This window comes from Terrilactibacillus tamarindi (genome assembly GCF_009718825.1).
Lineage (GTDB): Bacteria > Bacillota > Bacilli > Bacillales > Sporolactobacillaceae > Terrilactibacillus > Terrilactibacillus tamarindi.
Genome location: NZ_WNHB01000002.1, coordinates 1 through 56,845 on the forward strand (window position 1 = coordinate 1; position 56,845 = coordinate 56,845).

Below are 56,845 nucleotides of genomic sequence, written 5' to 3' on the forward strand. Positions count from 1 at the left end.
TAATGTTTTTCAATTAATAATTGTGTTTATGTTGATTTATTCATTACAAGCTTTAATAAAGTAAATCACATGAATTCCCCTATCTTTCTACACAGAAACCACATAATTCTTAGCTACAATCAAGTTGTAGAAGAGAAAAGGAGATGACGGAATGGACTTGTCTTGGTTAACGTATTTATTGTGTCCCTTAATGATGATCCCAATGATGTTTATGATGATGAAGGGACATCATTCAAATTCGAATCATTCGAAGCAACCTCATATATCGGATGAATTAAACACATTAAAAGAACAAAATAGTCATTTGCAAAAAGAAATCCAACAATTAAAAAATAAAGTGGAATAAAAAAGGAGGACATTTCAATGTCTTGCTGCGGTAACCATCATCATGGAAACCATAACAACAAAAGTGGAGAACACAAACGCTCTCACAACTGGATGATGATTGTATGCTTAATTATACCAGTGATTGTCATAGGAAGTTTCTTTTTAACAAACAGCTTTTCTGGGCTTAGTAGTCTTCTTCCACTCGCCCTCGTACTAATCTGTCCCGTCATGCATTTATTCCTCATGCCATTGATGATGAAAAAGAGTAAAGGCCGTCATGAATAATAATAATGTGAAGCTTCCATCGGTGGGGGTTTTCTTCATCCCCCACTGATGGTTAGCTGAACCAATCGGACCTTTACGGGCAGTTGATCCCCCACCTATCTTCTTTGACTACTCAGAATCTTGAGGTGGGGGTCTTTACTTGCCGTTAAGGCGGGATAAATGGAGCCTGGGTTATAAAACGGGCTCCATTTATTACATCTAATAATTTAATAAGCAATAGTTATCAATTAGTAAAATCAATTAGCAAATCATTTTATGGCAAGTTTCAGCACATTTGTGGCAGGCTTCTGCACATTCTTGGCAGTGTGTAGCTTTATGTTTGTTACATTGAGCTCCACCCGGATTTTTACTTATAAAACATTAGTAACATGAATGACTTTCCCCTTTTACTTCTTTATCTTTGCAGCACACTTTTGATTTTTGATTGTCTTTTACTTCTACAATTTTAATATCACAGCAAGACTGATGCTCTTTTTTTACAAAAAGTTTTTTAAATAATCCCATCTTGATCACCTCCTTTCATTGAATTTAAATGATATAAAATAGAAAACCAGATATGGTTGCCATGGATATCACTGACAAAACAAAGGCAGTGACTAATTTCTTCTCAAATATAGAATGAAGAAGGGTTAATTCTGGTAAACTAGCACCGGCGGAACTAATCATGAGAGCCATGACTGGACCCATAGCCATCCCTTTTACAATGAGTATTTGTGATAATGGAATCATAGTTGAAAGCCGAATATAAAGTGGAATACCAATAATGGCTGCAATAGGGACAAGCCACCAACTCGACCCGCCAAAAGTTGACGATATCCACTTTGTAGGCACTAGTCCATGGATAACAGATCCGATAGCGGCTCCTAAGATTAGATAGACATACACGGATTTCATTAAATTAACCGTCTCCTTCCAGGCCGACTTTAAACTGAACTTTTGATGGCTTTCTTCAAATCCCATCATCGTCACTTTCTTCACGCTCTTACTAAAACCAAGCCTTTCTAATACTAAACCAATGACAATTGAAAGGATCGTCGTGATGACAGTATAGGCAATCGCCACTTTGACCCCAAGTATTGCGCCCATTAATGTAATAATGGTAGGATCTAACACCGGTGAAGCAAAGAGAAAAATCATGACAATCCCAAACCGAACATTTTTATGAAGTAGATTAACGACAACAGGTATCGTTGAACAGGAACAAAACGGTGTTATAAAGGCGAGTGCGATGGCCACGATAATACCTAAGACAGAATTTTTTCCGCTTAAATAGTACTTAAGTTTGTCATACGGAATAAACCCTTGGACAAGATTAATGACAAAAGAAATTAAAACAAAAAGAAGGGTCAATTCAAGTGCTATAGATAAAAAGCTCTGTAAGATATTCAAAAACATATTAAGCCACTCCTTTTTTTACTTGCAATTTGCAAGTATTTTATATTAAAAACGTTCTACTACCCAAGAGGAGTAGTACAACATTTACTCGATTTTGCCATACTTTCGTTTAATAATTTAATGGATCTAACAACAGTTTCCCGTTCAAATTCATTCATATGGGAGAAGACTTCGTTAAGATAGGCATTCATTTGCTGATCAATCGATTCTGCAATATAAACGCCTTCTGTTGTTAGTGATAGGATCGATACTCGTTTGTCATCTGGATCGGTGTTTTTCTTTACTAAATTCATTTTGATTAAAGACTGAACTTGTCGGCTAAACGTTGTAATATCGGTTCCTAATGTCTCGGCGATTTGCTGCATGGAAGGCTTATGCTGCTTATCAATTTCATATAAAATATGACTTTGAACAAGCGATATATCATAACCACCCGTACTGCAGCAATTTTTATTTAAAAAGCCAAAACGGCGAGTCATTACCTGAAACATTTCACGAAGATTTTCCACATTTATCACCTCTAAAAGTATTATGTATTATTTTATTGTAATTTGCAAGTATATAAATGATTTAAAATTGTATTTTTCAAATTTTAAAAGGACTAACTCATAGATGAGTCTTTTTGGTCAGTATATAACACCCATAAAAATTTACATCTATTTATTAAAAAGGACTTAGTAGATTTACATTTTATTACTAGACTAAGATCGAAAACAAAATTAATAAGAAGGAGAGATTACCTTGATTATCCAAAAACGTAAGTGGCAAATTACTTTTACCTTAGCTATTCTTTTATGTGTTGTATTTTCTAGTTTTGCATTCGCCAAACCTTCGGAGACTAAGAAAACAAAAACTCACTCAAAAACAAAGAATGTCATTGTCTTTGTTGGTGACGGGATGGGACCTTCGGCACGAGAGGCGGTTCGGTTAGCCACGGTTGGAATGAGTGATAATCTTGAAATGAATAAAATGCCCTATACAGGAAACATGCATACTAGCTCAACCAGTGTCGTGACTGATTCAGCTGCGGCAGGTACCGCCATGGCCACAGGAGTAAAGACATATAATGGGGCTGTTGGCGTTGATGCAAATCAAAAAGCAGTCAAATCAGTATTAGAATCTGCCCATCAAATAGGCAAAGCGACTGGCCTAGTTACAACCAGTCAAATTACCGATGCGACCCCAGCAGCTTTTGGTTCCCATGTTTTAAATCGTAAACAGCAAAGTGAAATCGCTGATCAATATTTAACCAAAAGTAAAGTCGATGTTTTGTTAGGCGGTGGTGAAGATTTTTGGTATCCAACAGGACAAGCTGGTGCTTACCCAGACCATCCGTCAGAAGATCCATCAGAAGAAAGTAAGGGAACAAAAGGAAATCTTGTGAAAAAGGCCGAAAAATTAGGGTATAAATATGTGACCAATCAAAAACAACTTCTTAATCAATCAAACAATAAGGTTTTAGGTTTGTTTGCGAACGAGGAAATGTTTCAACAAAATCCAGAAGGCCAAGGAGATGTCTATAACCCTTCAGTACCTCTTCCAACCATGACCAAAAAAGCGATTGATACATTATCGAAGAATAAAAAAGGTTTCTTCTTAATGGTTGAAGAAGAAGCTATTGACGAAATGGCTCACTTTGATAATGCAAATCTAACGATTAAATCTGGTCAGCAATTGGATCAATCCGTTAAAGTGGCAAAAGATTATGCAAAAAGTCACCCTGATACCCTTGTTCTTGTCCTGGGTGATCATGAAACAGGTGGACTCACTGTGGAAACGGACGACTCTACCGATGAATCTGGAGATGGCCTATCAAAAGAGGATGGTCCTTTCCAAGTTGCTCATTCTGGTCAAAAATTTATGATTGACTGGACAACAGGTGGACATTCCGCTGTAGACGTTCCTATTACAGCTATGGGAAAAAATGCACATCTTTTTGAAGGAACATATGAAAATACGTATATCCACGATGCTCTTCTTAAAGCAATGGGTATTAGATAAAATTACCCCCCTATTAAGGGCTTATAATGATTGAAAGACCTGAAATAACAACAATCATTGGAAGTTGTTCTTTCAGGTCGTATTTTATGAGAAAGTGTCGTAGCGCGTCAGATACAACTTCATAACCTTAGGTCTATGGTTTCCTTAATTTTCTCTATTGAAACAATTTGACCTTCGTTCGATATCTGTTTTATTTATTAAATTGCTTCATAACAGATATTAACTCTTGGATATGATGTTCCCCATGACCTTCTTTAATAGCATCTGCAACACATGTTTTTGTATGTCTTTCAAGAATAGAAAATCCGGCCTTCTTTAGTGCAGCTTGAATCGCAGAAAGTTGAATCAAGATATCCACACAGTAACGATCTTCTTCAACCATTTTTTGAATTCCTCTTACCTGTCCTTCAACACGCTTTAATCGATTTATAATCTTTTGTTTTTCTTCGTTTGTTCTTGGTACAGTGGGTTTCTTATTCGGCTGCATCAATGGATCTAAAGACTCATGTCGATCACACATAAACGATCCCCTTTCATTTATCTCTTAACTAAATTATACCCCTTGTGGGTATTAAGTGCAACACATTCAAAAATAAGATAACTTGATTCCTTTATTCCTTAAACCCAAAGCATAACTAACCTTAAACTTTTTTTTAATCACGTTAAAAAAAGAATTGATAGAGATATAAGGGTATCCCTTTCACGAAAATCTCATTTTTTAAATTAAAAGAGACGAATTTCGAGTTAATCTTAATTTTGATAAAAACTATCAAAATTAGACAAAAAAACAGGTTTTTTTATGTCTATATCTATAATTAGTTGAATTTCATGTCTTTTACAGGGGTATTTTTTGAATTATCGTGTTTTGAAGAAATAGGTCATTTCGTTTACCATATAACCAAGGTTAAAAGAATTAAAGATTCAAGCAAAAGAAAAATCGCCTTCCCATAAAGGGATGACGATCAAAGGGGGGAGAAGATTTATTTACATTCACAGTATAAACACAAAATAGAATTTTATACATTAAAGTGCAATTTCCTCAAATAATTGGCTCATAGTTTCTGAGCGCACCTCTCTTTTCATACGGATTCAAGTATCCGTACCTCCATTAATTCCTCTTATTATTCCTCTTTTATTGGCTTATCGAAGTATGGTGTTCCGGTTCACCATACTTTCTATAAGCTATTTTTTTTATTTAATTTGTGATTGTCATTCACATCACCATCTATTGGTTGATCCATTTGTTTTGGGCGTTCAATCTCATTATGGGATTCTGCTTCTTCAAATGTCGCCGATTTTGAGTCCTCTACTTCACCTATGGGCTTCTCGAAGTGTCCTTGTGGCTTCGCATTTAACTGTTCCTCGATAGGTGTGAGTTGATTTACTTTCTCTTCTTCTTCAACAAGTCTTTTTGTATAAGGTATCGCTTTTAACCTCTCAAATGGAATCGGTTGACCCGTCTCAATACATATCCCGTATGTCCCATCATCGATTCTTTTTAACGCATCGTTAATTTCTTTCAACTGCTCTCTTCTATCAATATTCTGGGCTATCTGCATTTCTCGGTCAACCATTCCTATGGTTGAATCAGCCAGATGATTGTCAATAGACGTTAGCTCACCTGTATCGTCTTTAACTGAATCCAATTCTTCTATTGAATTTTTCAAATCATTTTTCATATTGATTAAATCTTGCTGTAACTCATCTATTTGATCTTTACTTAAACTCATTTCTTTCAACTCCTTAAAAAGTTTCTAATTTCATTCCCTAACAAGTTGAGATGTAAACAAGTTCACTAATTTGGCCAACTGTCATTTTTATCAAGACTAATGGATAAGGTGAAAGTTGATCCCCCACCTGTTGAATACTCAGAATCCCGAGGTGGGGGGTCTCCGTTAAGGCGGGATAAATTGATACTTAATAATCATAGGATGAACGAAAAACACAATGGTTGAATTTGACCTTTTAACTTTCGACTTGAAAGCTTTGATGCTTTTCTCTTCAATAATTAGTTTGTATAATTAAGATAGCATTTTTTGATTAAAGGGTTTAACCATACTACTTTTCGGGCATATAAAACTTGTACTGTGTCTATTTTGTTATAACTAGTTTAATTCTTTATGTATGATTAATTCTTACATAATCTAGTTAATAGGCATAGACCATTTTGTAAAATCTAAAAGTTGAGGTGAATAGCTTTGGAACAAACCAATATTGGAAAAACAAACCTTCAAGCATCACGTATAGCGCTAGGTACCTGGGCTATCGGCGGAGCTGGATGGGGTGGTTCTGATGATGCAGAATCCATTCGAACGATTCACACAGCATTGGATAATGGAATTACCTTAATTGATACGGCACCTGCTTACGGGGCTGGACATTCAGAAGAAGTGGTAGGGAAAGCCATTAAAGAATATGGAAAACGTGAAGATGTGGTGATCGCTACAAAGGTAGCATTAGAATATGAGAGAGATAACGCGAGAAATGCATCAAAGGAACGCATTAAAAAGGAAATTGATGAATCATTGAAACGACTTCAAACGGATTACATTGATATCTATCAAGTCCACTGGCCAGATCCTCTTGTCCCTATCGAAGAAACAGCTGAAGCAATGGGTGAATTATATCAAGCGGGAAAAATTAAAGCCATCGGTGTAAGTAACTATTCAATTGAGCAAATGGAGGCATTCAGAAAAATAGCCCCTCTTCATACTATTCAACCTCCATATAATTTATTTGAAAGAGAAATAGAGAAAGACATCCTGCCTTATGCAGAGGAAAATGAAATATCAACCTTGTTATATGGAAGCTTATGTCGGGGCTTACTATCTGGAAAAATGTCAAAAGACCGTAAATTTGGTAAAGATGATTTAAGAAGTGGAGATCCTAAATTTAACGGATCACGATTTGACCAATATTTAGCTGCGGTCGAAGATCTAAAAAAATTAGCTCAAGAACGTTATGGGAAATCAGTTCTCGCTCTAGCGGTCCGTTGGATTCTAGATCAACCGGGTGCCAGTATTGCTCTTTGGGGAGCACGCCGTCCTGATCAAATTAGTCCTGTTAACGAAGCAATGAACTTCAAATTAGATAAGGATACTCTAAAAGATATTGATCTAATTATTGATAAACATGTTAAAGAACCCGTTGGACCTGAATTTATGGCTCCTCCTGATCGTGAGCATCGATAGAATAAAGGCTATCAAAGTAGTGTTCGTACTTCACTACTTTGATAACCAAAGCTTTTTAAACCTACGCCATCATGTCTTATCCTCAATCAACCTTTAATATTCTTCTTATTTGCATTTATACTCATATTTCAGCCTATAAGCTTACATAATAATATGGCACTATAGTATTAAAATTTGTATCCATGTTATAATTAATATAGGTGCTTTGTCGTTCATTAAAAATGGAGGGGTTTACATATGGAAACGATACCGCAATTGGAAAAGATAAAACATAAAGGGCTTACATTTCCTCAAATATTAATGCGCAGCCTTTTCATTATAATAGGTGTCACACTAGAGGCTGTCGCATTAGAGGTATTTCTTGTTCCAAACCATATCATTGATGGTGGCATCGTCGGGATTTCGATTATGTTATCACATCTTACTGGATTACAATTAGGTATCTATTTGTTTCTTTTAAATTTACCTTTTTTCTTTGTTGGGTATAAACAAATGGGGAAAACATTTACAATTACATCCATTATCGCTACAACATTACTTGCCATTTTAACCACTCTATTTATTCCTGTTCCAAGATTCACAGATGATCTATTACTTGCAGCGGTTTATGGCGGAGTTATCTTAGGGATTGGAGTTGGTCTTGTCATTCGTTATGGAGGATCTTCGGATGGAACGGAGATACTTGCTGTTTTATTCAATAAAAAAATTCCTTTTTCGGTAGGTGAAACCGTTTTATTCTTTAATATCTTTATTTTAGGAAGTGCTGGATTTGTCTTTGGTTGGAATTACGCGATGTATTCTCTTATTGCTTACTTTATCGCCTTCAAAATGATTGACATAACGACTGAAGGACTGGATTCTTCAAAATCTGTATGGATCATTAGTGATTATTCAGAAGCTTTAGGGGATGCCTTAAACGATCGACTTGGTCGAGGTGTAACCTATCTTAGTGGTGAAGGCGCCTATTCTGGAGATAAAAAACGAGTCATCTTCACTGTCATTACTCGAGTTGAAGAAGCAAAACTTAAAAATATTGTCAGTGTGATTGACCCTGATGCCTTTTTAGCTATAGGTGATATACATGATGTTAAAGGTGGGCGTTTTAAGAAACGAAACATTCACTAATACACTAATAAAAATGGCGTGACTGTATTATTTTACATACAATCACGCTTTTTTTATTAAATTCTTTAATAATTAGGAGTGGACTTCTTTATGTCTGTGTTGGAAATGTGTCATAATAACCGTTGAATAAACAACCCAGCCTGCATTTATAAGTAACAGAGCACTCGTAATAAAGAATACATATTTGATACCAAAAAAGGCAGCTAATTGCCCACCCAAGATAGCCCCACCTAAAGTGCCTAAATATTGAGCAGATTGGTTATACCCAAACAATCGCCCAGTAATGGAAGATGGGCCCATTTTTTTTACAATGGTATTAATACAAGGCAAGAGTCCAGCTGTTGCTAGCCCCAATAAAAATCGATATATCATGAGTTCCCAAGGATTCGTTGAAAAAGCTTGTGGTATAAAAACAATACCAGCAAAAATTAAACAACATAAAAGGACTTTACGCGGTCCAACTCGATCTGATAGTTTTCCAAGAAATGGAGCTGCTAGTACACTGGCAAGACCTGATGATGCCACCACTAAACCGGATATAATTTCGATATGACTTAAATTATGGGATAATTCTTTAACGTATACGGTAATAATGGGCTGAATCGACATATTAGCTAATTGAACCATGAAAGTGGTGACAAACATAGAAATAAGCATTAAACTATTTGGAATCATATTCCTTATCTCACGAAAACTTGGCGATGAATTTTTGGGCTGCTTAAAATCCTCTTTAATGAAGAAGAGGCTTGCAAAAAAAGCCACAACTAAAAGTAAACCTGTATCGAAAAATACAATACGAATACCCCAATAATCTGCAATAAAGCCTCCGATTAATGGGCCTAACAAAGATCCGCTTACACCACCGGTAGATAAGACACCTAACGCCCAGCCCGCTTTATGTTTTGGGGTTTGCGAGGCAACAAGAATGACGGCAGAAGAAATAAATCCAGAAACTGTTCCCATAACAAAACGGAGTGCAAACAATTCATAAACATTCTGTACAAATCCCATTAAAAAAATGACAATCGCCATACCTAAACTGGCACGAAGAAGCATCGGTTTTCTACCATGTTTATCCGCAAGTTTCCCCCATAAAGGTGAAACAATAGCAGATATAAGAAAAGTTGATCCGAAAATGAGACCTGCCCATCTCTCTACTGAAGCAGTATCATGAATACCAAGATGCTCAATATAAAAAGGAAGGAATGGTATAATTTGACTCATCCCGGCTGCTGTAACAAACGTTCCAAACCAACAAATATATAAATTTCGTTTCCACATGGGCATAATTTTTATAACACCTTCAATTAAATGACATACTTTATTTTTCCACAATATATATCATAAAGGGTATGACTTATTTAAACAAATATATATATTGTTATAATATAATAGGGTGCATCCTATGAAAGAGATAATTGTTATGAACTTTTATAAACTCATTTTTAATCCTTAGAGGTGATGATATGGAACTCCTTCAGTTATATTACTTTAAAACAGTCGCGCAATATGAACATATTACAAAAGCAGCGAAAGAGCTTTCAATTGCCCAGCCTTCATTAAGCCAAACTATTTCTAGATTGGAAAAAGAACTTGGTGTCCCATTATTTGATCGAAGTGGCCGTAAAATAAAACTAAATCAGTATGGGCGAATTTTTCTTCACAAGGTTGAACAGGCTTTACTAACTCTAGAAGAGGGAAAACGTGAAATTAATGACATGATCCATTTAGAACATACCTACATAACTTTAGCTGTGATGCAAACACCCATCATCCCTGATTTATTACGTGAATTTCGCCTCGATCATCCCTATGTCCGATTCCGCGTTAAACAACCCTCTCATCATAAAACACTAGAGCAACTTGAATCAGGAGATATAGATCTGAGTATATCTGCATCGACTTTCAAAAATCCCAATATTGATTGGGTTAAGTTACTGGAAGACGAAATTGTCCTCGTCGTCCCCATCGGTCATCGCTTAGCCAATCATCCCTATGTCAAACTCAACGAATTAAACAATGAGCCATTTATTTTACGGTCACATGGCGTTTTTCGGAATTTGTGTGACCGTTTTTTTAGACAGGCAAATTATCTACCAGATGTTGCTTTTGAAGTGGATGATCCATTGTCAATACGCGGATTAGTCAAAGCAGGATTAGGGATCACCTTTTTTTCAACGTTAACACTTAGAACCCTTAAAGATCCAACGCTCGTTCCTATTCGTATTGATGAGCCTAAATGTTCTCGCTCCATAGGGTTATCTTGGAACAAAGAAAGATACCATTCTCCTATTGCTATCACATTCCGTCAATTTGTTATTGATTACTTCTCAAAATTAACTTCCTCTAAAGATTAACTTTGCTGAATAGAAAAAAAGTGATCGGTCATATTAAGAAGGGGAAAAGATATCAATAGGAGTGAGACAGTTTGAGTAATCCGAAAAGACATCCTGAAAAATTTTCACCCGATCATTTAGGTGAACAGTCGGTTGCTGTAAATAGTAATAAGGGAAAGCAAATGGCAAACAAAAGTAATGAAGAACCTCTATATATCCCGCCAAAAGGAAAATGAAATCTTAAGTAGTTTATAATTCTAAACAAATCAAAAAAGAACAAGGAATAGCCATCAACCCGCTATCTTCCTTGTTCTTTATATACATTTAATTAAAACATATCACATTCAATCACTGTAACTTCTTCTTATTTTGTAACAGCCCTTACTTCACCATTTGTTACTTTAATCAAATCTGTTAACTTTAATTGTATTTGTAGACCTATTTTCCCACCACTAACAACGATTTGTTCGAACTGATTTGCATGATCATCAATAAATGTCGGGTATTGCTTTTTCATACCAACAGGTGAGCATCCCCCTCTTATATAACCAGTTGTTTTCTGTATGTCTTTTACATGTAGCATTTCTACTTTCTTTTCTCTGGCAGCCTTTGCTGCCTTCTTTAAATCCAATTCTTTCTCCACTGGAACAATAAACACATAGATCCCATTATGACCATGGGTTACTAATGTTTTAAAGATCGTTTTAGGATTTTTACCTACTTTGTGAGCAACTGAGATACCATCAATCTTACCATCACTCACATCGTATGCGGTTACTTGATACTCTATATTCTCAGCATCTAATAATCGCATGGCATTTGTTTTTGCGATTTTCTCTTTTGCCATATCATACCCTCCAGACTAAGTAACATCTTTTCACTTAGTTTACCATGTACACCCGAACCCGATCATCTAAATACCCTAATTCTGGTTCATACATCAAATAAATGAGATATGGGAAACATTATTTAGGAAGGTTCAAGTCTATTTCTTTGACTATCAATCATTAGTAAAATATAATTACTTTGAATTAGAGATATATTAATTCGTGATTTTAATTAAATGGAGGTTTTTTAAGTGTCAAACGATTTTGCTAAAGCAATAAAAGAAAGACGTTCTTTTTATGGTATCAGTAAAACACCTGTTATCTCAGATGATAAAATTATTGAACTTGTTAACCAAGCTGTAAAGTATTCCCCTTCATCTTTTAATTCGCAAAGTGCTCGCGTACTTGTTTTATTAAATGATCAGCATGATAAATTCTGGGATATAACGACGGAAATATTAAGAAAAATGGTTCCAGCAGATTCATTTGGACCTACTAACGAAAAAATGCAGTCTTTCCGCAATGGTCAAGGAACTGTTCTCTTCTTTGAAGACCAAAAGGTTGTAGAAGGTCTTCAAAATCAGTTTCCTTCTTATGCTGATAACTTCCCATTGTGGTCACTTCAGTCTTCAGGGATGCTACAATTTGTTGTTTGGACATCACTCGAAGCTGAAGGGCTTGGTGCTTCACTTCAACACTATAATCCACTTGTTGATGAACACGTACAAGCAGAGTGGAACATTCCTTCAACCTGGAAATTAATCGCTCAAATGCCTTTTGGCAAACCAACAGCTGATCCTGGAGAAAAAACATTCCAACCTCTTGAAGAACGCGTGAAAATTGCAAAATAAATAAGGATGACTTGAGAACCAGGCGAACAAAGCCTGGTTTTTTTTAGCCATCAAGCAGTTTTTCTATAAAATAAAAAGCTTTACTCTCCTCTATAAGAAAGTAAAGCTTCAATAAGGCTATTTTGGTTCAATATGTACATGGGCTTCATATACACCATACTCATGAGATAGTTCATTCTCCACATTTGTGGCAATATCGTGGGCATCACGCACATCCAAAGTTGGATTCACTAGGATGACCACATCTACAACAGGATTATTCCCATAATTTCTTGCGCGAATATTTTTTACAGAAAGGACTCCTGGAACATGCATAATCGCATTTTTATAAGATTGAAGCTTATTCTCATCAAACCCATCTGTTAAATATTTCACAGTTTCTTTAAAAATATCAATCCCTGTTTTACAGATTAATCCACCCACCACTATAGCTGCAACTGGATCAAGCCATGGGAGATGTAATTGGGACCCAAGTATACCAACAGCTGTTCCAATACTGACCCATGCGTCCGACAAATTATCTTTTGCAGCTGCCATGACCGATTGACTTTGAATTTTTTGAGCTAATTTTTTATTATAACGATAGACGCCATACATCACGATTGCACAAAAAATAGCCGTCCATGCAGATAGAATGTCCGGTGGTTTTACTTCCTCATTAAATAATGACTTTATCGCATCATACAAAACTTGCAACCCCACGAGAAGCATGATAAATGAAGCCACCATCGAAGCGACTGTCTCTGCCTTCCAATGTCCATATAGATGATCTTCATCCGCTGGTTTTCGGGCAATTCTTAACCCAATGAGGACAGCAATTGATGCTATAATATCTGTTGCATTATTTAATCCATCCGCTTTTAAAGCTTCCGAATGAGTAAAATAAGCGAGAATGAGTTTAATTCCTGAAAGAAAGAGATACGAAATGATACTAATAATAGCCCCGCGTTCACCCATCTTTAAATTGTAATATCGTTGCTCCATGCCACTTCCTCCATTCTCTCCTCCCCAATCATAACAGTTACAAAGTGAGTGAGTCTATAGCAATCATTTTTGGTCATTCTACAATTATAACACCACTGAAAAAATGTTTCACAAGGCCAAATTTTATATTACTTCAAAATGACTTAATATATGTCAGTATTTCCTATCCGATATATTTTAGTGCTAGTCAATTTTCCCAACGTAAGTTTTAAAGCTCACCACAATGGTTATTATAAATATAAAGGATCTCATTAAATTGACAAGAAAGGGTGTTGTAAAATGAAAAAAAGTAAAGAAGAAATGTTAAGACATTCCCTATCTTCCATGCAAGAAGTCAAGTATATCCGAGACTTTAAACGAGCAGATAAAGCATCCCGTGTAAAAGATAAAGGATAATCCAGATATTTAATATGGCTATTTGAATATCTCTGATCTCGTTAATGAATAACAACTCCTTTCCAGAAATTTTTGGTAAGGAGTTGTTATTTTGAAACGAATAAATTAAAATATATATTGACGGTTTTCAGTTTGTTTGATATATTACTTTTTGGAAAAGAAATCTTGGGGCATTAGCTCAGCTGGGAGAGCGCTACGCTGGCAGCGTAGAGGTCATCGGTTCGATCCCGTTATGCTCCACCAAAAAAAAGCCTACAATAACGCGGTTCCTACAAGTTGGGATACCGCGTTTTTTTATATGCCATAGTGGTCACTTGCAAACCAAACCTCTAGTGGAATGAAAGTCAAATCTTGCTCCCTTTTTTGGTTTTTTTCTACATAAGTAAGTCCGATGATTTCCTTATTTTGCTGAACATATTTATTAGAAATTAAAGCAAAATATATGCGTATCACAAAAAAAGGAGGTCAAAACAACATGCAACATCAACACCAAAACCAAAACTTTAGTCTAGCCGGAAATATTCTTCCTATATTGGGCGCTGTTGGTACAGGAGCGTTAACTTATATGTGTATGCAAAACATGCAAAATGGACAATCACCTCTTGAACAAGTTGGACAAACTGTTCAAAATGCTGGACAACAAGTCGGACAGACTGTTTCGCAGGCTGGACAAACCGTTCAGCAAGCTGGGAAAACAGCTGGTAAAATGGCATCCCAACCTTTAGATACAGCTGGAGATACTATTAAAAAAATGTCAAAAAATATTACTCAATAATTAATAAATCCCTCTTCCTTATGCGAAGAGGGATTTATTGTTAATTGACTTTTAACTGAAACAGTCATTGTAAAGGATGGATGAATTAAGGGCATCCATTCTGAATCTCTCATGACTAAAGTCACGAGGTTCTAAGGTACTGACCAAACTTCTTTTGGATGACTTTCCACTGAGTGAAAAGCTGACATCAACCACTTGTTTGGTTTCCCTTAGACTTTCGTGGACAACGATACCTGTGTATCGATTAGCGTCCTGTTAGCCCGATTCAAGACTATTATTTAAGATTGATACGTGGCAAACGTTATAGGGGGATTATACCATGTCGGATACTTAACCTACAACCGATATCCTTGCAGGTATCTACTGGTTGTAGACCGTATCCGAAGCCGATTCATCTCATGACTAAAGTCACAAGTGTTTTCGACTATTTCATAAAAACGGCTGTGACCAAAAACGGTCAAAAAAATCAAATGTAAATAATGGATTGATTTATAAATACATATGGATTAGAATGGAGTTAACTTTAAGTTAACAAACAAAATAATAGAAGTACTAGGGGTGCCCAGTATTGCTGGGCTGAGAGAGAAGCCGATTAAGTTTCTTAACCCTTTAAGACCTGATCTAGTTAGTACTAGCGTAGGAAAGTATGATAATTGGTTATTTAAACATGTTGTTTAGAGCATGCATGGTTTATAATGGCCCAGGTCTTTTCTTTGACCTGGGCCTTTTTCAATTTTATCCCGCCTTAACGGGTAGTATGGAAGTTTCACTTTATCAAAGAGGGTGTCTATTTGGAGTTACATGTATTAACAACAGGAACCCAGCCGCTCAATCACATCATTCAGCATATCCGTTATTTAACGCCTTATTTTGATTATTTTCATATTCGTGAAAAACATCGTCCTAAGGAAGAACTTTCAAGGTGGATTGAGACTTTTTTAGAAGCAGGTGTCCCCGCTAACAAGATTATAATGAATAACCATATTGATCTTGCTTTGGCCTATCATTTAGGCGGGGTTCAATTACCTGAATCTGTACCTATTCCACACACATTAAAAAAAGAGGCCCCACAACTCAGAGTCGGTTGTTCCGTGCACTCTGTTAAGCAGGCGCAGGTAAAAATGGATCAAGGGGCAGATTATCTCCTTTATGGTCACGTTTTTGAAACAAGTTGTAAACCAGATTTACCGGCACGTGGACTTTCGGAATTCAAAAAAATGACACAATTTGCGCAAGTACCAATGATTGCCATTGGTGGAATAAAGCCTTCAAATATCTCGTTGATCAGCGAAACAGGCGGGTCAGGTGTAGCCGTCATGTCAGGTATTATGGCAGTTCCTTCACCACTTGATCAATGTAAAATCTACTATCAAACGTGTAAAGGAGAGTTATCCCGCACTAACAGCAAGTATTGACCCCCACCACATTCCTAGGTAATGGACACCGGCTCGATTGGTTCAGGTTTTAGAGCCATTTGGTAGTTGACCAGAAGCTCGTTAAAGTCTTTTATCTGAATAGGCATCGTGAAATTTCAAGGAGGTGACTAAATACTAAATGAATGTAACGATAAATGGTCAAGATGTTCAACTACCAGAACATGTACGGACCATCTCAGGTATTCGAAAGCATTTTAACATTGAGCAGGCATTAACGATCATTGAACAAAATAAAAAAATTGTAGATAAAAATAGGTACGATTCGCAGCCCATTTCAGATGGGGATCGTATTGAAATTGTTCACTTTGTTGGAGGAGGATAATTATGCTAAAAATAGGAAATCAAACATTTGAATCACGTTTTTTATTAGGAACAGGTAAATTCCCTGATTTTAAAATTCAAAAACAAGCTGTCGAGGTTTCAAAAGCAAATATTTTGACGTTTGCACTCAGAAGAATGAATGTTTTTCAACCAGATCAACCTAATTTCCTAGAAATGTTAGATGTAGACAAATATACGTTATTACCAAATACGGCAGGGGCGTCAACTGCCGAAGAAGCTATCCGAACGGCACATTTAGCTAAAGCATCGGGATTATGTGATATGGTCAAAGTCGAAATCATTGGGGATTCACGGACCTTACTACCCGATCCGATCGAAACATACAAAGCTTGTGAAGTCCTTCTTGAGGAAGGCTTTATCCTATTGCCATATATTTCAGATGATCTTGTTTTGGCTAAGCGATTAGAAGCCCTTGGTGTTCATGCGGTGATGCCTGGCGTTTCACCGATTGGTTCGGGACAAGGCATCTTAAATCCGACGCAATTACAGCTGATCATCGAAACGATCAATATCCCTGTGATTGTCGATGCAGGAATTGGCTCTCCAGCTGATGCCGCTTTGGCAATGTCCCTTGGTGCTGACGGTGTTTTACTTAATACTGCTGTTTCTGGAGCCAAAGATCCTGTCAAAATGGCAAACGCCATGCGGTTAGCCATTCAAGCTGGTCGTCTTGGCTACGAAGCGGGACGGATTGACAAAAGGGAGTATGCTGTCCCAAGTAGTCCAGTTGAAGGATTGAGCGTGAGTGAGTAGTCGATACGATCGTCAAATACGCTTTGATGGGATTGGAGAGAAAGGCCAAGAAAAGATAGTAATGAAGCATGTAGGAATTATAGGTGCAGGTGCATTAGGTACACACGTTGCTGAAACGTTAGTCCGTGCTGGTATTGGCTATTTAAGTATTATTGATCGGGATTATGTTGAATATAGTAACTTGCAAAGACAATGTCTCTATACAGAAAGAGATGCCGAAGATGCCCTTCCTAAAGCCATTGCTGCAAAAAAACATTTAGAACAAATTAATCAGAATGTTCATGTAAATGCCATTGTAGGTGAATTAAGTGGCCAGTTGTTTTCTGATAAATTTTCCATTTGCGATGTGATTGTTGATGCAACTGATAATTTTGAAACAAGGTTAGTTCTAAATGACTTGGCGATAAAATATAAAATACCGTGGATTTTTGGTGGTTGTTTAGGAAGTAAGGGTTTAACTTATTCGATCATTCCTGATGAAACGCCTTGCCTTTCTTGTCTCATGAACCACATGCCCTTTTCGAATGATAGCTGTGACCTATCTGGAGTCATTGCTCCAATCGTCGAGTGGGTGGCGACCCAGCAAGTTGTTGAAGTTTTTAAACTACTAGTTGAGGATCATTCAGCATTAAGAGGTACTTTACTGTATGAAGATATGTGGACGAACGAACATATATCAATGAACGTTCAAACTCTAAAGAACCCACATTGTCCATCTTGTGGTCGGCATCGAACGCATCCTTATTTATCTGAATCGAAAAGATATCGTACCTCTGTTCTTTGTGGAAGAGATACAGTACATATTCGACCAGAGGAAAACATGAAGCTTGATATGTTAGACATGAAACAAAAGCTGCTGAAAAATGAACTGCCATGTGTTGATAATGGTTTCCTACTGCATACGTGTATAGAAGGCCATCGGTTAATTCTTTTTCAAGATGGTCGTGCACTGATCCATAATACATCTGATATGAAATGGGCCATGAAACTATATAAGGAAGTTATCGGAAAGCTAGAACATGCTTGATTGATTAATTAAGGGGAAAACATGGTGTTTTCCCCTTTCTTCACGTTTAATCATCTTTTTACTCCAACTATCATACATTAATCCAAAAGCTGATAAAGGAGTCATTTTATGCGTATCGATACTGTCGCAACGTTGGAAGACATCCAAGAAGGACAGATAGATAACCGAACAGTCATTGTCATTGATGTATTAAGGGCATCTAGTACCATCGTAACGGCATTAGAATCTGGCTTCACGTCTGTTATTCCTGTAAAAACAAGAAATGAAGCCTTAACTATGCGTTCTTTAAATTCGATCGTTGCTGGAGAATGGCATGGTAAAAAACTTGATGGATTTGATTATAATAATTCGCCTTCTATCCTTAAGAAAAAAATACATACCGGGAAAAAACTTATTCTTACAACAACAAATGGAACAAGAGCCATTGAAAAGGCCGCTTCTGCCTATAAATTACTTATTGGTTGTTTTTTGAATGCCTCTGCTTGTGTAAAAGAAGCCATCAATCTAAATCGCAATTTAACGCTTTATTGTGCAGGTACCCGCAGTGAATTTGCTTTAGAAGATGGTCTTGCCGCAGGGTTAATGGTATCGATCATGAGGAATCGAGTACCTTCTATTGAAACCTGCGATTTCTCAAAAGCAATGGAAGCTTGTTACCTTCAGCTAGCCAATCGATTACCACATCTCCTCTATTCAACGATAACTGGAAAAAGATTAGTTAAAAATCTGAACACGGAAGATATAAAATATTGTGGTCACGTAGACATTTCGAATATGGTCCCCATTTTAATCGAAAATAGGATTGTATCAATTCATCCTTAATAGTCAATATAATTATAAACCAAGAATATTTTAACTATTTAGAAAAAGTATCAAATCTTAGACCCCTTCTGAGACATTCAAGGCTAAATGCATCTTTACATTGGATATTACCTAGATTTACATTTCTGCCCCAAAAATGAATTAACTCAATTTGTTGTTTTTTTTGTGGGGCTTCCCAAATAAGAAACTTTCTTATATCATCAGGAATTGTCTCTTTTATGTCTTCTAGAAAACCATGGTCTATCTTCCCATTGTTATTATAGATCCCCACGTTTTCACCTGATTCTCTTCCTTCTACGATGACATACGAGGCACCACATTCCAGGTCAGAATACAGCATACGTTCCAGGTCTTTCACTTCACAAGAACTACCTTCTTCTTTTTTCCCACATTCTGAAATGACGGTGAATCCATTAGCCACTGCCTCTTTAATCATCATTTGTCGTTTTCTAAAAGGTAAATCAATAGTTCCTTCGGAGATTTCAATATAGTCAAAACCGACGTTCTGCAAAAAATCAAAATACTCGTTAACAACACCCTTATGTAGGGCAATTTCAAATAAGGTACCACCTGGATATAGTTTAACGTTTGCTTTTTTAGCAAGTTGAAGCTTTTTTTCTAAAAGTTCCTTTGAATACAACACGGTTGTTCCAAACCCTAGTTTTATAAAATCAACGTATTCACCGGCCAACTGTAAGAGATCATCAAAGAGAGCTAGACCATTTCCTGTATCAATTAACATTGTAATGCCCTGTTCTTCAAATTTTCGATCCCTTTCACCTGATGGATCAAAAAGTATTGGATTCAAATCACTTTGCCGATTTTTCACAGAACGTTCCCTCCCCAAACTAGGTAAATGTCTATGAATCATCTTATGCGTGCCATTTTGTAAAAGTTCCTATTGTTTTGGGTGCCAGGCACCACAAAAAACCATGACATTTAACAATGTCATGGTTTTTTATCTTTTATTTAAATGATTTATTAATATTCAAGTCATGCTGCAAAGATTCTAGCGGAACGCTTAACTTAGGAATTTGTCCTTTTGGCTCAGGTTCACCAACATAGACAAAATCACCTGATCCGTCTGGAGCACTCCCCGTTGCCCATAATCCTTCAGAGGATTCTTTTCCATCGGATAAATTCCAAAACTCGTACGCTTGTTCTTGAGATTCCATTTCGGCTTCCGCAGGGAATGAAGCTGGAACAACAACGCCTTTTTTCTCTTCAAGTTCTTTAATAGCAGCCATCCATTGATATTGGTGATAACGGTCTCGTGCAAGCATTTTACGCAATGTTGCACGTACGCTTTCATCTTTAGTCATTTGATAAATTCTTGCTACTTGAAGGCGGCCCTGACTCTCCGCATGTAAATTGGAACGCATATCAGCTAATAGATTACCACTTGATACGATATATCCGCCGTTCCAAGGAACACCTGTTGAACTTGTTGGTAATCCTCCCAAACCACTAACAATTAAATGTTGAGGATTGATACCGCCCATAATAGCTGCCATAGTTGGATCTGTCGCTGCATCAGCTTGATCCTCTGGAGATGCCCCATCTAACAATTGACTTATTAAAGCGCAAAGCATTTCGACATGGCCAATTTCTTCTGTACCAATATCCATAAGCATGTCTTTATACTTTTCTTCACCTCTGCAGTTAAACCCTTGGAAGAGATATTGCATCATAACCGTCATTTCTCCAAATTGTCCACCCAAAACTTCCTGAAGCTGACGTGCTAGCATAGGATCAGGCCCATCCACCTTTACTTCAAACTGCAGTTCTTTTTGATGGCGAAACATATAATTCCTCCTTTTTAATCTTCGTTCTGTTGTTTATTACCCCTGTTTTTATTAAATCAATCTTTTTTTATGACTGTTGTTTCCGAAAACCACCGTTAGGGAATGAGACATATAGAAGGTGACATTTATGCTTTATTAAAAAACAATTTATGTGGCATCAGGGTCGATGTATGGCATGACTTATCGGAGCACATTTCGCTCATTTACTACTATTTTCAACAAACTTGGTCACAATAAAGACAGATGCGTCATCTTCAGCAATAATAATTGCTAATTTGACATCTTTTATGTATAATCAGCCTTATTGTATTTGATTAAATAAGCTTAATCTAGCTATTTAGGGAGGTAGAAAATAATTGGGAAAAGCGTTAATTGTTGGCGCCGGTGGCGTTGCTAGTGTCGTTGTACATAAATGCTGCCAGAACTCAGATGTTTTTGAAGAGATTTGTATAGCGAGCAGGACGGTAGAAAAATGTGACGCTCTAAAGAATAAATTAGATGGAGGCAGAACAAAGATTCATACTGCTCAGCTCAACGCTGATAATACGGATGAAGTCATTAACATTATTAAAAAATTTGAGCCAGACGTTGTTATAAATGTTGCACTTCCTTACCAAGACCTAACAATTATGGATGCGTGCCTTGCGACTGGTGTCCACTACGTGGATACAGCTAACTATGAGCCGCCTGACACACCTAAATTTGAATATAAATGGCAATGGGCCTATAAAGAAAAATTTGAAGAAGCAGGAATTACAGCACTACTTGGAAGCGGTTTTGACCCAGGAGTAACAGGCGTATTTACAGCTTATGCCCAAAAGCATCACTTTGATGAAATTCATACCATCGATATCGTCGATGCCAATGCTGGCGATCACGGCTACCCATTTGCAACCAATTTTAACCCTGAAATCAACATACGTGAAATAACGGCTAATGGTCGTTATTTTGAAAATGGTCAATGGATTGAAACAGAGCCTCTCTCTGAAAAAAGAGTCTATGATCTTCCTGAGATTGGACCTAAAGATATTTATCTTTTATATCATGAAGAATTGGAATCATTATCTGTTAATATTAAAGGTATTAAAAAAATTCGTTTCTGGATGACATTCTCTGAAAAATATCTGACTCATTTACGCGTATTAGAAAATGTGGGTATGACTTCAATTGAACCCATTGAATTTGAAGGAAAGGAAATCATTCCACTTCAATTTTTAAAAGCGATTCTCCCTGATCCGGCCTCTCTCGGTCCTAGAACAAAGGGAAAAACAAATATTGGTTGTATCATTCGAGGCATTAAAGACGGGAAACCAAAAACGTATTATATTTACAATGTTTGCGACCATGAAGAATGTTATAAAGAAGTTGGATCGCAAGCCATTTCCTATACAACCGGTGTTCCAGCTATGATTGGTGCCATGCTGATTATCAAAGGCATTTGGAAAAAGCCTGGCGTGTATAATGTCGAGGAATTTGATCCTGATCCATTTATGGAAGCTCTTAATAAAAATGGATTGCCTTGGCAAGAAAATTTCACACCAACTTTAATCGATTAAGGAAGATATCATGACAAACATACTGAACAACATTGACATAAATAAATTACCTTCGCCTTGTTATCTTATCGATGAAAGAATGCTTACTAAAAATCTAGAAACTTTAAAATCTGTACAGGATCGAACAGGGTGTCATATTCTTCTTGCTTTAAAAGGATTTTCTATGCATTCAGTATTTCCACTAATTGGTCAATATCTAAAAGGCGTAACATCGAGTTCACTCTTTGAAGCAAGGCTCGGATATGAAAAAATGGGAAAAGAAGTGCATACTTATTCACCGGCTTATGTAGAAAGTGACTTTGATGAACTCTTAAAGTATACAGATCATATCGTATTTAATTCTTTTGACCAATGGAATAAATATAAAGATAAAGTAAAAAACGTAACATCCAAAAAGATTGAATGTGGGATTCGAATTAACCCTGAATACTCAGAAATTGACACCCCTTTATATGACCCTTGTTTTACTCATTCAAGATTAGGGGTAACCTTATCAAACTTCAGACCAGATGAACTTGAAGGGATCGATGGTTTACATTTTCATTCCATGTGTGAACAAAATTCTGATACATTAGAACGCACACTAAAAGTCGTTGAAGAAAAATTTGGTGAATATATTAAAAGGATGAAATGGCTTAACCTTGGTGGTGGACATCACATTACAAGAAAGGATTACGATATCGAGAAACTCGTCCAATCGATTTTTTATCTAAAAGATAAGTATGATGTCGATATCTACCTTGAACCTGGAGAAGCGATTGCTTTAAATACCGGTTATCTTGTAGCAACCGTTCTTGATATTGTTCAAAATGGCATGAATATCGCCATTTTGGATACGTCAGCAACGTGTCATATGCCTGATGTTCTAGAGATGCCATACAGACCAGAGATTATGGATGCTGGCCAGCCAAATGAGTTACCTTATACTTATAGACTTGGTGGACTCACCTGTCTTGCGGGAGATGTCGTTGGAGACTATTCGTTTAAAGAACCGCTAAAACCGGGTGATAAGCTCATTTTCTGTGATATGGCTCACTACACGATGGTTAAAAATCATATGTTTAATGGCGTTAACCTTCCTTCCATTGTGACTTATCATGATGATGAAGGAATTAAAGTCATTAGACAATTCGGTTTTGAAGATTATAGTGGACGTCTATCCTAAAAATTATTTATAAAGTAAAGAAAAAACGCAGTCCATTTTAGTTGGTCTGCGTTTTTTTTAGTTATTTTCCAATCATGTCCAAAAATTTAAGCAGAATATAGCCCACTCCACTATATATGATTAAGGCAAATAAAGCAGATAAATCAAGAACATAGTGTCCAGCAAACGTGACAGGTTCAAACATGTTATAAAAAGGTGTTAACAGAGGTGTTGAGAGCCCATTCACCCACTGAACAAAGGGTACCTCTTTAGCCCCAAAAAATTTCAATATAATAAATAAACATAATAGAATTTGGATAACACTAAGAAGTATACTAATCAGCCTTGAGAATGTCTTGGGCTTTTTGGCTTTCACAAGGATATCCTCCTCTTGTCATAAGTTCCTTGAGATCATAGATCCCTTATCTGTTTTTCTTTAAGATATTTGATTAAATCTCAACAATGAGGGTTTAATCTAGCCATATGTGGAAAATTAGCCTCTAAAATTGGTGGCTATGATCATATGTTAATAGATAAAGGAGACCGCGTCAATGAAGTTAAAATGGCTAAAATCCAAATATATTCAATTACCCGAGGTTCTCCGCATCTTTATTGTCATTAGTATTATGATGATGGTGTTTGGTTACTGTATGCATTTAATAGAACCCGAAACGTTTGATAGCTTCGTTCATGTACTATGGTGGGAAACTATGACATTCACGACCATTGGCTATGGAGATATCGTTCCGAAGTCTAAATTAGGCCAAATTTGTAGTATTTTAATTATTTATTTAGCTACTGGGTTTGTCACTTACTTCTATATGCGTTTAGCTAAACACATCATGCTTTCCCAATTTAAAGATCATTATGGCAAAGCAATATTTAAAGGAGATCAACACATGATTATCGTAGGTTGGAATGAACGTACGAAAAAAATTATCGAGAGCTATCGGAGCCAACATGGATGGAAAAACCCGATTGTTTTAGTTGACCATACACTTAAAGAAAGTCAATTAGATGATACCTACTTTATTAAAGGAAAACCGTATGAAGATGAAACAATGATGCATGCCAATATTAAGGAAGCAAAGCAAATTATTATAACAGCTGATCCAAATGCTCTAGAGCAAGATGCAGATATCCATACCATAATGACCTTACTTACTGTAAAAGGATTGAACCCAAAAATATATGCGATAGCCGAAATTTTAACCTCATCCCAAATGGATAACGCTAAACGTGCCGGCGCCGACCAAATTATTCAAACTTCGGAACTTACAACAAAAGCAATAGTCAATTCATTAAATATTCCCGACCACTAGATCAAAAAAACTTCGCCGATTAGGCGAAGTTTTTTAATAAAAAGGCCACAAAATCTATTATTTATTTAACCTTTTTTCGAGTTCTGCTTTCTCAGCTTCAAATCCTGGTTTACCAAGTAGAGCAAACATATTTTTCTTATATGCTTCAACACCCGGTTGATCAAAAGGATTAACTCCTAAGAGATAGCCACTCATGGCACATGCTTTTTCGAAGAAATAAACAAGGTAGCCGAAGTGATAAGGGGTTAATTCAGGTATTTTTACAACAAGGTTTGGTACTTCGCCATCCGTATGAGCAAGCAATGTACCTTCAAACGCTTTTTTATTAACAAAGTCCATTGTTTTACCAGCTAAGTAATTCAATTTATCAAGATTATCCGCATCTTCTTCAATGACAATATCTTGTCTAGATTTTTCAACATATAAGGCCGTTTCAATTAACTGGCGACGACCTTCTTGAATATATTGGCCTAATGAATGAAGATCCGTAGAAAAATCAGCTGAAGCAGGATAAAGGGCTTTGTGATCTTTGCCTTCACTTTCTCCAAAGAGTTGTTTCCACCATTCAGAGAAATAATGTAAGCCTGGTTCGTAGTTCACAAGTAATTCAATATTTTTTCCTTTATTATAAAGGACATTACGGCTAACCGCGTATTGATAAGCTTCATTGTTTCTTAATTCTGGTTCGTTAAAATCGTTTTGTGCATCACGAGCCCCGGTCATCAGTTCATCGATATCAACGCCACTTACTGCAATCGGAAGAAGACCTACTGCCGTTAGAACAGAATAACGTCCACCAACATCATCAGGGATCACAAAGGTTTCATAGCCTTCATTATCAGCTAATGTTTTAAGAGCCCCTCTTGCTTTATCTGTCGTTGCATATATTCTTCCTTTAGCTTCTTCTTTTCCATATTTCTCTTCTAAGAAACCTTTAAATAATCGGAATGCAATGGCAGGTTCTGTTGTTGTACCTGATTTTGAGATAACATTGACTGACACGTCTTTATTTTTGAGTACATCAAACAATTCTTTAGTATATGTTGGGCTAATGCTGTTTCCAACAAAAAAGACTTGAGGTGTTTTACGTTCTGATTGATCAAGTATATTATAGAAAGAATGATTTAACGTTTCAATGGCTGCACGTGCACCGAGATAAGAACCACCAATACCAATTACAACAAGAACATCTGAGTCGTTTTTAATTTTTTCTGCAGACTTTTGGATACGAGCAAACTCTTCTTTATCGTAGTCAGTCGGTAAATTAAGCCAACCAACGAAATCATTCCCTGCTCCTGTACCTTCATGAAGTGCTTTATGAGCTGTTTCAACTGCACCAGCTAAGTAATCTAATTCATGTTCAGCGAAAAATGTGAGTGCATTACTGTAATCAAATGTAACTTTATTACTCATGTACAAAACGCCTCCTATTATGTAAAACTGTTTGCTTTGTTATAAAAGACTTCCATAGACTCAAAAATAGCAATCGCTTACAGAAATCATCCAGAGAATATGAAAAACATCTTTCTTGTATATCATTATACAATAATTTTCATAATAATACATCGGAATCGCACATATTGATGCTATTTCGTCATTGTTTATTTCGGCAACATTTTGATAAGGTTAGTAAATTCTCTTCAAACAATAACTTTCATTTAGAAAAACCCCTTTTTGTTCAATCCACTTCTAAATGTATAAATGATCAAAGTACAAGGAAAGCTAATAATGTAACAAAAAAGGAGGTATAAAAAATGGGTGGTTTACAACGTTTTGCACTGGCTTTACTCATCATCGGTGGAATAAATTGGGGCTTAATTGGTTTCTTTAATTTTGATTTAGTCGCTGCTGTTTTCGGAGGTACTCTCGCACGTATCATTTATGGTGTTGTTGGAATTTGTGCCCTTTATTGCCTAACGTTACTCTTCAAGCCAAGTGAACAAGTTGAACATTCTCGGGAAACATCGACGCATTAAATAAAAAAAGCTGATTCGCAAGTTATCTAACTTAGGAATCAGCTTTTTAAAAGGATAAAACATTAGCGGGCAGTAAGACCCCCACCTCAAGAGTATTCAAAGAAAATAGGTGAGGGATCAACTGCCCGTAATTAGTTCAGCAGGAATGAAGAACCCCCCCACTGATGGAAGTTTCACTTTATTTTTTTAGACGTTTATTCAATTGGGCTTGGCGGTCGTTAGATTCTTTTAACCAGTCTTTTAACTTTTCTTCTAATGTATTAAAACCTGGTTGTTTATCTGTAGACTCCGATCTAGACGAGCGGTTTCTAGGAGAAAAAGGTTTTTTCGGTTCAGCCTTTGGAGCAGGTTCAGTTGCTCTTATCGAAAGAGAAATTTTCCCGGAATCCTCATCAACTGTCAACACTTTTACTTTAACAGGATCTCCAACACTTAATAAGTCATTAATATCTTTAACATACTTATGGGCTATTTCAGAAATATGAACGAGTCCTTGATGTTCATTATCAAGTGCAACAAAAGCACCAAAAGGCTTAATACCTGTTACTTTTCCTTCAACTATATCACCAACATTAACATTCAACTGCATGAAAACAACTCCTAAACATTTATTAGCTTTTAAAGTATACCATACAACACTTACATAAGACAAAAAACTTCAAAACAGATTTTATTTTGTCACGTTTTCTTTTGAATCATTCCCCATTCACCAAAAAATAATCTGATTAATGGAGGGTGAAATTATCTTAATTTTAATTAGTGTCATGTCCCGGGAAATAATGTAATAAACTCTTGAAATATGTCGATTAAACAATAGGAAAGTTCTTTTATCCCGCCTTAACGGCAAGTAAAGCCCCCCGCCCCCCCACTGGTGGAAGTTTCACTTTATTTTGATTTATCTACTAGAAGAAAATAAAAAGAGAGCTAGGCTGCCCTCTTTAATTTTTAACTGGATCTAATTTTTTTGTTTCAATAAATAATGCTTTTTCAATATAAATTTGATGCCAAATCATAAACACAAGAACGGTCCATATCTTTCTGCTATTATCACGCTTTCCATTTTTATGATCATCAAGAAGTTTCAATACATAAGATTTATTAATATATTCTTCAGTATTACTTTCTCGTATCAATTGTGTTGCCCATTCATATAATTCATTTTTCAACCATACCCGAATTGGCACTGGAAAGCCCAATTTTTTACGATAAAGAATCGAATCTGGAACAATTCCTCGCATAGCTTCTCTTAACGCATATTTTGTTGTTTTTTCAGCTGTCTTTAAAGAAGAAGGAATCGTTTTAGCCACTTCAAAGACTTCTTTATCAAGAAATGGTACACGAAGCTCAAGCGAATGGGCCATCGTCATTCGATCTGCTTTAACAAGAATATCCCCTCTCATCCACGTATGAATATCAACGAATTGCATTTTCTCAACACTATCATACGATTTTGATCGGTCATATAAAGGCCTAGTAATGTCGGTGAAATTAATTGAATCTTGATGTGTTTTCAGAACAAATTGTTTCTCAGCTTCGTCAAACATATAGGCATTCCCAATATATCGATCTTCTATAGGTGTACATCCACGAAGAATATAACTGCGACCTTTCATATCTTCCGGCATTTTTTCAGCCAGCTTTTTCATTATGTTCTTTCCTGGCGTTGGTATCTTATTAAACCAATTTAAAGCTAAAGGTTCACGGTAGATGTTATACCCACCAAAGAGCTCATCTGCCCCTTCACCAGAAAGAACGACTTTAACATGCTCGCTCGCTTTCTTTGCAACAAAATATAAAGGGACAGCTGCTGGATCTGCTACTGGGTCATCCATATGCCAAATAATCCGAGGTAATTCCTGTACAAATGCTTCAGGAGTGATCACTGTATGTATATTGTCAACTCCTAATTTTTCAGCTGAGTCTTTGGCAATATCGATCTCACTATAACCTTCACGTTCAAATCCAACTGTAAACGTTTGGATGCTTGGATGAAACTCTTTTGCTAATGCGACGATGCTCGTCGAGTCAATTCCACTAGAAAGAAAGGCACCGACCGGCACATCACTTCGCATATGAATTTTGACGGAATCACGAAGAACATTTCTTATCTTTGTCTTAGCATCGTCAAGTGTCTGTTGAACTGGTGAGAAACTAGGACGCCAATAGGCTTCAATATGCAATGGTTCATTTTCTTTTTTTATAAGATAATGTCCTGGTTCAAGACGTTTAATATTTTCGGCCATTGTATCAGGTTCTGGCACAAACTGATAGGTTAAATATTGTTGTAATGCTTTTTTTAACACAGGATGAGACTCCTCACCAACTAACATACTTTTCTTTTCTGAAGCGAAAAATATGCCTTCCTCTGTTTCCATATAATAAAAAGGTTTAATACCAAAATGATCTCGAGCAGCAAATAGTGTACGCTCTTGCTTGTCCCAAATAACAAAGCCAAACATCCCACGAAGACTTTGCATGGCTTCTTCTTTTCGATCAGCATACAATGCTAAAAGGACTTCTGTGTCACATGACGTTTTGAACGTATAACCCTTTTCTTCTAATTCTTCTTTTATTTCTAAATAGTTATAGATTTCACCGTTAAATATAATATGGTAACGTTCATTTTCATAAGGTAGAGGTTGATGGCCTCCTTCTAAGTCAATAATACTTAAACGTCTAAAGGCTAATTGTACTTTATCATCTGTATAGTAACCAACATCGTCTGGACCACGATGAGTGATAATATTCGCTCTTTCAGGCATTAGGTTTTGATCATGTTGTTCAGGCACTAATGGTTCATTTGATATAAACCCACAAAATCCACACACTTTAAAATCCCCTTTCAATTCAAACAAAAAAATGCATGACTTTACCAACTTAAGTTTATCATTCAATGGTTAAGTTGCCTAGTAATCCATCGATTATTTCAATAGTGACTTCCATTAATTTAAGGCTCATTCAACGCCCAAAGCCCCACCTCTGTGTGCAAAAAGTCTTAAGAAGTGAGGTAAGGTAGATCCCGATCGAATCATTTGAAGTCGTTTATTAAAATAGAATAACATTCTAAATTAAGATAGTATTATTTTATCATGAATATACACTGAGGGGGACTTTTTTATGGATCTTTTTTCACTTGATATTTAGGGACTATTCGACAAATAGTATTAGATTTATCAGCGGACATGAACCATCATTAAATGTTGATTTTATCCGTCCTTTCATGATCCTCTACTTCACAAAACAGGTCAATTAGCGGCACATTTAATATAATCGAAACTTGAGCTAACGTATCTGCTGTAAATTTACTGCGACCGGATTCAAGATAGTAGTAACCATTCGGACTTTGATAGCCTAAGGATGTCGATATTTCTTTTAATGTCATTTTGGATTTCCTTATTTTCTTTAATTTTTCTAAATTTACAGTTAACTTTTTCAATATAATCACCCCTTGCCTAATTGGTAACCTTTACTGTGATTATATCATTATTTTGTATTAAATTAAAAAATTATTTTCCGTTTTGACAATTAACCATTCGGTAATTTGTTGTCATGATAAAATTTTTAAGACACAAATTATTGAAAGGTGCATCAGTTAAATGAGGGACATACTTGGTTTTCGAATCCGTAATTTACGGGAAACAGCTGGTTATTCTCAAAAAGAACTAGCTGAAAAACTAAATATTTCAAATGTTCAACTCAGCCGATATGAATCAAACAATCGAAAACCAGATCCAGATACACTGATGCTTATTGCAGATTATTTTCAAGTATCGACTGATTATTTATTAGGTCGAACAGATCAGGTTCACGAATTTAATTCCACATACTCAAGTGAACAAGATATCAAACTCATTAATCGAATTAGACAGTTCCCTAATTTAGAACAATTTATTAAAGATTTATTAGATCATCCAGATAAAATGAAAAAATTACAAGAGATCTGGAAAATTATCCGTACTGATTAAAATGGATGCTTCATTTTGACACTGGGATGGTTTTATCATGGTTTAAGTGCTCTAGTACAGCTTCTGTTAAGACGCCCCGTCCTCTTTTTATGGTGTAAACTTCTAGTTGCTTCTTCCCCCATTGTCTATATACGTCATCGACCGTTTTAAAATACAAGTCCAATTTATAGCCTTTGATGGCGTTTCCCGTATCAGCTACCACTCCGTATCCATATCCTGGAATATACAAAATGGTTCCAATTGGGTAGATATGTGGATCTGCAGCAATAGTCGAAAACGAGTCCCTTCTTACCTTCACACCACTATACGTTATTCCATAAGACTTGTCGTTAGGAGTTTTCCCTGTAGATTCTTGCCCTGCCGTGTAACCCGTCGTCATGACTCTATGATGTGGGTAAGTATCTAATTGAGCCACATCCAATACAACACCATTCGTTTGATGACTATATGCCGTCTTTTCCAATGCAATGGCATGCGATGTTGTCTGACAAAAAAATAAACATAAAAAAAGAAACATAATAGAGTTTCGTTTCTTTCCGTAGATGCTATATTTCTTCACCATTTTTTCACGCTCCTATAGTAAAAAGTATCCCCCATTTCATTTTCATTATGTATTTTATTGAGAGCACTGATTTCTCCTTATAATTTTTAATACCAGAATTCGTTAAAGAGAATCAATATAGCTAGTTACCGCAAGGATCGAATTTTTCCCCATGGTCTCTTTTAAAAGAGGGGTTAAAACGAACGCTTGATTATATGAAAGAAGATCATTAATCGTATTTTAAAAGGCTACCGATGTCTATGACATCGATAGCCTTTTGATTGATTTATTTTTCATTAAAATGGTTTAAATTTACCTTTTTTAAGTAATAAGCCTAGACCACCTTGTAAGAACAAGGATCTGTCATCTATGACTTTTTTCATGGTTGCAGCTGCTTTACCTTTAAGCTTTTTATCACCAAATACGACACCAATAGCATCACTATGTCCAAGAGAAGCCACAGTACCTTTTGATTTATATACAAAGGTTTCAGTTGGTTCATTCTTAAGTATGTGTTTAATGTTTCTAGCTATAACATAAGCTTCTTGGAGAGCAATTTGTGCTGTTGGTGGATAAGGTCGACCTGATTCTTCATTCATAATTAAGGCACAATCCCCAACAACGAAGACTGAATCATCATCAGGTGCACGTAAGTCATCTTTGACAGGAACTTTACTACGATTTGTTTCAAAACCAGAGTTTTCAACAATTGCGTTTGCTTTTACTCCACCTGTCCAAATAATTGTACCTGCTTTGATTTCTTCTAAATCTTCGCTACCTTTGGCTTGAATTTTTACACTATCAGGTGTGACTTCTTTAATAAATGTATCTAATTTGAATTGTACACCTTTTGATTCGAGGAAGTTTTTTGCATAAGTCACAAGTTCAGGATCAAATCCAGGTAAAATGGACGAAGCTCCTTCAACGTTAGTAATCTTAACAAGTGTTGGATCGATATCATATTCTCTGCACAATTCAGGCACTCGGTTAACGAGTTCACCTAGAAGCTCGATACCACTAAAACCACCACCGCCTACAACAATCGCTAATTGTTCAGGAGTCGCATTTTTGTCATTGTTATAGTTAGCAAATTGATAATCAATATGCTCACGGATTCGACGGGCCGTGTTAATACTACGCATTGCAAAGGCATATTCGTCTAGACCTTTGATACCAAATGTTGCTGATTCAAAACCAAGAGCGATAACAAGATAATCATACGTAAGTTCTCCATTTTTTAGGATAACTTTCTTTTCATCTTTCTTAATTTCTCTTACTGAATCTTGAACAAAATTGACACGATTTGGATTAATAACATTTTTAATTAGAACTCTTGCTTTGTCATGATGAATCGTTCCAGCCGATACTTCATGTAACCAAGTTGATTCATAGTGATAATTGTGTTTGTTAACTAACGTAATATCTGCGTCTTCATTGCTTAGCTCTTTTGTTAAGCGTACGGCAGTCATCAATCCACCGTAGCCAGCACCTAGAATTAAAATTTTTGGTTTGCTCATTGGTGACACCCACTTCTCTATTAATATGTTCAAACTGTATGATTTTGAGGCGTTTGTTCAAAAAAAAGGTCCTCGTTTTTTGAACACGCTCTTTTAGCAAAAAAATATTCTTTATCCATAATCAATAATATGTCTTTTTTGTGTATTTTTCAAGCCTAACGATCTTATATTTCGAATAACTTACTAAAAAGGTCAACATTGTTATTCGTTCTTTTGTGACAAATTTGCAAACTTCATAACTGTAGCCGTATCTTGTTGATTATCCACATATTGGATTCGCACACTCTCCCCTTGCTCTAGGAAAACCGAGTATGGAAACTTTGTCGATGTCACGGTGAAAATTTGAGAGTGCCCTTTTATCATAAATTGCGTGATGGTTCGATTATTCTCAAAAGCTTTATACACGCGAATAACTTTTCCTTCTAACGTTTTCGTATTAGCCATGTCTGACGGAACGGCATTATCTTCACTATTTAGTGATAGTTTATTTTTGTAATTATTGAAAGTATCTCTTTTGTTATCACTATACCCCATCATTTTTTCATTCTCCGCGTTAACAACAGCTAAATTTCTGAAGACCCCATTGTCATCTAACACAGGAACAACCCAGGAGTATTGACCATAAATGTTATAAAGTGTTGGTCCTATGGCTTTATATCCTTCACGTTTAAACGTCTTATTTACAACGTTTATAGCTGCTCCACCATTAATCAAACCGTTTGCTTTTGTGTAGTATGTCAATTGGCCTGATCTTGCATCCATTAATGTATAACCGACCATTGAGCCTGAATTGGTATTATTAATCGTATGGTCAGTAAACCATTGCATTTGACCATTTCGATTAAAAACCGCCGTTACCTCATCTTGACCTTTCCATTTCGTTGGCTCATGTACATCCCTTTTCCCTATTAGACTGTTGAAGAAACCATGTTTATACTTTCCAAACCAATCATTTCTTTCTTCAGCAATAGAATCCGGGATCACTTGATCAATAAACGTAGGAACATGTGACATGGAATAACGTTTCATTTTCCCATTTGTTGGATCTACTACAATGACACCATCAACAGAACGAATTTGGCGAAACTTTGAAAAGTGACCGTAACTGACAACGTAATACGACTTCCCATTATCGTCAGGTTCAAACGAATCGCCATATAGAATCAGATGAGGGTATTTTGCTCTAACCACGCGATCTAAGTGATGATTAAAATAGGCAGAAGGGACAATGCTCATTTTTTCTTTTACAAATTGAGGTTCAGCATTTTCATCCTCAGCATTCATTTTAATATATCCAGGAACCGTCCTTGCCTTCATCCATCGAAATAATCCTTTAAACTCAATTGGTGTGACCCAATACAATTTTTTATCTATTTTTTGAATAGAGGAATCGCCTAATTCGTAATAGGAGTAGTTGCTCACGCTACCTAATAGTTTCTCTGATTTGTATCTCGCGTACTTTTTAGGAACAACTGGAATATGCTGAATATCCACAGGCTCTTCCTTCTCATTGGTCACTTGTGCATTTGCCATATTATATTTGGAGTGAGCTAACGTTAAAGGGTAGATAAATCGAAACCCTGTATAGGCGAGCAAGAAAAATATAATAAATCCAGTGAGATATATAACAGGTTTTGTTTTCTTTCGATTAAATATCCCTATATCTATCAAAATAGATACTAAAATTAAAGGAACAAAGGCTACAAACAACCCACTATATGTAATATCCATTAATTTAAAATAGGTAACAAAGAAAATGTACAAACAACCAGTTAATAGTTTGGCCAGTTGATAGTAATAAAAATCGTATTTCTTGTAATTATCACGCCATATAGATGGAACCAAGGTCACAAATAGGATAGCAATAAAATAAGGTAATATATGCATCATGACAGCTTCCTTTCTTTATTTATGTCTCACAAGAAAAGAACGTAAAGATTAGTCTATTCTACACCTTTACGTATTAAATCACTTTTTGGTTCCGAATAATGCTGTACGCGTAGACATCGGCATTAGTTTATCGTTTGACTTAATCATTCTGCTATTAATAAGAGCGTTTCAAAACACAAAAAGGTTCAATCCATATATGGTATGAATTGAACCTGATCGTTATTTAGTATTAAGGAAAATTATTAGCAATCTTTCGTTGGTGTACCTGCATTTGTAGCCGTTTTAAATGAATGACCACATCCGCATGTGGCGATAGCATTAGGATTGGTTATCGCAAAGCCGCCGCCCATCATATTTTGTTTAAAATCAATGGTTACGTCTCTTAATAAAGGGGCACTTTCTTTATCAATAACCACTTTTATGCCATTGTCGTCGAATGAAAGATCGTCCTCTTTAAGAGTATCATCAAATCCGAGTCCGTAAGTTAAGCCCGTACACCCTCCACCATTGACACCAACACGAAGGAATATATCTTCTTTTTCTTCTTCTTTCATCATTTCTTTGATTCGGTAGTTAGCCGCCTCGGTAATTGTTAGAATCATTTTCTCATCTCCTAATTAAAAGGATAATCCTATTGTATCTTGAAATCCACTTTTACTCAATTAATTGACCGTTTGTCCCTGACTTCGTCTGATTAAGACGTTATGCAAATAATCAATTTGACGACTATATTCTAATACGGTAGGATCTAAAAAACCTCGTTCAATAGCAGTTGAAATCATACGATGGCGGAATAGTTCAATTTGAGCATAAACGTTTTCTTTATTCATCTTACTAGCCCCCTGCTAATATTTTTAAATCAGTTTCATGCCTCACGAAAGAAAGTCAATTTATATGCAAGGCCAACAGTTTTCAGCCATTAATGCTAGATTTTCTATAGGAAGAAGATTCCATCACAAATCGTAACAGCAGCTCCCGTCATCCAAACATGATTGGATGCATTGTCCCATTCAATCTGAAGGTCCCCACCAGCAAGATGAACGGTAATTAACTCATCCTTACGTAGTCGTCCCTCTAAGATCGATGCAACAACGGCAGCGCATGCTCCTGTCCCACAAGCTTGCGTAATCCCTGATCCCCGTTCCCAAACACGATAATGTAGTTCACTGTCTGATAGGACTTCAACAAATCCAACATTCGTTCCTTCAGGAAAAAGGTCGTGTCCATCGGCCAATTTGGGGCCAATTTCATTTATAGGGATATTGTGTATGTTTTCTACCAAAAATATACCATGTGGATTTCCCATAGAAACACCCGTTATTTGATATGCTTGTCCCTCAATGATGTGCGTTTCCTGAATAACTGTTTCTACTGGCTTTCCTCCAGTCATAGGAATCCGTTCACGTTCTAAAATAGGCTCTCCCATATCAATGGTCACTTTATCAACACCACCATCAGTTGGGAATACTTTGGCCTCTACTTTGCCACTGATCGTTTCAATTGAAAAATGTTCTTCCTTCACCAGTCCATGTTCAAAAGCATACTTTGCAACACACCTTAACCCATTTCCACAATTTTTCGCTTCAGAACCATCACTATTGAAAATACGCATTTTCACATCCGCTACTTCTGAAGGTAGAATAAGAATAAGCCCATCTGATCCAATACCGGTGTTTTGATTGGACACTTTTTTGGCCAACTCAGAATACGGTGGCAAAGGCTCCGTATAAGTCACTCGATCGACATAAATATAATTGTTACCTAACCCATGCATTTTTGTAAAAGGTAATCGTGTCATAGATATTCCCCACTTTTTGATTAATAATCTAAAAACTTATCGACAAATATTTTAGTATGCTCGTATTTTGTCTAAATGACGAAAGAATAGTGTTAATCGGGATAATTCATTTATCGTAAGGCTTGTTCACTCCAGATGTAGTCTCGATCCATTTCAACAATAACTATTTTTTCATGACAGCATGGCATAATGACATGGGTTTTTATCCCTTCTTCTGCCCGTTTAGCAGCTGTTTTACTTAGGTGTAAATAGACATTTTCAGTGTGACAAAAAGGACACTCTGTGAAATAATAGTCGTCTTTTATTTTTTCGTATGGCCAAGTATGAGAAAAATCCAATTTAGCATCCTCCTTGAATGAATCTTTATGAAATTAATTTGTTATCTTCATTATCGTATAATCGCTATCAATATGAAGAGTTAAATTGAGTTATTTGTGTGAAAAAAACACCACAGAAGATTTCTGTAGTGTTTTAAAACATCGGGTTTTCTTCTAAATAGGCATATATATGATCAACAAGTTCTTCAGGTGTTTCCCCTGATACAAACTCACCATTGACTAACGCATAAGGTCCTTCATAGCATAATCCACAATACCCAAGACATGTATATTCAATCACGTCTAGATTGGGATCCTTTTCGAGTTTCTCAAGAGCCTTTTGCGAGCCACTAGCAAGATTACTCATACAAAACTCTATAATAGGCTTCATTTTTGGCTCACCTCGATACAATCCTATCGTGTGAAACCTTATTCGTCAAATTTTTAATTTTGTTCTGAGATATTATTCAGAAACGAATAAGTCTGTTTCTTTTTCGATATATTGGAATATTTTCTTCAGGTTTGGCATTCCTTCCCCAATGATCGTGTCATTCGCTACAATTAGTGGGAAAAAAAGTTCATCATTTATTATTTTTTCTGTATATTTCATATCTTGTTCAGAAATAGGGGAGTAAATATCCACATATCGGATTGAATGATTTGCATTCATAAATTTACGTCTGATCGCAGCTTCAAGCCATTCCATTGTTTCTCTAGAAGATGGTGCTTGGACACAACTCGAACATCGAGCCTCTGAACCATAAACGGTAAGTTCCATCATTCTTCATCCTCTCCAAAAAATGCACTCCACTATAATATATACAGTTTTCAGTTAAAATGGAAGTTATGATTTTTGTTAAAGGTTTCCGCATGGATTTTTTTATTGTTGTCGTTTATAATAGATCTATATGTATGGAGAAGGGAGTCAGAACGACATGCGTGAACAAGTTGAAGAAGTATTAGATAAACTTCGTCCTTTCTTGCTTCGTGATGGTGGCGACGTCGAATTAATTGACGTAGAAGATGGCATAGTACGCGTTCGTTTAATGGGTGCCTGTGGTAATTGTCCAAGTTCGACCATTACATTAAAAGCCGGCATTGAACGAGCACTTCTTGAAGAAGTACCCGGTGTCCGTGAGTTAGAACAAGTTTTTTAAATAAAATAGGATAGCTATTCTCTCCCCCTCATACATCGTGTGAAGGGGATTTATTTTATCAATAGTGACAAACCCGCTCTATTTTCCCATTATTTTGTACAACCTTCATGCTAAAGTTTTTAACCAATCGACCGCATTAATGTGATATCGGTTGGCAAACGACGTTAAAAATTGTTCCATTTTTTCTGATTTTTGAATGGTCATTTCCAATTGTTTCATCATTTCCTCAGATCTATCTCCACCAAAATAGTAATCTTCACCACATTCAATAAAAGAAATGGGTAATAATAAACGCCCATATATACGTGATAGGACATCCTCTGTCAGAGGGAATATAACATGATAATGTTGTAAGAATACGTCAACTTCATTAATTGGGAGGGTGTGTGTCTTCCAAATGGTATCACGAATCCAGTCAGCTATATCTCGAGATCTATGATCAATAACCCACTCAGCTGGATTATCAACCCCATTATCTGACACTTGCTGACTTTTCACCCGATAATGACAAAGGACGGGTGGTTCAATTTCTAATGAATCCATATTCCAATCAACATAATATTGAATCGCATTTTCTGCTAACCCAATGAAATAAGGAAAAACTTGAATGAATTTTTGTTCAAATGACGGAACATGATTTGAATTCAAAGATTGTTCGACCTTCCTTTTTAAATTATCAACACGCTCTCCCCAATACATATTATTTCGCAAGTAAGGTGATTCTTTAAATACATTGATATCAATACCCATAGTATCTCGATGTAATTTCGCCAAGTTTTTTGGATAAGAAAATGAATGTCCTCTCGTCATCAATGGCATACTACACAACACATACGGCTGATTTTGTATTTTAATGGTATATTGTCCCTTAATGGTTTTATGAATAAGCATCGTCTTTTGGTGCCCTGCCAAACGAATGGATTCAGAAAGATGTGCTAGTTGATCTATTTCCTGATGATAAAAAGCCGATAAAGGCTGTAAAATAAGTTTCTCATTATTCCATCGAAGGATGGGTGATTCTTTTGTACCAATGTTTTCACATACAAGGCCATATTGTTGATTGATAAACGTTATCCATTCATTGTTCATGTCCATCACCTCAGATGATAACGGTTCTTTCTTTTAAGATTATTCTATGCTCATGCCCATAAAATGTGACAATCCTTAAACATGACTAACGTAAAAAGCGATTGGAGAGTGAATGAAAGTGAAAGAAAAACAACTTAATGTGATCGAAAAAAAGGCTAGAGAATGGCTTCTTGATCGTGGTGTAAAAGTGCAAGACATCGCAGAATTAACCTATTATTTACAAAGTAGTTATTTTCCTAATTTAACAATCGAAAATTGCACCGAGCATGTAGAGAAGGTTCTTTCAAAACGTGAAGTGCAAAATGGCATTCTTACAGGGATCCAATTAGATCGACTGACAGAACAAGGTTTATTAGACGAACCCCTACAAAGTATGCTAAAAAAAGACGAAGGACTATATGGCATTGATGAGGTTGTCGCTCTTTCTATTCTAAACGTGTATGGTTCCATTGGTTTAACAAACTACGGGTATATAGATAAACAAAAACCGGGGATCTTATCGAGACTAAACGATAAATCCACCGGTGAATGTCATACTTTCTTAGACGATATTGTTGGTGCTATAGCTGCCGCTGCTGCGAGTCGCCTTGCCCATAATTCAGATATAACAACGACTTCCTAATTAGGCCCTAGCTTCAAAATGTCCATTCTTCTAATGACGAAAGAGCATAAGTTGGTTTTTCCTCTATCGCTAGTAACATTTCTTTGGTCGTCACTCCTGTATGGACAAGTAATGTATCAATGCCTGCTCTTAGTCCCGCAAGAATGTCCGTATGATAATTATCACCAACCATAATAGTCCGTTCCGCTGCTGTTCCGATTTTCTTTAAGGCTTGTTCGACTATGATTGGCTCGGGCTTTCCAATAAAAATGGGATCAACCATCGTAGAAACAGAAACTACGGATGTTAATGATCCATTCCCTGGAAGAAATCCTCGTTCTGTTGGAAGGGCAATATCAGGATTCGTAGAGACAAATTTAGCTCCTTTCCGAACAGCTAGACAAGCCTTTGTTAACTTTTCATACGTTATTTCACGGTCCATTCCCATAACCACGTAGTCTGGATTTTCTTCTTCATAGTTAAGACCAACTTCTTCTAGTGCCTGCTTTAATCCTGCTTCTCCAATAAAATAAACCGATGCATTTGGATTTTCATCTTTAATATATTGGGCTGTTGCCATACTTGTGGTCAAAACATCATCAGGTGTAGCCGGTACACCAAACTGTTGCAATGACTCTGCAACAACTTCTTTTGTTCGTGTTGAATTGTTGGTTACGAATAAATAGTTTATATTTTTTTCTTTCAATTTTTTTACAAATTGAACAGCTTCTTCTATTTTTTCTGTTCCTCTGTACATCGTTCCATCAAGGTCAATTAAAAATCCATCATAATGTTTCATCAACATCCCTCACAATATCTATAAACTTACAGTCATTATTTTAAGTGCAACCTCTTTAAATTTAACATAAAGACTTTTTGCTATGTTCTGTATCAATCGGTAGATTTTATCTTTTTTACGACAAAATAAGCACAACCAAAATTACAATATTCTAATATGTAATCCGTAAGTGTACTAATTCTGGTGTCGTAGGAGGCTTTTCGATGTGTATCCTCATAGAAACCACGTAGTCTCAATTGCTCATATCCCCAATCACCAACAATATAATCGAACTTGTTTAGTATATCACTATACCTCTGTAAAAATGAGGCTTCTTTCCAGCCATCGCGAACATTCTCAATAACTTCATATGTTATATTATTAACCACGACTTTTTCACTCATATTTTTTCTCACCCCTTGCCAAAACATTCTCCATATAATTCCAAGCAATTTTATTCTAAAAAAGGTCATGATATATAGTGAAACTTCAATCAGTAGGAAATCTTCCCTCTTCCACTGACTGTGAGCTAAACCAATCACGGTTACTTGCGGATCATGGTCCCCATTATGCATCTATCGATTCCGTCTTAACCCTTAAAATTGAATTAATTGCCCATTAAAGCGGGATAAAACGGAGAGAACACCTTATGATCTCTTTTTCGATGTGAAGAACGAGGAAAAATCATTTCATTTTGTTTATATTATAACAGTTTATCCAATATATCTCCTCTTATCTCAATTCGGAGAAACGGAGTTGGATTTGGTGTTATAAATAGTTTACAAAATCAGGAAGGAGGCAGATCATGTCGTATTTATATCGAACCTTGTTTTTATCACTGCTCTTATTTTGCTTATCTACCCCTTTAGTTGATAAAAACAGTCTTGCTAAACAATCTATATTCGATGAACGTAAAGCGTTATATCTGAAAACAGCAGCAGTCACTGGTGTGCCTTGGACAATCTTAGCTGCCTGCGATCAATATGAACGCAATATCCACAGACTACGGACAACGACAAATACGAACGAGGATTTGATTGGTATAAAAATGGATGAACATCTGTGGGTTGGATTATTAAATCCAAATCCGAAAGATACAAATCCTAAATCCATTGCTTTCTTTCAAGGGCAGGGAAAGGATGGAAATGGGGATGGCATCATCGATATCCATTCGCCTGAAGATGTTTTATATAGCTATGCTTCCATCCTTTCACTAGGAGGACCTGGTCTAGATAATGAAAAAATTGCCTTATGGAAAATGTATCATCGTGGAAAAACGGTTGAAATGATAACTGAATACGCCAAACTATATCAACATTTCAATACCACACAGTTGGAAGATCATGCCTTTCCTGTTCCTGTTCATATGAATTATGATTATCAATCAACTTGGGGGGCTAGACGTGGATGGGGCGGTCTACGCATACACGAAGGAACTGACATTTTTGCTGACTATGGGACACCGGTTCTCGCTACATCTTACGGTGTTATCGAAATGATGGGGTGGAATAAATATGGAGGATGGCGTGTCGGTTTGAGAGACCCACAAAATAATTATCATTACTTTGGACATTTACGAGGCTATGCCAACAACATTCATGAAGGATCAGTGATAAAACCAGGACAAGTCATTGGCTATGTTGGAAGCTCTGGTTATGGACCTGAAGGAACACAGGGTAAATTCCCTCCTCACTTACATTATGGCATGTATCGTGATAATGGTCGTACTGAATTTTCATTTGATCCTTATCCATATTTACGAACATGGGAAACAAAAAGTTTGCAACAACATAAATAATAAAACTCTTTTCCGAGAAGAAAGGAAGGATGATGGTCATGACCATGCATCCTTCCTTTTTGTCTAAAATCATTTTTTAGGTACGGGTAAGGCTGGTGTTGAATGAGCGCCATTTCCATCCTGATAATAAGAAGGAACGGGCCCTTTAACAAGCGTTTCAAAAATAGGGACATTTCGAATAATCGGCTTTGCCTTGACTGCAAATGGAATAATCACATTAATATCAACACGAACTTGAAGATAGAGTCGATAATAATTGGTTGTAATATCAAGTGCTGTCACCTTGGAAACCACATTAACTTTAACATCACTTATTAATTCCATATTAATGGGAACTCTTGGTCCTAAGTTTGATAATAAGGCATTATGGGAAGCCTCCCCTAGTGGTATTTCTGCAACCACGCCATTGTGTTTTTTAGGATTTTCCTTTATTGTGACATCATCTAATTCCGAATTACTAAAATCAACGTTTCCCCCTTCGACCATACGAAGGAACCATTGAATTCGATTTTCCGTTTCAGTCATGTATCGTGTGATGGCAACGGTGTTTGGCGTTACGTTGACTGGGTACCCCTCTTGATTATATTTTATGGTTGCTAATTGTTTTGTTATATTTTGCGGATTATCAAGTTTAGCTGAATCATTTGTTAAATCATTTAGGGTTTTTTTTCCTATGCCATAATTGATGGCATAAGAGCCAATCTGATCGGCTTGTGTTGATGCGATCGTCATTAAAGAAGGGGTAATACTTTTATCGATAATCCCCAGTCCAACAAAGGTAAAAATAGAAAAGAGGATAATTGTAATTAAAAAAACATGTTTGAAAGGTAGATTTCGTCGTTTGCGGTATCTTCGATATGGTTTAAACATTGCGAATCCCCCTTTATAAAGCATGTATATGCTTAACTAAAGGGGGACATACACATTTTTATTTTGGCGTTAAAACCGCTATATCGTTTTTTTCACTTAAATCATCTTTAACAAAGCCTCTTTGCCAATCATCCCTTTTGTAATCCCCATTTCCTCAGCATGTGTTGTCACAGACTCAAGGGGAGATGATAGTAATTGATCAATGGTCCTAACCCCTACAGCACGGCCACTGATGATACCACGATCACTTAAATGATCATTTAAAAATTTAACATCTAGAGCCCCGCACATGATGTAGCCAACATCATTATAAACGGCAAGTAATGTCGTCTTTGGCATTTTCACTGTTACACTGGTAAAAGGTTTTCCTTCAATGAAGATCGTCTCTAATTTTACCATTGAACCACAACTCCTTTACCATTATCTTATGGTAAAGGAAAGTCTTGGTGCCTATTTTTAGGCTTGAACCAAGATACAAAAAGCCGCCCAGAGGAGTCCTTATTTTAGCGACAAATAATGGTTTTATCAAATAACAACGGGAAATATCACAGGATCATTCGTTGATTTCATTTAAAGTATGTCTTTAATTTCCATCCAAGCAAATCTCTTAAGGTTTCTGGAATAAAAAAGTTTTGTTTTGCCTTTGCAATCGGTGGTAACAAGGATCCAAAGGTGAACATATCGATTGTAGCGACGTTATATGTTGCCTGCCGATTTAAAGATTGATTATTCACGATGACATCCTCTTCACGTATGCCACCTTCATGTTCATGGTAACTAAGACCACTATAAATTAGAGCACCAATCACTTTTCCCCTGAATCCAAATCCTTTAAGTTCAAACGTCTGAAATTCCTTATCTCTTCCTATGTTAATGATGGTAAGGAGATCTTCACCTGTTAGTTGAACAGTACATGGATTGATGGGATGTGGACATAATCGGTGAATCATTTCTTTTGTGACAATTCCAGGCTCCAATCCATTTAGAACTACACCGGCATTGACAATACTGATATCCGCATGGCACCATTCACGCAGGCTTTCAGCCAACAAGCAAGGCAATTCACTCTTTCCATACCAATCGACTGATAAGGGCCTCGGCATGACCGTTATGACTTCTTGTAACGTTTTCATGCCTTCTTGTGAGAGTTCGTGTATTAAGTGTTTGGTCTCAATGTCTTCATCTTGATCTAATGGAATCAGGTGTGCCTCTTTATTGACGATTTTTTTTGTGGATTCTTCAATTTCTAACGTCACATGTCCTGCAAATTGACCGAATTTTCCCGTTTGTGTAATGAGGGTTGAGCCTATTTCTAAACCATGATGCAAGAAATGATGCGTATGTGAACCGAGAATAAGGTCAATATCAGGTAATTTTTCCGAAATCATCTTATCAAATGGTAGACCAACATGCGACATTAAAACGACGACATCGGCTTGTTCTCGTAGGCTTTTGATAATCGGTTCTATTTCACTAAATGGATCTCGTATATCCCAACCAAGAGGTGAATAAAAGTCACTAAACCTTGCCGTCACGGCTGTTATCCCAAGCGTGACCCCTTCAACTTCAGAGATAACAAAAGGTGTACACCAATGAGGACGGTTTCCTTCTTTATTATATAAATTAGCTAATACAACTTGAAAATGGCGGTGATCATATAAATGATCAAGAATATCTTTAGTAAATGTTATGCCCTCATTATTTCCTATTGTAATAAAGTCATAACCCGCTTGATTAAGTAATTGAACATTTCCTGAACCCATCGTCCCTTCTGTAAGAGGATTCACTCGATCCATATGATCGCCTAAGTCAAACAGGAGAGAAGGTTCACCATCATTTTGTAATTGCTCTCTTTGATTTTTTATATAAGTGATAAAACTTGCCCAATGTTCAAAATGGCTATGTATATCATTTGTATGAAATAAATGGAGTTTTTTCAACGTTCATTCTCCTAATTTTTTAATTTTATCTCTATAAGTATATGTTAAGTATATGTTCAAACAGGCGACAATTTAGAAGCAAGAAGATAAGAGCGCGCCGTTTTGAGGACCAGAATAACAAGTTGTTCTATGTTAAGTTATTGGTAAGTATTGGGTCATTTCATTGTCGTGCATGTTTGTATGAAAGATCATAATGATGCTCTACCATATTGTATCTCTTTAAGAAGGGACTTTGTCAAGATGTTCGATTTATGACTAGGATATGTTGATGGACCATGCTGACAAACATTATTTTAGTCTAGTTCATGCATACAGTCATTAGTCTTCATTTAAGTCACATGTTGACAGGTTCCTTTGTTGATGATTTCAACAAAAAAATTCTACACTCAAAAAAGGAATGACCAGTTATTCTGGCATTCCTTTTTAAGATACCCTAATTTACGATTGAACAAGCATGCGATCCAGTGCAAGTTTAGCATCTTTAGCTAGGTCTTTAGGCACTTTAATAATATTTTGTGGATCTCCCTCAATAATTTTCTCTAAAGAATAAGTGAAATGTGGAAGATCAATTCGGTTCATGGTGAGGCAGGCGCACATCATCGTATTGAGAGAATGTATCGTTAGTTCAGGATGGTCTTGTTTTAAACGTTGGACTAAGTTCATCTCCGTACCGATCGCCCAATGTGAACCAGCCGGTGCTTCTTCAATTTTTTTAATAATGTACTGTGTCGATCCAGCAAAGTCGGAAGCTTGCACAACTTCATAAGAACACTCTGGATGCACAAGAATCTGTATCTCAGGATCTTTCTCACGCCAGCTGGTAATGTTCTCTATCGTGAATTTCTCATGGACGGAACAGTGTCCTTTCCACAGAATGACTTTAGTCTCTTCACTAAACTCACCTTCATATTTATTTTGAATCGGATTCCACACAACCATATCTTCAAGTGGTATCCCCATTTTCGCACCGGTATTTCGTCCAAGATGTTGGTCGGGGAGAAAGAGAATTCGTTTTTTCTGAGTAAAAGCCCATCTCATCATTTTATCAGCATTTGAACTCGTGACTGTCGCTCCACCATGTTTCCCGCAAAAAGCTTTTATTTCAGCCGTTGAATTGACATAAGTCATGGGTATAATCGTATCGCCAAATGTTTCTTGGAGAATAGGCCAAGCTCGTTCCAGTTGGTGAAGATTGGCCATATCTGCCATCGAACAGCCTGCTCTCATGTCGGGAAGAATGACCTTTTGGTCTTCACTCGTTAAAATATCTGCTGTTTCTGCCATAAAGTGAACACCGCAAAAAATGATATACTCCGCCGCGGTATTTTTAGCCGAAATTTGAGCTAACTGTAATGAATCTCCTTTATCGTGGGCAAATTGAATCACTTCATCTTTTTGATAATGATGCCCTGGAATATACACTTTTGAACCTAGTTCATCAATCATGTGCTTTGCTTTTTTTTCTAAGTCAGCCTGACTCATGGTTTTATACTTTTCAGGTAAGTCGTTTGAGTTTACAAATTGTTCTAATAGACTCATCAATGTGGTGACATCCCTAAGATGATCACCTTCACCCCTCTCATCTCTATGATCCGTTATAATCTTTTAGACTTTTTGGATAGCCTCAATTGGTTGAATGTTAAAGCTGATATCCATAGCTTTATATGAATGTGTAAGAAAACCAAGGGAGATGTAATCCACTCCTGTTTTCCCGTACTCTTCTAGGGTAGAGAGGTCAATACCTCCAGATGCCTCAGTAATAATGTGACTTGGAACATATTGAATGAACTTACGAATTTCATCCGGTGTACAATTATCGAACATAATAATATCTGCATTGGCTTTGGCAGCTTCTTGTACCTCATCTAAACATGTGGTCTCTACTTCAATTTTCACTGTATGACCAAGTTTTGCTCGAACCTTTTCCACTGCTTGCGTTATACTTCCCGAATAAGCAATATGGTTATCTTTTAACATGACTGTATCATATAGACCTGTTCGATGATTAAACCCGCCACCACATGTTACAGCGTATTTTTCAAGCATACGTAACCCTGGCGTTGTTTTTCTTGTATCACATATGCGTGTTTTAGATCCTTGAAGCTTTTGAACAGCTCGATGTGTCATCGTCGCAATACCACTCATTCGTTGCAAGAGATTTAATAAGACGCGTTCTGCTGTCAGTAAATCTCTTACAGGACCTTGAACGGTTATAATGTCCGTTCCTGCGTCTACAAAATCCCCCTCATTCACATGCATGGTAATCACAATTTCAGGGTTAATCAGTCTATAGCCTTGCTGGACAACATGAAGACCGGATATAATACCTGAAGATTTCACTGTATATGTCCCTGATGTATGATCATTTGGGAGAAAAATAGATTCACTTGTTAAATCTCCGTCTCCAAAATCTTCATTAAAAAAATCTTGTAATAACATGTTTAATTTAATAGTGTTCAAGTTGACGATTCTCCCTTACGATTTGCTTTGACTGCCATGCTGGATCCTCATTCGGATAATCAGATCTGAAATGACCCCCGCGACTTTCGGTTCTCTCAAGTGCAGATGTTGTAATTAACCATGCTGTTAATAACATGTTGAAACGGATCATTTCATCTTTTTCTATATAAAGAAGGCGCGGAACACGTGTAAAGTCGATCCATTCCTCGCACCAATTTTTCATGTCTAATAACGCCTGTTCATCACGTATAATACCAACATTAGACATCATGCGTTTTTCGATATCTTTACGGCTTGGTAACTGAAGAGACGATTTTTCTGGAATATTTTTTTCAATATGGTCAGGTATTTTAAGGGTCGATTCTATAATTTCATGTGAGATGCGATCCGCAAAGGTCACGGCTTCAAGTAATGAATGACTGGCGATCCGATTTGCTCCGTGAACACCGGTACATGCTACCTCACCACAAGCCCAAAGACCACTAAGTGAACTTTGCCCATTCTTATCCGTTACGATGCCTCCCATCGAAAAGTGGTGGCCTGGTGCAACTGGAATTCGTCCTTTGGAGATATCCACACCCGCCTTTTCACAAATCGATGTAATGGTTGGAAAATGTTTTTCAAAGTCTTTTAACATCGAGATATCAAGATAAACCGTGTCAGCAAGGCCCTTCTGTTTAGCCTGATAGAGTGTCCTGGCTACGATGTCTCTTGGCGCCAAATCCTCAAGCGGATGAACACCTTCTAATAAACGTTCGCCATCTTGATTAACTAACTTAGCTCCTTCCCCTCGAACCGCTTCGGAAACGAGTCCATAAGCCTTGCCATCTTTGACAAGTAGAGTGGGATGAAATTGAATAAATTCCATATCGGCGAGTTCTGCTCCAGCCCGGTAAGCCATCGATAACCCGTCTCCAGTCACCGCTTCATCATTAGATGAAGGCTCATATACATGCCCGACGCCCCCCGTTGCTAAAATGGTATGTGCAGCGGTATAGATGACAGGTTCATTTTCTTTATTAAGGGCAAAACAGCCAAGGCAACGTTGATCTTGGACAATTAGATTCATGGCCAATGTATGCTCATGAATAGTGATGGTATCCGTCACTCGAGCTTTCAAGGTTTCTACGATTCGCCTTCCGGTCGCATCACCCCCTGCATGAAGAATACGCGAAGCTGAATGCCCACCTTCTCTAGCTAGACTAATGTCTCCTTGTTTATTGCGATCAAACTGAACACCTGCTTCGATTAAATCTTTTATTGTACGTTTACTGTGTTTAACAAGATAGGCGGTTGTTTCTTGGTTATTATGAAATCGCCCTGCCGTTATGGCATCTTCTAAGTGGCTCTGCCAATCATCCGTTTCAGCAAAAGTGGCAGCGATCCCGCCTTGAGCCAAATATGAGTTGCTCGATGTCCATGCTTCTTTTGTCAACATGATGACCTTTCTATGTGGGGCAAGTTTATAAGCAGCATATAGCGCTGCCAAACCGCTTCCGATAATAACAACATCAGCTTGATAGGTTTTCATTTCCATCACCTGTTTTTACATATGTCTTGACACCTATATTGTCATATTATTAAACTATTGGCAAGCATTAAAATTACGTTGGTCATAATTGGAATAAAAAACGAATTACAAATCTAATAGATTACTAATTAAAATGCTTTTTTCCCTTTCATCAACTTAATTAAAAGAAATTTATTCGTCTTGTTACCACCATTCATAATACTAAGGAGAATATAAAATGATCTATTTAGATTATGCGGCAACGACACCGATGTCCGATGAAGCCCTTGCAACTTATACTGAAGTTGCCAAACACTACTTTGCGAATACGATGAGTCTTCATGATATGGGGACTAAAGCGAATGACTTGTTGAATTTCTGTCGAGAGAAACTAGCTCAGGCAATTCATGGGGATCCAGATGGCCTTTACTTTACTTCTGGTGGATCCGAAAGTAATTTTTTAGCCATCGAAGGCTTGACTCGTGGGAATCGAAATAAAGGGAACCATATTATAACGTCTCATGGAGAGCATGATTCAATTATCAATACATTTAAAAGGCTAGAAACGGAAGGTTTTGATGTCACGTATATAGATCGTCAAAATGACGGGACTGTTCGTTTCGATGACATCATGCCTCATTTAAAAGAAGAGACGATCTTAGTCGCACTTGGACACGTGAATAGTGAGGTAGGGGCTATTCAAGACATCGAAACGATTGGAGGCGAGTTATTCAAAAAAAATATTTTATTTCATTGCGATGTTGTTCAGTCTTTTGGTAGACTCCCTATTGACGTCAAAAGCATGCATGTATCAAGTTTATCCATCTCGTCTCATAAGATTTATGGTCCAAAAGGGGTTGGAGCTTGTTACATTGATCCATCGCTTAAATGGGAGCCTCTTCTCCCAAACGGGTCACACGAAAAAGGCTTTCGAGCCGGAACCGTTAATGTGCCTGGCATTGCTTCTTTCATCACAGCTTCTGAAGCTATTTATAAAACGATGACGAACGAATTTGAAAGAATGAAAGAACTGAGAAAACTTTTTACTGAAAGTTTAGATGATTTGAATCTATCTTTTGTTATAGAAGGAGAAGAAGAGACCACGTTGCCCAGTACATTAGCGATTCGTATAAACAAAATAGAAGGTCAACAATTAATGTTAGCATGCAATCAATTGGGCCTTGCCATAGCGACTGGATCAGCTTGTCATTCCGGACATCATGCACCATCTAGTACGCTTATTGCCATGGGGAGATCGAAAGATGAAGCGAGAGAACTTGTCAGATTATCTTTTGGGAAATGGACCACTAAAGAAGATATTCGCTATGCAGCCCGCCAGTTTGGAGAAGCTGTCAACCGTTGTTCAAGCCATGTCTAATATTTGTTTTTTATAAATTATTATAATTTATCCAAATTTAGTATATAATTAGTCTATCAATCTTATTTTTAGATATTGATAGACTATTTTTTAACTTGTTGAAAGAGTCATTGGAGGTTTTGATGAATAAGTCGCTGATTGTTTTTTGCCGTCTGTTTTTCATATGTTATATGATTTTGACTTACTTATTTTCAGAAGTTTTTCATTTTATGTTACTGAATATCCTACTCGCATATATCCCTTTCGAGTTATCAGTTTGGCTATCCAAGAAAAAGAGACCCTTCATCGTTTTTGCACTTGTCAGTATCGTATGGCTGCTTTTTTATCCGAATGCCCCTTATTTGCTGACAGATTTTTTTCATTTACAGGATCTTGGTATGACGAATGTTGCTTCAGGACATTTTAAAATGGATGTAACTATCTGGTTCCAATTTTTTGTTCTTTTACTTGGCATATTTTATGGATTATTTATCGGTTTTCGGTCCTTAGAAAAAATGTTAGAGGAATGGATGAATCGTTTAAAAATCAATTCCTATGTAAGTTATTTTACGATGCTATTGATCATCACGTTATTAACGAGCTATGGAATCTATCTTGGCCGATTTGTACGTCTCCATACCATTCACCTTGTCACTAAACCAATCGTCAGTATCCATGAGATGCTCTCAGTATTTTCCTCGTCCTTCTTTGTTTTTATATCTATTTTCACTGGATTACAACTGTTTGTTTTTATCCTTTATAGTCATTTGAGTTCATTTGAACATCATACGTGAAAATCATTATGAGTGGTGTTCAAATAGGGGACAAATTAGAAGCAGGAAGAAAGATAGGATCGGCGTAGTTCCTGAGGGCCAGAAAAACAAGTAAGCGCCGAGATTCGGAGCTTATCACGGTTAATATCTGTTTTGAAGCGCGTGAGAATGATATCAACGGTAACTTATTTTAATTAATTCGAAGTTGGGTTAAAGTCACGACCTACACCATCGATTCAGGCTTTTCGTCTTAACAATCGATGGTATAGGCTGGAAAATAATCTATTTCTGAAATTCATAACTAAAGACCTTTCTTTCATTAACCAATTAGAAATTAGTATAGTAGGTCATCCTCATTTTTTACAAGACCTCTGAAACTCATTGACAGCATAGCCAGAAATTGATCGATAAACGGCCTCATGTTCTCCATCGAAGCCTCCGGGTACTGTTTGAGATAACTAAATGCTCGTGCTTCGTAATAGCTTATATGAGATTGAATCACCGCATGAAGGGTATTAATATCTACGTCCTCTTTCAGGTCAAGGTTATCGACCATTTTTGAAAAGTACTCCGTTCCGATAGATTTCATATCTGCATAAAGTTCAGTCATCCGCCCTGCCAATTTTTCAGGTGGATTCGTCATCGCTCCGACAACTAGAGGATAAATATCCGGATGGTCCTTCATAAATTGCAACTCTTTCTCTGAATAAATTTTAAGATCTTTAATCACTCGGTTGGTAATCGGCCAATTCTTATAGTTAAGTTCTTTCAATGTAAAGTCAATAGCATAGTGAATACATGCTTCATAAAGTTTTTCTTTCGATTCGTAATAATGAAAGATTAAGCCTTTTGATGTATGGGCCATTTTGGCAATGTGATTGGTAGAAGCCTGTTCAAACCCTTTTTCCGCAAATTCATGCATGGCCGCTTCTAGAATTGATTTTTCTTTTGATTCTAGCATCTATACTTTCAAATCCTTCCTCCGGTAAATCCAAAATGTCAAGCAACAGGCCATTAAGATAATAAGACAATCGGTCAGCATATATTTTCCTTCAATACCGTCTTGAAACACCTTACTAGGCAACGCCGCTTCGATTGGAGAAAAATACGCTAGGAACCGGAAATCATGTTGAAGTTTTCCCACAATCCCCAATATATAGGTCAAGAAGACAAGCCCTAAAGATAGGGACGTTGCTGACTTATTTGATGATAACATGGATGAAAGTAGAAAACCAACACTGAGAAAGGTTAAACCCATCACCCACCCAGCAAAGGCAAAAAGAGAAAAATTAGTGACAAGATCAGATATTGAAGCACCAGATTCTTTAAAAATAAGACAAATTAAGAGTGAAACAGCGACCGAAATAATCCAGTATAACGTATAAAGTAGAAAACTTGATAGCATTTTAGAAACGATGATGGAAGTTCTTGAAATAGGCTGTGCATACAAGTATTCGATTGTTCCCTCTGCTTCCTCTCTTGCTAAACTATTCGTTCCCAGCATAGCTGCAAAAATCCCAGTTGCAATCATAATATATTGAAAGACATATCCAAAGTACCCACCAACGGTTGAAAGAGCAGCCATATCTGAAATATTGAATGCCTCCATCATCTCTTGCGGCATTGTATTTTTGAACTCACTCATGCTCTCTTTCATTGATGGAAACATCGCCATCATTCCAAATGTCACTAAAGTGACGACGATCATCCAAATGAGCAGACTCTTCGCATGCGTTTTACATTCTAATCTAAATAACGTCATCACTGTTCTACCCCCTTATTTTCATACATCGACATGAACTGTTCTTCGAGATCACGATTCGAAACGGTGATATCCTCCAGCTCATTTGAAAGTTCTTTTAACGTAGTAAAAAGCTGAGTTAGATCTTCTTCATATAGAAAACGACCTTCTTGTTCCTTCCGACTGATGCACGTTGCACCGATGGCTTCCATTTGCTTAAAAGGTAAATTACGGCCTTTCAGTGTGACAACTTTTACTTTTTTATTCATTTTTGTTAGGTCTTCCACACCGATCAGTTTTCCGTTTTTAATGAAAGCTATCTTTGAACAATAATCTTCCACTTCTTTAAGATTATGACTAGATAAAAAGATCGTAACACCTTGTTCCTGTTTTTCTTTCATCAATCGAAACAATCTAGCATGCATCAGTGGATCAAGTCCATTCGTTGGTTCATCTAGAATAAGTAATTCTGGTTGGTGAATCATGGCACAGACAATAGCCACCTTTTTCTTATTGCCTAATGAAAGATCGCCAAATTTTTTCTTTCGATCGACCTGAAACAGCTCACATAACTCATCGACTTCTTTTTTATTTTCTTTTACTCGATGAAAGTCCATTGTATAGCGGATTAAATCTTGAACACGAAGTTGTGGATAAAAACGGACATCACTAGGAACGTAACCTATTCTTTTTTTGACAGCTACATTTCCAGCAGGCATTTCCTGACCAAAAAGCTTGACAGTTCCCCCATCGTATTTGATAAAGCTTAGAATCATGTTCATCGTTGTCGACTTTCCCGCTCCATTTGGACCAATAAACCCAAAAAATTCGCCTTTATCAACTGTCAAAGACAAATCTTTGACAGCTGTAAATTTACCAAAGAACTTACTAATATGGTCTAATTCGATAATCGGCATCATCACGCCACTCCTTTCTCAAGCAAAATGACCACTTGGTCAATGACACTATATCACGGACTGACCAACCGGTCAATAATGAATTTGAATGTCCATTATCTACTTTTTTGAACATGATTTTGTTAATGACTAAAATAATTCACGGCTTACTTTGAAGAGAACCCGGAAAGAACTCCGATTTTTGCCGAGTACAATCGTTTTTTTAAAAAAGGAAGTCATAAGGCACTTATAAGTCAAAGCCGACAAAGCTCTTGTTTAATAATACGTTCCTATTACTTTCCTTATCAATGCCTATGGTTTGTTATTAAAGAGTTTGGTTATTATAATAGAGTTTGGAAAATCTTAATTAACGAGGAGGACTCATAATGGATTTTTCTAAAGTGATTCAAGAACGTCGATCGGTTAAAAAATATGATCAAAATGTCAAAATGACGAAAGACGAAATCGAAAAGATCATTGAAATAGCGTCATTATCACCATCAGCTTGGAATTTACAGCAATGGCATTATCTTATTGTTACTGACGAAGATAAAAAACAACAACTTCAAAAATGCGCTTGGAATCAACCCAAAGTTTCTGAAGCAAGCGCATCTATTGTCGTACTTGGGGATTTACATGCCTATGAAAGAGCAGGCGAAGTGGCCGAAGAGTGGGCTCAAAAAGGGTATGTTCCAGCTGACGGTAAAAAAGGTTTAGTTGATAGTATCTATAGCTTCTATGAAAATGATCAAACGAAAAGAGACGAAGCGATACGTGGAGCCTCTCTTGCCGCTATGTCTCTTATGCTTACAGCAAAAGACATGGGTTATGCGACTTGTCCTATGATTGGATTTGATCCTGAAGCGATTCGCAAAGAATTTAATATCCCACAAAATCTCATTCCTGCCCTAATGATCACACTAGGTAAAGGGGAAGAAAGTAGGGAACGCGCGAGCAGACGAAGCCCTAAAGACATTATTACATACGAAACTTTTTAAAATTATCACTTTCTGAGTGACCCTCCACCATGGTAGAGGGTCACCTTATTTTTGAGTTAAAAAAAGCAAAAACCAAACTGCGTGATTTTGTTCATCTTTAGCTGCCCGCTGAAATGTTTCCTTAATAATTGGTAACCGGGATTGATCAGCGATTTCCATATAGAAATCAACGGTATTTTGTTCATCCTCTACTCTGAATTTCAAAACTTCAAGATAGTTTTGTAGATTTTGTACATCACTTTGCAAAAGAAATCCCTCTATTATTTCTGATAAGATATCATACTCTTTTGATAAGATTAGGTTCATATTGCTCCCCCTTTATAAATTATCTTTCCTAACTTATTTGCTTTATAGATTATGTACGTTGTATGAACGTCATTTACTAAAAACAATGGTTAACATATAATTATATTACTAATGGAGAGGAGGATCGAATACAAAATTAAACACAAAGGTTAGGAGGATCGGATACATAATTATTTTGAAAGCGTTTTAACACAAATAGAGGAGAAAAGTCGTGATGAAGTTGATACCATTTAAAGGACTATCGTCGATTAGTCTACGAACATTACAAATTTTTCTAGTTATATTAATTGTTATTATTCCAGATTCTATTATTTTTTCTTACGTTTATAAAACGGTTACCCATTCTATTCAAGACCAATTAAACAATAGCGCAACAAACAGTGTTCATTTGCTGAATAAAAATATTACAAATTTTATTAGTGGAGAAGAGCACGTATTAAATAATATAAGCAAACATCTATCAGGTGATTTTGAACAAAGGCAGGACATGCAGACACTGCTCGATTACATACATGAAACTGACAACAGAAGCAATGCTTTCACTATAGGCAATGTGAAGGGGCAATACGTTCGTTCACCCTCTGTTAAAATAACTAACGATGTCAGACATGAGCTTTGGTACAAAGAGGCGATGGCTTATCCAGGAAAAGTCATTATTACCCCACCATTTGTATCAACATTAACAAAACAAATAACAGTCATTATGGCTAAGACGACACCTGACAAACAAGCGGTTATAAGTATGGATGTAAAACTAAGTTCTTTGGAACATTTAACAAAAGAGATCACCGTGGGTGATAGTGGTCATGCTTTTTTATTGGATAAAGATAACAAATGGATTGCAAATTCTAAATCAAAAGTAGCAACTCAGGCACCTGAATTTTTTACAAATAAAATGGCCAAAGCACCAAGTGGAATATTTACTGACACCCGAAATCAGAAGAATGATCAAATCTTCTTCACGACGAATTCACTCACTGGTTGGAAAATTGGTGGCGTGATGTCAGATAAGGATGTTAATCATATTGTCAATCCACTCATATTGAAATTAAGTATCATGGCAATTATAACTTTAGTTATTGTCATTGCACTCGCTTGGTTAGTCATTTTATATAAAATTATTCGTCCACTCAACTTGTTTGTTGATTTATTCTCAAAAATTGGATCTGGGGATCTCACTCGTCGTTTAGGAAAAAATGTGGCTGTTAATAAAGAATTTACGAAAATGTCGCATAGTGCCAATACTATGATTGATTCATTGAAAGATTTATTCAGAAATATTCGTGAAAAGTCAGAAATACTTGCTGCCTCTTCTGAAGAACTCACAGCGGCTACCGAAGAAAATAAAGCAACTTCTGATGAGATTGCTCACTCCATTCAAGAGGTCGCTTCAGGAGCTGAAGAACAATCTAAACGGGTTGACGGTTCTATGAAAAATGCAGGTGCGATTCAAACGGCTTTGACTCATATTGAGAATAGAATTGACCATTTAAATAATACTTCTGAAAAGTCGATGTCTACAGTTAAAAATGGATTGAATGCCGTCACCCTAACGACTCAACAAATGAATTCTATTAAATCGAACGTTGAGGATCTTTCTTCTATTGTAAATAACTTAAGCCATCGTTCAGGTGAAATTGGTAAAATTATGAATGTCATTAAGGATATCGCCGAACAAACTCACCTCTTATCGTTAAATGCAGCTATTGAAGCTGCTAGAGCTGGTGAAGAAGGTAAAGGATTTGCTGTCGTTGCTGAGGAAATTAGGAAGCTCGCGGATCAATCCTCTCAATCAACAAAACAAGTTCATCATACGATTACTTTGATACAAAATGAAACAAATCTCGTTGTTAAATCCATGAACAGA

64 protein-coding genes, 1 tRNA gene and 1 riboswitch (1 of these 66 cut by a window edge) are annotated in these 56,845 nt (G+C 36.6%); of the genes, 28 read left to right on the forward strand and 37 right to left on the reverse strand.

Features of this window, described 5'->3' with window-relative positions; genetic code table 11:
* Window positions 1–151: 151 nt before the first annotated feature.
* Together GMB86_RS01150 and GMB86_RS01155 are read left to right on the forward strand one after the other, a co-directional pair.
* Window positions 152–346 (forward strand): hypothetical protein, encoded by a 195-nt coding sequence (locus GMB86_RS01150; protein ID WP_155216002.1) that lies wholly within the window; start codon window positions 152–154, stop codon window positions 344–346.
* A gap of 17 nt (window positions 347–363) precedes the next feature.
* On the forward strand, window positions 364–612 hold the full coding sequence (locus GMB86_RS01155) for a DUF2933 domain-containing protein (RefSeq protein WP_155216004.1): 249 nt from the start codon (window positions 364–366) through the stop codon (window positions 610–612).
* A gap of 360 nt (window positions 613–972) precedes the next feature.
* On the opposite strand, the gene GMB86_RS15425 is transcribed toward GMB86_RS01155, so the two are convergent.
* Genes GMB86_RS15425 through GMB86_RS01165 form a run of 3 tightly spaced genes read right to left on the reverse strand, consistent with a single transcriptional unit; the run spans window position 973 to window position 2,516 of the window.
* The gene (locus GMB86_RS15425; RefSeq protein ID WP_196220088.1) at window positions 973–1,116 is read right to left on the reverse strand and encodes a hypothetical protein; all 144 of its coding nucleotides are present in this window, start codon (window positions 1,114–1,116) and stop codon (window positions 973–975) included.
* 24 nt (window positions 1,117–1,140) lie between these two features.
* Complete coding sequence (locus GMB86_RS01160; RefSeq protein ID WP_155216005.1) at window positions 1,141–2,007, reverse strand: permease; 867 nt, start codon at window positions 2,005–2,007, stop codon at window positions 1,141–1,143.
* Between the two features lie 59 nt (window positions 2,008–2,066).
* Entirely contained in the window at window positions 2,067–2,516 is a 450-nt protein-coding gene (locus GMB86_RS01165) for a MarR family winged helix-turn-helix transcriptional regulator (protein WP_329602692.1), read from the reverse strand.
* A 259-nt stretch (window positions 2,517–2,775) separates the two neighbouring features.
* Between GMB86_RS01165 and GMB86_RS01170 the strand changes: the two genes are divergently transcribed.
* Complete coding sequence (locus GMB86_RS01170) at window positions 2,776–4,008, forward strand: alkaline phosphatase (RefSeq protein WP_329602711.1); 1,233 nt, start codon at window positions 2,776–2,778, stop codon at window positions 4,006–4,008.
* A gap of 190 nt (window positions 4,009–4,198) precedes the next feature.
* Here GMB86_RS01170 and GMB86_RS01175 read toward each other — a convergent pair whose 3' ends face one another.
* Window positions 4,199–4,528, reverse strand: a complete 330-nt coding sequence (locus tag GMB86_RS01175) for a metal-sensing transcriptional repressor (RefSeq protein ID WP_329602693.1) — start codon at window positions 4,526–4,528, stop codon at window positions 4,199–4,201.
* A gap of 655 nt (window positions 4,529–5,183) precedes the next feature.
* Entirely contained in the window at window positions 5,184–5,738 is a 555-nt protein-coding gene (locus GMB86_RS01180; protein ID WP_155216007.1) for a TraR/DksA C4-type zinc finger protein, read from the reverse strand.
* 468 nt (window positions 5,739–6,206) lie between these two features.
* Between GMB86_RS01180 and GMB86_RS01185 the strand changes: the two genes are divergently transcribed.
* Entirely contained in the window at window positions 6,207–7,199 is a 993-nt protein-coding gene (locus GMB86_RS01185) for an aldo/keto reductase (RefSeq protein ID WP_155216009.1), read from the forward strand.
* Window positions 7,200–7,436: 237 nt separating this feature from the next.
* Complete coding sequence (locus GMB86_RS01190) at window positions 7,437–8,324, forward strand: YitT family protein (RefSeq protein ID WP_155216011.1); 888 nt, start codon at window positions 7,437–7,439, stop codon at window positions 8,322–8,324.
* Window positions 8,325–8,396: 72 nt separating this feature from the next.
* On the opposite strand, the gene GMB86_RS01195 is transcribed toward GMB86_RS01190, so the two are convergent.
* The gene (locus tag GMB86_RS01195) at window positions 8,397–9,611 is read right to left on the reverse strand and encodes a multidrug efflux MFS transporter (RefSeq protein ID WP_155216013.1); all 1,215 of its coding nucleotides are present in this window, start codon (window positions 9,609–9,611) and stop codon (window positions 8,397–8,399) included.
* A 179-nt stretch (window positions 9,612–9,790) separates the two neighbouring features.
* On the opposite strand from GMB86_RS01195, the gene GMB86_RS01200 reads away from it, so the two are divergent.
* Entirely contained in the window at window positions 9,791–10,681 is an 891-nt protein-coding gene (locus tag GMB86_RS01200) for a LysR family transcriptional regulator (RefSeq protein WP_155216015.1), read from the forward strand.
* Between the two features lie 71 nt (window positions 10,682–10,752).
* Window positions 10,753–10,896 (forward strand): acid-soluble spore protein N, encoded by a 144-nt coding sequence (locus tag GMB86_RS01205; RefSeq protein ID WP_155216017.1) that lies wholly within the window; start codon window positions 10,753–10,755, stop codon window positions 10,894–10,896.
* Window positions 10,897–11,024: 128 nt separating this feature from the next.
* Here GMB86_RS01205 and ybaK read toward each other — a convergent pair whose 3' ends face one another.
* Window positions 11,025–11,507 (reverse strand): Cys-tRNA(Pro) deacylase, encoded by a 483-nt coding sequence (ybaK, locus tag GMB86_RS01210; RefSeq protein WP_155216019.1) that lies wholly within the window; start codon window positions 11,505–11,507, stop codon window positions 11,025–11,027.
* A gap of 231 nt (window positions 11,508–11,738) precedes the next feature.
* Here ybaK and GMB86_RS01215 point away from each other — a divergent pair, with 231 nt between their 5' ends.
* Window positions 11,739–12,338: a nitroreductase family protein gene (locus GMB86_RS01215; RefSeq protein WP_329602696.1), complete on the forward strand. Its 600-nt coding sequence runs from the start codon at window positions 11,739–11,741 to the stop codon at window positions 12,336–12,338.
* A gap of 117 nt (window positions 12,339–12,455) precedes the next feature.
* Here the strand turns inward: GMB86_RS01215 and GMB86_RS01220 are convergent, their stop codons facing one another.
* On the reverse strand, window positions 12,456–13,322 hold the full coding sequence (locus tag GMB86_RS01220) for a cation diffusion facilitator family transporter (protein ID WP_155216021.1): 867 nt from the start codon (window positions 13,320–13,322) through the stop codon (window positions 12,456–12,458).
* A gap of 279 nt (window positions 13,323–13,601) precedes the next feature.
* On the opposite strand from GMB86_RS01220, the gene GMB86_RS01225 reads away from it, so the two are divergent.
* The 8 genes from GMB86_RS01225 to GMB86_RS01260 all read left to right on the forward strand — a co-directional run bounded on the left by GMB86_RS01225 (window position 13,602) and on the right by GMB86_RS01260 (window position 18,873).
* Window positions 13,602–13,718 (forward strand): YfhE family protein, encoded by a 117-nt coding sequence (locus GMB86_RS01225; RefSeq protein WP_155216023.1) that lies wholly within the window; start codon window positions 13,602–13,604, stop codon window positions 13,716–13,718.
* Between the two features lie 167 nt (window positions 13,719–13,885).
* Window positions 13,886–13,961 (forward strand) — tRNA-Ala (locus tag GMB86_RS01230).
* A 232-nt stretch (window positions 13,962–14,193) separates the two neighbouring features.
* Window positions 14,194–14,493: a hypothetical protein gene (locus GMB86_RS01235; protein ID WP_155216025.1), complete on the forward strand. Its 300-nt coding sequence runs from the start codon at window positions 14,194–14,196 to the stop codon at window positions 14,491–14,493.
* Window positions 14,494–15,037: 544 nt separating this feature from the next.
* Window positions 15,038–15,153: riboswitch (TPP riboswitch) on the forward strand.
* 131 nt (window positions 15,154–15,284) lie between these two features.
* On the forward strand, window positions 15,285–15,908 hold the full coding sequence (locus GMB86_RS01240) for a thiamine phosphate synthase (protein WP_155216028.1): 624 nt from the start codon (window positions 15,285–15,287) through the stop codon (window positions 15,906–15,908).
* Between the two features lie 139 nt (window positions 15,909–16,047).
* A complete protein-coding gene (gene thiS / locus GMB86_RS01245) occupies window positions 16,048–16,251 on the forward strand; it encodes a sulfur carrier protein ThiS (protein ID WP_155216030.1) in 204 nt (67 codons plus the stop codon).
* Window positions 16,252–16,253: 2 nt separating this feature from the next.
* Window positions 16,254–17,024 carry a thiazole synthase gene (locus tag GMB86_RS01250; protein ID WP_155216032.1) on the forward strand — a complete coding sequence of 257 codons (771 nt, stop codon included), beginning with the start codon at window positions 16,254–16,256 and terminating at the stop codon, window positions 17,022–17,024.
* Complete coding sequence (locus GMB86_RS01255) at window positions 17,017–18,051, forward strand: ThiF family adenylyltransferase (protein WP_329602697.1); 1,035 nt, start codon at window positions 17,017–17,019, stop codon at window positions 18,049–18,051. Before GMB86_RS01250 ends, GMB86_RS01255 begins: the two co-directional genes overlap by 8 nt.
* Window positions 18,052–18,159: 108 nt before the next feature.
* Window positions 18,160–18,873, forward strand: coding sequence for a 2-phosphosulfolactate phosphatase (locus GMB86_RS01260; protein ID WP_155216034.1), 714 nt, complete (start codon window positions 18,160–18,162; stop codon window positions 18,871–18,873).
* 34 nt (window positions 18,874–18,907) lie between these two features.
* On the opposite strand, the gene comA is transcribed toward GMB86_RS01260, so the two are convergent.
* Both comA and GMB86_RS01270 read right to left on the reverse strand, forming a co-directional pair.
* Complete coding sequence (gene comA / locus GMB86_RS01265; RefSeq protein WP_196220089.1) at window positions 18,908–19,702, reverse strand: phosphosulfolactate synthase; 795 nt, start codon at window positions 19,700–19,702, stop codon at window positions 18,908–18,910.
* A gap of 136 nt (window positions 19,703–19,838) precedes the next feature.
* A complete protein-coding gene (locus GMB86_RS01270; protein ID WP_155216038.1) occupies window positions 19,839–20,678 on the reverse strand; it encodes a manganese catalase family protein in 840 nt (279 codons plus the stop codon).
* A 356-nt stretch (window positions 20,679–21,034) separates the two neighbouring features.
* On the opposite strand from GMB86_RS01270, the gene GMB86_RS01275 reads away from it, so the two are divergent.
* Both GMB86_RS01275 and nspC read left to right on the forward strand, forming a co-directional pair.
* Window positions 21,035–22,234 carry a saccharopine dehydrogenase family protein gene (locus GMB86_RS01275; RefSeq protein ID WP_155216040.1) on the forward strand — a complete coding sequence of 400 codons (1,200 nt, stop codon included), beginning with the start codon at window positions 21,035–21,037 and terminating at the stop codon, window positions 22,232–22,234.
* Window positions 22,235–22,244: 10 nt separating this feature from the next.
* Complete coding sequence (nspC, locus tag GMB86_RS01280) at window positions 22,245–23,399, forward strand: carboxynorspermidine decarboxylase (RefSeq protein WP_155216042.1); 1,155 nt, start codon at window positions 22,245–22,247, stop codon at window positions 23,397–23,399.
* A gap of 61 nt (window positions 23,400–23,460) precedes the next feature.
* Here nspC and GMB86_RS01285 read toward each other — a convergent pair whose 3' ends face one another.
* Entirely contained in the window at window positions 23,461–23,754 is a 294-nt protein-coding gene (locus GMB86_RS01285; RefSeq protein WP_329602698.1) for a YggT family protein, read from the reverse strand.
* Window positions 23,755–23,929: 175 nt separating this feature from the next.
* Between GMB86_RS01285 and GMB86_RS01290 the strand changes: the two genes are divergently transcribed.
* Window positions 23,930–24,700, forward strand: coding sequence for a potassium channel family protein (locus GMB86_RS01290; protein ID WP_155216044.1), 771 nt, complete (start codon window positions 23,930–23,932; stop codon window positions 24,698–24,700).
* A gap of 57 nt (window positions 24,701–24,757) precedes the next feature.
* Here GMB86_RS01290 and GMB86_RS01295 read toward each other — a convergent pair whose 3' ends face one another.
* Entirely contained in the window at window positions 24,758–26,113 is a 1,356-nt protein-coding gene (locus GMB86_RS01295; protein ID WP_155216046.1) for a glucose-6-phosphate isomerase, read from the reverse strand.
* Window positions 26,114–26,454: 341 nt separating this feature from the next.
* On the opposite strand from GMB86_RS01295, the gene GMB86_RS01300 reads away from it, so the two are divergent.
* Entirely contained in the window at window positions 26,455–26,676 is a 222-nt protein-coding gene (locus tag GMB86_RS01300; protein ID WP_155216048.1) for a DUF378 domain-containing protein, read from the forward strand.
* A 178-nt stretch (window positions 26,677–26,854) separates the two neighbouring features.
* On the opposite strand, the gene yugI is transcribed toward GMB86_RS01300, so the two are convergent.
* The 3 genes from yugI to GMB86_RS01315 all read right to left on the reverse strand — a co-directional run bounded on the left by yugI (window position 26,855) and on the right by GMB86_RS01315 (window position 30,112).
* Complete coding sequence (gene yugI / locus GMB86_RS01305; protein WP_155216050.1) at window positions 26,855–27,265, reverse strand: S1 domain-containing post-transcriptional regulator GSP13; 411 nt, start codon at window positions 27,263–27,265, stop codon at window positions 26,855–26,857.
* Window positions 27,266–27,614: 349 nt separating this feature from the next.
* On the reverse strand, window positions 27,615–29,504 hold the full coding sequence (gene asnB, locus GMB86_RS01310) for an asparagine synthase (glutamine-hydrolyzing) (protein ID WP_329602699.1): 1,890 nt from the start codon (window positions 29,502–29,504) through the stop codon (window positions 27,615–27,617).
* A gap of 365 nt (window positions 29,505–29,869) precedes the next feature.
* A complete protein-coding gene (locus tag GMB86_RS01315) occupies window positions 29,870–30,112 on the reverse strand; it encodes a helix-turn-helix domain-containing protein (RefSeq protein WP_155216052.1) in 243 nt (80 codons plus the stop codon).
* 160 nt (window positions 30,113–30,272) lie between these two features.
* On the opposite strand from GMB86_RS01315, the gene GMB86_RS01320 reads away from it, so the two are divergent.
* Complete coding sequence (locus GMB86_RS01320) at window positions 30,273–30,641, forward strand: helix-turn-helix domain-containing protein (RefSeq protein ID WP_155216054.1); 369 nt, start codon at window positions 30,273–30,275, stop codon at window positions 30,639–30,641.
* Between the two features lie 10 nt (window positions 30,642–30,651).
* Here GMB86_RS01320 and GMB86_RS01325 read toward each other — a convergent pair whose 3' ends face one another.
* From GMB86_RS01325 to GMB86_RS01365, 9 genes are all read right to left on the reverse strand, one after another.
* On the reverse strand, window positions 30,652–31,203 hold the full coding sequence (locus tag GMB86_RS01325) for a 3D domain-containing protein (RefSeq protein ID WP_155216056.1): 552 nt from the start codon (window positions 31,201–31,203) through the stop codon (window positions 30,652–30,654).
* 275 nt (window positions 31,204–31,478) lie between these two features.
* Window positions 31,479–32,699 carry an NAD(P)/FAD-dependent oxidoreductase gene (locus GMB86_RS01330; protein ID WP_155216058.1) on the reverse strand — a complete coding sequence of 407 codons (1,221 nt, stop codon included), beginning with the start codon at window positions 32,697–32,699 and terminating at the stop codon, window positions 31,479–31,481.
* A gap of 201 nt (window positions 32,700–32,900) precedes the next feature.
* On the reverse strand, window positions 32,901–34,589 hold the full coding sequence (locus GMB86_RS01335; protein ID WP_155216060.1) for a hypothetical protein: 1,689 nt from the start codon (window positions 34,587–34,589) through the stop codon (window positions 32,901–32,903).
* A gap of 242 nt (window positions 34,590–34,831) precedes the next feature.
* Window positions 34,832–35,191 (reverse strand): HesB/IscA family protein, encoded by a 360-nt coding sequence (locus tag GMB86_RS01340; protein ID WP_155216062.1) that lies wholly within the window; start codon window positions 35,189–35,191, stop codon window positions 34,832–34,834.
* Window positions 35,192–35,251: 60 nt separating this feature from the next.
* Window positions 35,252–35,419, reverse strand: a complete 168-nt coding sequence (locus GMB86_RS01345; RefSeq protein WP_155216064.1) for a Spo0E family sporulation regulatory protein-aspartic acid phosphatase — start codon at window positions 35,417–35,419, stop codon at window positions 35,252–35,254.
* 104 nt (window positions 35,420–35,523) lie between these two features.
* Window positions 35,524–36,387: a diaminopimelate epimerase gene (gene dapF, locus GMB86_RS01350; RefSeq protein ID WP_155216067.1), complete on the reverse strand. Its 864-nt coding sequence runs from the start codon at window positions 36,385–36,387 to the stop codon at window positions 35,524–35,526.
* A gap of 110 nt (window positions 36,388–36,497) precedes the next feature.
* Window positions 36,498–36,725, reverse strand: coding sequence for a hypothetical protein (locus GMB86_RS01355; protein ID WP_155216069.1), 228 nt, complete (start codon window positions 36,723–36,725; stop codon window positions 36,498–36,500).
* A 133-nt stretch (window positions 36,726–36,858) separates the two neighbouring features.
* On the reverse strand, window positions 36,859–37,095 hold the full coding sequence (locus GMB86_RS01360) for a YuzB family protein (RefSeq protein WP_155216071.1): 237 nt from the start codon (window positions 37,093–37,095) through the stop codon (window positions 36,859–36,861).
* A 72-nt stretch (window positions 37,096–37,167) separates the two neighbouring features.
* Entirely contained in the window at window positions 37,168–37,482 is a 315-nt protein-coding gene (locus GMB86_RS01365; RefSeq protein WP_155216397.1) for a DUF1462 family protein, read from the reverse strand.
* A 157-nt stretch (window positions 37,483–37,639) separates the two neighbouring features.
* Between GMB86_RS01365 and GMB86_RS01370 the strand changes: the two genes are divergently transcribed.
* Complete coding sequence (locus GMB86_RS01370) at window positions 37,640–37,861, forward strand: NifU family protein (protein WP_141190391.1); 222 nt, start codon at window positions 37,640–37,642, stop codon at window positions 37,859–37,861.
* Between the two features lie 105 nt (window positions 37,862–37,966).
* On the opposite strand, the gene GMB86_RS01375 is transcribed toward GMB86_RS01370, so the two are convergent.
* Window positions 37,967–38,950, reverse strand: a complete 984-nt coding sequence (locus GMB86_RS01375; RefSeq protein ID WP_155216075.1) for a protein kinase family protein — start codon at window positions 38,948–38,950, stop codon at window positions 37,967–37,969.
* 112 nt (window positions 38,951–39,062) lie between these two features.
* On the opposite strand from GMB86_RS01375, the gene GMB86_RS01380 reads away from it, so the two are divergent.
* Window positions 39,063–39,572, forward strand: a complete 510-nt coding sequence (locus tag GMB86_RS01380) for a phosphatidylglycerophosphatase A family protein (RefSeq protein WP_155216077.1) — start codon at window positions 39,063–39,065, stop codon at window positions 39,570–39,572.
* A 13-nt stretch (window positions 39,573–39,585) separates the two neighbouring features.
* Here GMB86_RS01380 and GMB86_RS01385 read toward each other — a convergent pair whose 3' ends face one another.
* Together GMB86_RS01385 and GMB86_RS01390 are read right to left on the reverse strand one after the other, a co-directional pair.
* A complete protein-coding gene (locus GMB86_RS01385; protein WP_155216079.1) occupies window positions 39,586–40,350 on the reverse strand; it encodes a TIGR01457 family HAD-type hydrolase in 765 nt (254 codons plus the stop codon).
* Window positions 40,351–40,442: 92 nt separating this feature from the next.
* Entirely contained in the window at window positions 40,443–40,760 is a 318-nt protein-coding gene (locus tag GMB86_RS01390; protein WP_408033822.1) for a YutD family protein, read from the reverse strand.
* 374 nt (window positions 40,761–41,134) lie between these two features.
* Here GMB86_RS01390 and GMB86_RS01395 point away from each other — a divergent pair, with 374 nt between their 5' ends.
* A complete protein-coding gene (locus GMB86_RS01395) occupies window positions 41,135–42,127 on the forward strand; it encodes a M23 family metallopeptidase (protein WP_155216083.1) in 993 nt (330 codons plus the stop codon).
* 69 nt (window positions 42,128–42,196) lie between these two features.
* Here the strand turns inward: GMB86_RS01395 and yunB are convergent, their stop codons facing one another.
* The 6 genes from yunB to nadB form a co-directional block, all read right to left on the reverse strand.
* Window positions 42,197–42,997, reverse strand: coding sequence for a sporulation protein YunB (yunB, locus tag GMB86_RS01400; protein WP_196220090.1), 801 nt, complete (start codon window positions 42,995–42,997; stop codon window positions 42,197–42,199).
* A gap of 96 nt (window positions 42,998–43,093) precedes the next feature.
* Window positions 43,094–43,396 carry a YunC family protein gene (locus GMB86_RS01405; RefSeq protein ID WP_155216086.1) on the reverse strand — a complete coding sequence of 101 codons (303 nt, stop codon included), beginning with the start codon at window positions 43,394–43,396 and terminating at the stop codon, window positions 43,094–43,096.
* Between the two features lie 167 nt (window positions 43,397–43,563).
* Window positions 43,564–44,937, reverse strand: a complete 1,374-nt coding sequence (locus GMB86_RS01410) for a bifunctional metallophosphatase/5'-nucleotidase (RefSeq protein WP_155216088.1) — start codon at window positions 44,935–44,937, stop codon at window positions 43,564–43,566.
* 438 nt (window positions 44,938–45,375) lie between these two features.
* Window positions 45,376–46,476: a quinolinate synthase NadA gene (nadA, locus tag GMB86_RS01415; protein ID WP_155216399.1), complete on the reverse strand. Its 1,101-nt coding sequence runs from the start codon at window positions 46,474–46,476 to the stop codon at window positions 45,376–45,378.
* A 66-nt stretch (window positions 46,477–46,542) separates the two neighbouring features.
* On the reverse strand, window positions 46,543–47,397 hold the full coding sequence (gene nadC, locus GMB86_RS01420) for a carboxylating nicotinate-nucleotide diphosphorylase (RefSeq protein ID WP_155216090.1): 855 nt from the start codon (window positions 47,395–47,397) through the stop codon (window positions 46,543–46,545).
* On the reverse strand, window positions 47,384–48,928 hold the full coding sequence (gene nadB, locus GMB86_RS01425) for an L-aspartate oxidase (RefSeq protein ID WP_196220091.1): 1,545 nt from the start codon (window positions 48,926–48,928) through the stop codon (window positions 47,384–47,386). Before nadB ends, nadC begins: the two co-directional genes overlap by 14 nt.
* 217 nt (window positions 48,929–49,145) lie before the next feature.
* On the opposite strand from nadB, the gene GMB86_RS01430 reads away from it, so the two are divergent.
* Together GMB86_RS01430 and GMB86_RS01435 are read left to right on the forward strand one after the other, a co-directional pair.
* Window positions 49,146–50,285 carry an IscS subfamily cysteine desulfurase gene (locus GMB86_RS01430; RefSeq protein ID WP_155216095.1) on the forward strand — a complete coding sequence of 380 codons (1,140 nt, stop codon included), beginning with the start codon at window positions 49,146–49,148 and terminating at the stop codon, window positions 50,283–50,285.
* Window positions 50,286–50,494: 209 nt separating this feature from the next.
* Window positions 50,495–51,058, forward strand: coding sequence for a DUF1361 domain-containing protein (locus GMB86_RS01435; RefSeq protein WP_230458948.1), 564 nt, complete (start codon window positions 50,495–50,497; stop codon window positions 51,056–51,058).
* 313 nt (window positions 51,059–51,371) lie between these two features.
* On the opposite strand, the gene GMB86_RS01440 is transcribed toward GMB86_RS01435, so the two are convergent.
* The 3 genes from GMB86_RS01440 to GMB86_RS01450 are packed head-to-tail and all read right to left on the reverse strand — an operon-like array spanning window position 51,372 to window position 53,698.
* Window positions 51,372–51,998 (reverse strand): TetR/AcrR family transcriptional regulator, encoded by a 627-nt coding sequence (locus GMB86_RS01440; RefSeq protein WP_155216099.1) that lies wholly within the window; start codon window positions 51,996–51,998, stop codon window positions 51,372–51,374.
* Window positions 51,999–52,799: an ABC transporter permease subunit gene (locus GMB86_RS01445; RefSeq protein ID WP_155216401.1), complete on the reverse strand. Its 801-nt coding sequence runs from the start codon at window positions 52,797–52,799 to the stop codon at window positions 51,999–52,001.
* A complete protein-coding gene (locus tag GMB86_RS01450) occupies window positions 52,799–53,698 on the reverse strand; it encodes an ABC transporter ATP-binding protein (protein WP_230458949.1) in 900 nt (299 codons plus the stop codon). The genes GMB86_RS01445 and GMB86_RS01450 overlap by 1 nt, the downstream gene beginning before the upstream one ends.
* Before the next feature lie 362 nt (window positions 53,699–54,060).
* On the opposite strand from GMB86_RS01450, the gene GMB86_RS01455 reads away from it, so the two are divergent.
* Entirely contained in the window at window positions 54,061–54,672 is a 612-nt protein-coding gene (locus GMB86_RS01455) for a nitroreductase family protein (protein ID WP_155216101.1), read from the forward strand.
* Between the two features lie 45 nt (window positions 54,673–54,717).
* On the opposite strand, the gene GMB86_RS01460 is transcribed toward GMB86_RS01455, so the two are convergent.
* On the reverse strand, window positions 54,718–54,978 hold the full coding sequence (locus GMB86_RS01460) for a ferritin-like domain-containing protein (protein ID WP_155216103.1): 261 nt from the start codon (window positions 54,976–54,978) through the stop codon (window positions 54,718–54,720).
* Window positions 54,979–55,192: 214 nt separating this feature from the next.
* Here GMB86_RS01460 and GMB86_RS01465 point away from each other — a divergent pair, with 214 nt between their 5' ends.
* A protein-coding gene (locus GMB86_RS01465) for a methyl-accepting chemotaxis protein (RefSeq protein WP_230458960.1) crosses the window boundary here: on the forward strand, window positions 55,193–56,845 show its 5' portion. 330 nt of this gene lie beyond the right edge of the window; the window shows 1,653 of its 1,983 coding nt (coding positions 1–1,653); its start codon is at window positions 55,193–55,195; its stop codon lies off the right edge, out of view.

What these genes read in the sequence shown, in the direction of transcription:
- GMB86_RS01150 (WP_155216002.1), top strand. Translation starts at nt 152, where the DNA reads ATGGACTTGTCTTGGTTAACGTATTTATTGTGTCCCTTAATGATGATC.
- GMB86_RS01155 (WP_155216004.1), top strand. Translation starts at nt 364, where the DNA reads ATGTCTTGCTGCGGTAACCATCATCATGGAAACCATAACAACAAAAGT.
- GMB86_RS15425 (WP_196220088.1), bottom strand. Translation starts at nt 1,116, where the DNA reads ATGGGATTATTTAAAAAACTTTTTGTAAAAAAAGAGCATCAGTCTTGC.
- GMB86_RS01160 (WP_155216005.1), bottom strand. Translation starts at nt 2,007, where the DNA reads ATGTTTTTGAATATCTTACAGAGCTTTTTATCTATAGCACTTGAATTG.
- GMB86_RS01175 (WP_329602693.1), bottom strand. Translation starts at nt 4,528, where the DNA reads ATGTGTGATCGACATGAGTCTTTAGATCCATTGATGCAGCCGAATAAG.
- GMB86_RS01180 (WP_155216007.1), bottom strand. Translation starts at nt 5,738, where the DNA reads ATGAGTTTAAGTAAAGATCAAATAGATGAGTTACAGCAAGATTTAATC.
- GMB86_RS01190 (WP_155216011.1), top strand. Translation starts at nt 7,437, where the DNA reads ATGGAAACGATACCGCAATTGGAAAAGATAAAACATAAAGGGCTTACA.
- GMB86_RS01195 (WP_155216013.1), bottom strand. Translation starts at nt 9,611, where the DNA reads ATGCCCATGTGGAAACGAAATTTATATATTTGTTGGTTTGGAACGTTT.
- GMB86_RS01200 (WP_155216015.1), top strand. Translation starts at nt 9,791, where the DNA reads ATGGAACTCCTTCAGTTATATTACTTTAAAACAGTCGCGCAATATGAA.
- ybaK (WP_155216019.1), bottom strand. Translation starts at nt 11,507, where the DNA reads ATGGCAAAAGAGAAAATCGCAAAAACAAATGCCATGCGATTATTAGAT.
- GMB86_RS01220 (WP_155216021.1), bottom strand. Translation starts at nt 13,322, where the DNA reads ATGGAGCAACGATATTACAATTTAAAGATGGGTGAACGCGGGGCTATT.
- GMB86_RS01225 (WP_155216023.1), top strand. Translation starts at nt 13,602, where the DNA reads ATGAAAAAAAGTAAAGAAGAAATGTTAAGACATTCCCTATCTTCCATG.
- GMB86_RS01235 (WP_155216025.1), top strand. Translation starts at nt 14,194, where the DNA reads ATGCAACATCAACACCAAAACCAAAACTTTAGTCTAGCCGGAAATATT.
- thiS (WP_155216030.1), top strand. Translation starts at nt 16,048, where the DNA reads ATGAATGTAACGATAAATGGTCAAGATGTTCAACTACCAGAACATGTA.
- GMB86_RS01250 (WP_155216032.1), top strand. Translation starts at nt 16,254, where the DNA reads ATGCTAAAAATAGGAAATCAAACATTTGAATCACGTTTTTTATTAGGA.
- GMB86_RS01260 (WP_155216034.1), top strand. Translation starts at nt 18,160, where the DNA reads ATGCGTATCGATACTGTCGCAACGTTGGAAGACATCCAAGAAGGACAG.
- GMB86_RS01270 (WP_155216038.1), bottom strand. Translation starts at nt 20,678, where the DNA reads ATGTTTCGCCATCAAAAAGAACTGCAGTTTGAAGTAAAGGTGGATGGG.
- nspC (WP_155216042.1), top strand. Translation starts at nt 22,245, where the DNA reads ATGACAAACATACTGAACAACATTGACATAAATAAATTACCTTCGCCT.
- GMB86_RS01290 (WP_155216044.1), top strand. Translation starts at nt 23,930, where the DNA reads ATGAAGTTAAAATGGCTAAAATCCAAATATATTCAATTACCCGAGGTT.
- GMB86_RS01295 (WP_155216046.1), bottom strand. Translation starts at nt 26,113, where the DNA reads ATGAGTAATAAAGTTACATTTGATTACAGTAATGCACTCACATTTTTC.
- GMB86_RS01300 (WP_155216048.1), top strand. Translation starts at nt 26,455, where the DNA reads ATGGGTGGTTTACAACGTTTTGCACTGGCTTTACTCATCATCGGTGGA.
- yugI (WP_155216050.1), bottom strand. Translation starts at nt 27,265, where the DNA reads ATGCAGTTGAATGTTAATGTTGGTGATATAGTTGAAGGAAAAGTAACA.
- GMB86_RS01320 (WP_155216054.1), top strand. Translation starts at nt 30,273, where the DNA reads ATGAGGGACATACTTGGTTTTCGAATCCGTAATTTACGGGAAACAGCT.
- GMB86_RS01325 (WP_155216056.1), bottom strand. Translation starts at nt 31,203, where the DNA reads ATGGTGAAGAAATATAGCATCTACGGAAAGAAACGAAACTCTATTATG.
- GMB86_RS01330 (WP_155216058.1), bottom strand. Translation starts at nt 32,699, where the DNA reads ATGAGCAAACCAAAAATTTTAATTCTAGGTGCTGGCTACGGTGGATTG.
- GMB86_RS01335 (WP_155216060.1), bottom strand. Translation starts at nt 34,589, where the DNA reads ATGATGCATATATTACCTTATTTTATTGCTATCCTATTTGTGACCTTG.
- GMB86_RS01340 (WP_155216062.1), bottom strand. Translation starts at nt 35,191, where the DNA reads ATGATTCTAACAATTACCGAGGCGGCTAACTACCGAATCAAAGAAATG.
- GMB86_RS01345 (WP_155216064.1), bottom strand. Translation starts at nt 35,419, where the DNA reads ATGAATAAAGAAAACGTTTATGCTCAAATTGAACTATTCCGCCATCGT.
- dapF (WP_155216067.1), bottom strand. Translation starts at nt 36,387, where the DNA reads ATGACACGATTACCTTTTACAAAAATGCATGGGTTAGGTAACAATTAT.
- GMB86_RS01360 (WP_155216071.1), bottom strand. Translation starts at nt 37,095, where the DNA reads ATGAAGCCTATTATAGAGTTTTGTATGAGTAATCTTGCTAGTGGCTCG.
- GMB86_RS01365 (WP_155216397.1), bottom strand. Translation starts at nt 37,482, where the DNA reads ATGGAACTTACCGTTTATGGTTCAGAGGCTCGATGTTCGAGTTGTGTC.
- GMB86_RS01370 (WP_141190391.1), top strand. Translation starts at nt 37,640, where the DNA reads ATGCGTGAACAAGTTGAAGAAGTATTAGATAAACTTCGTCCTTTCTTG.
- GMB86_RS01375 (WP_155216075.1), bottom strand. Translation starts at nt 38,950, where the DNA reads ATGAACAATGAATGGATAACGTTTATCAATCAACAATATGGCCTTGTA.
- GMB86_RS01380 (WP_155216077.1), top strand. Translation starts at nt 39,063, where the DNA reads ATGAAAGTGAAAGAAAAACAACTTAATGTGATCGAAAAAAAGGCTAGA.
- GMB86_RS01385 (WP_155216079.1), bottom strand. Translation starts at nt 40,350, where the DNA reads ATGAAACATTATGATGGATTTTTAATTGACCTTGATGGAACGATGTAC.
- GMB86_RS01390 (WP_408033822.1), bottom strand. Translation starts at nt 40,760, where the DNA reads ATGTTTTGGCAAGGGGTGAGAAAAAATATGAGTGAAAAAGTCGTGGTT.
- GMB86_RS01395 (WP_155216083.1), top strand. Translation starts at nt 41,135, where the DNA reads ATGTCGTATTTATATCGAACCTTGTTTTTATCACTGCTCTTATTTTGC.
- yunB (WP_196220090.1), bottom strand. Translation starts at nt 42,997, where the DNA reads ATGTTTAAACCATATCGAAGATACCGCAAACGACGAAATCTACCTTTC.
- GMB86_RS01405 (WP_155216086.1), bottom strand. Translation starts at nt 43,396, where the DNA reads ATGGTAAAATTAGAGACGATCTTCATTGAAGGAAAACCTTTTACCAGT.
- nadA (WP_155216399.1), bottom strand. Translation starts at nt 46,476, where the DNA reads ATGAGTCTATTAGAACAATTTGTAAACTCAAACGACTTACCTGAAAAG.
- nadB (WP_196220091.1), bottom strand. Translation starts at nt 48,928, where the DNA reads ATGAAAACCTATCAAGCTGATGTTGTTATTATCGGAAGCGGTTTGGCA.
- GMB86_RS01430 (WP_155216095.1), top strand. Translation starts at nt 49,146, where the DNA reads ATGATCTATTTAGATTATGCGGCAACGACACCGATGTCCGATGAAGCC.
- GMB86_RS01435 (WP_230458948.1), top strand. Translation starts at nt 50,495, where the DNA reads ATGTTACTGAATATCCTACTCGCATATATCCCTTTCGAGTTATCAGTT.
- GMB86_RS01440 (WP_155216099.1), bottom strand. Translation starts at nt 51,998, where the DNA reads ATGCTAGAATCAAAAGAAAAATCAATTCTAGAAGCGGCCATGCATGAA.
- GMB86_RS01445 (WP_155216401.1), bottom strand. Translation starts at nt 52,799, where the DNA reads ATGACGTTATTTAGATTAGAATGTAAAACGCATGCGAAGAGTCTGCTC.
- GMB86_RS01450 (WP_230458949.1), bottom strand. Translation starts at nt 53,698, where the DNA reads ATGATGCCGATTATCGAATTAGACCATATTAGTAAGTTCTTTGGTAAA.
- GMB86_RS01455 (WP_155216101.1), top strand. Translation starts at nt 54,061, where the DNA reads ATGGATTTTTCTAAAGTGATTCAAGAACGTCGATCGGTTAAAAAATAT.
- GMB86_RS01460 (WP_155216103.1), bottom strand. Translation starts at nt 54,978, where the DNA reads ATGAACCTAATCTTATCAAAAGAGTATGATATCTTATCAGAAATAATA.